Raw genomic sequence first — 57,671 nt, forward strand, 5'->3', positions numbered from 1 at the left:
GTGGGCATGCCGCACGTGCTGTGGCAGCTGCAGGGGCAGCGCGCGGCGAAGTTCGAGGACGTGGTGGACGAGCGCACGGGCGAGAAGGAGCACCGCTTTGCGGGCTACGACCAGCTCACGCCGGGGACGCTGTCGCGGGTGGATTATGATTCTGCGGTGGCGGACCTGGTGGCGTACCTGTCGTGGATGTCCGAGCCGCAGCAGAAGGCGCGCCGGCAGATCGGGGTGTGGGTGCTGCTGTTCCTGGGCCTGCTGAGCTTTTTTGCCTGGCGACTGAACGCCGCTTACTGGAAAGAGATCAAATAATGGCTCAGTCGTTTCCACGGCGACTGGCCTGACCTCCGTCTTGACGACTGCCCCCGCAACGTGCCGGAATTTTCATGAAGTGACTCGCATGAGTTGCACATGAAGGCGCGGGGGCAGCCGTTCGATTGTTGGCATCGCGAACTATCACCAGCACGTGCCAGCGATACCTGGATAACAGATGCCGCCTGTTCAGCGAGCGTTCGATTCGATCGATGCGATCTGACGCTTGGCGCGCAAATACAGCCGGATAGCGCCGATCACGTTGATGCCCAGCCATACCGCTGAGCCCCCCGCCGCCAGCGCACCCATGCGTACAAATGCGATAGGCCGAACACTGGCAGCCAGCAGGAAAAGCAGGGCGAGCAGATGCGCCCAGAATTGCCTTTGTGCCATGCGATCCGGAATCATGTCTTTGACCTTGGGCACGACGGCTATGGGAGCGGTCCTGAGCAAGTTTTGTGCGTGATACCAGAGCAGAAACGGAATGATCTTGTATAGCATGCCGTTGATCGATGACCACGCCACGCCGAAGATGAACAACACACCCAGCGTGATGGGCCCCGGTGGATTGCCGGTTGCGGTCTGCACCATCCACAGCGGCGCACAGCACACGAGACTCACCATAGCCGTGCGCCAGAACAGCGTAGTGGCGTCATATCCCGAACGTTTTCGTGTCCACAACAGGTACAGGGTAACGGCCGCAAATATCGCGTAGGCGAGAAACAATAGAAACCCTAACGATCTTTCAACCCGGGGGAATATCGCGGCATTGAAAGAGATTACCACAAGCAACACGAAGACAAAGGGCGCAAGTCCGCGTGCAAGCGTTCGGGGATAGACCTCCGTCACCTGGAACATGGGAATCAGCTGGTAAGCAATGCCCATCGTCAGCAATCCCACCCAGCCTGATAGACCCCACATGGCATGAAGGTCCGTGAGCGTGATCAATGGGAGCGGCACTGGCCAGACTTGCGAGCCAGCCAGAATGGCGCCCAGGGCCGTGGTTGCGAGCAAGGCGATGAGCGCCAGCCGGGTGGCATTGAGCACGTCGGCGGACCCCTTGAATGCTTCGTCGCGATGTTGCCAAAAGCCCGTGAAGCATGCGGCAAACAACCAGAGAAGCGCGGCTGAAAGCAGCAGCAACGCCGGCAGGAAGAGCCGTTGTAAGGAAAAGAGGAAAGCCGCGGAGAGCGTCAGCGTGCCCAGCGTAAGTAGCGCATGGACGGCCATGGCGGTTGTGTGTGTCCATGCAATTCGTACGCCGGTGGCTACAGGAAGTATCTGGATCAACGCACCTGTCATCACGCTGGTGAGGATACCCAGCGTGAAGAGGTGCGTGAGCGCGAGAGAGGCGGGCGACCAGCGCGACGTGAATGCATCGGGCCCGTCCCACAGTAAAAGGCCTGCGGCCAGCAATGCAAATAGCGGCGCGTTGAGAAAGAACCGCAGCGGCACGGAAAGCGTCGGCGAACTGTCGAGAGAAAGCTGACGCCGCATCACTGCCCCTGCCAGATACAGATTTCCCGGCAGCCGTCGACCATCACATCGACGCTGTACTCGAAGCCGTTCCTCCTGAGTATGCCGTAGAGCGGCACCGGTTCGCGATCGATCACCATGCGCAAGTAGCGATCTCGCTGCAACGACCCTAGCGCATCCAGAACACGTTCCAGCGGTTCTGGCGGGTCGAGGCCGCGAAGGTCGAGAGTCGTCTCGCAAGCGGATGGTTTCATCGGAAATACTTCATGTGTAGCGCTGTTTCGCGCAGTATGCGCGGTGGGACTCAGCCACGTAACAGTACCCGAGTGTGCAAAAGTTTCGCCAGATAACCTTATCCGCGTCGCATGTAAAACGTTCATGGTGTCTGTTGCGGCGTGAACTCCCGAGCCCTGGCCGTGGCGAGAGACCTCACGGCTTACCGGTGCTTAGTGCGACGAGACGTAGGTTGCGTGCGGGAACGCAGGTGCAATCGCGAAGTTCTCGCGCATGCGCTTCGTCTCCGCCGCAGGGGTCAAGCCGAACAGGCGCTTGAACTCTCTGCTGAACTGGGACGGGCTCGTGTAGCCCACCGCGAGGCTCGCGGCTTCCGCGGTCAGGTCTTCGCGAACCATCAAGAGCCGGGCTTGATGCAGACGCGTCGATTTCACGTACTGCATCGGCGATGCCTGCGTGATGGTCTTGAAATGATGGTGGAAGCTTGGAGGGCTCATGCCCGCTTCGTCGGCAAGCAGCTTCACGTCGAGCGACTGCGCGTAGCGCGCGTGAATGAGGCGCAGTGCCTGGCCGATCTTTCCGAACTGTCCTCGCATCGACAAGGCCTCACGCATCGAGCCTCCCTGAGGCCCGGTGAGTACGCGGAAATACAGCTCGCGCAGCAACCCAGGGCCCAATACGGCGGCTTCAAGCGGCTTGCGCATCGCGTCGAGGAGGCGCAGTACGGACGCTGACATCGTGTTGTCCATCGGCGTCGACATCATGCTCAATGGTGGTTGTGCACTCGTTGTTCCACCTTCGCTGTCGATCTGTGCCGCGAGTTCGGCAGCCATGGCGAAGTCGAGATGCAAATACAGCGCAAGCAGCGGACGCTGCGCCGTTGCGTCCGTTTCCATGCTGAACGGAACGGGCACCGAAACGGCCAGATAGTGATGCTCGTCATAGAGATAGAGTTGGTCGCCGAAGTAACCTCGCTTGCGACCCTGGCAGACGATCACGATGCCCGGGTCGTAAAGGACCGGCGTGCGCGAAAGCGGTCGATTCGAACGCAGAATGCGCACGCCCGGTAGCGGTGTCAGGTTGTAGCCTTCCTCGGGCGCCAACGCGTGCAGCAAGGCAACCAGGCGCTTGCGGTCGCTCCGGGAGCGCTCTGGACCAGATATCGAGGCACGCTTCGTGCTCATAGTTTTGTGCAAGAAAAACAGGGGAATTTGGCTTATACCGTCGTGGTTGAAAGAGTAGCATGCATTCTCCAATTGACATCCGGGAGAAGCTTCCGTGGCATCCAGCAAAATCTTGCTCATCACAGGCGTCAGCAGCGGTTTTGGCCGCGCGCTCGCCGAAGAGGCCCTGTCGGAGGGGCACACAGTTGTCGGGACTGTACGCAGTAACGAGGCAAAGCGTGATTTCGAGTCTTTGTCTGCGAACGCCGCATTTGCGCGCGTACTTGACGTGACCGACTTCGATGCGATCGACGGCATTGTGCGGGACATCGAGACGTCTGTCGGCCCTGTGGACGTACTCGTGAACAATGCGGGTTATGGGCACGAAGGTATCGTGGAGGAATCGCCGTTGTCGGAACTGCGCAGGCAATTCGACGTGAACGTGTTCGGCGCAGTCGCCATGATCAAGGCCGTGCTGCCATTCATGCGTGAACGCCGACGCGGTCACATCCTGAACATCACGTCGATGGGCGGCTTCATTACGATGCCGGGAATTGCTTACTATTGCGGGAGCAAATTCGCCCTGGAGGGCATCTCCGAGGCGCTCGGCAAAGAGGTCAAACCGCTCGGCATTGCGGTGACGGCCGTGGCGCCCGGCGGGTTTCGCACCGACTGGGCGGGCCGCTCGATGACACGAACACCGCGGTCGATTCCGGACTATGACGAAGTTTTCGATCCTGTGCGCAAAGCGCGCGCGGAGCGAAGCGGCAAGCAGCCGGGAGACCCGAAGAAAGCGGCGCGCGCAATGCTCACCGCGATTGCTTCGGATCATCCGCCTGCGCATCTGTTGCTTGGCACCGATGCGATCGGGTTGGTGCGAAACAAGCTGTCGGCATTGGCCGAAGAGATTCAGGCGTGGGAGGCCGTTACTGTCTCGACGGACTGCTGAAAACCGCAGACGTTTCCGATACCGCGGGCGGTCAGACCAACGCCTGACTGGCCGCGGCCGCGCGCCCGCGCAGCCAGTTGATGCTCGCGAACAGCAGCACGGCAAAAACAATGAGCATGGTTGCCACGGCTAGAATGGACGGATCGATTGAATCGCGAATGCCGCTCCACATCTGGCGAGGAACAGTCTTTTGTTCCGGGCCGCCAATGAAAAGAATCACGATGACTTCATCGAACGAGGTGGCGAAAGCGAACACACTGCCCGTTGCCACAGCGGGCGTAATGAGCGGCAAGGTGACGCGACGAAACGCGGTCCACGGTGCTGCGCCAAGACCGGACGCGGCACGCAGCAGGCTTTGATCGAACGAAAGCAACGAGGCCGTCACCGTGATGACGACAAACGGCGTGCCGAGCGCCGCATGCGCGAGCACGACCCCTGGATAGGAATTGACGAGCCCTAGCGGCGCGAAGATCAGGTAGAACCCCGAAGCAACGACGACAATCGGCACGATCATTGGCGATATGACGATGGGCATGATGACCGCGCGCAACGGGAATTGCGAACGCGACAGGCCCAACGCGGCGAGCGTGCCGAGGCATGTCGCGATCAACGTGGAAGCTGCGCCAATGCCAATGCTGTTTAGCAACGCGCGTTGCCAGTCCGCGCTCGTCAGGGCCTGTTCGTACCAGCGGAACGAAAAACCCTGCAGTGGATAGGAGAAGTACGAGCCCGAGTTGAACGAGAGCGGGATGATGGCGAGAATCGGCGCGACCAGAAAGAACAGCACGATCGCGGAGTGCACGCGCACCCAGCGTGCGGCCATGCGCTCCGTCAGCACCGTATTGCGTTTGTCTTGCATGAGTTTTCCTTCCAGGCGGAGTGGCCTCGATCAACCGAACCGCAAGCGGTCGATGCCGACGATACGGTTGAACAGGAAATAGAAAATTGCCGTAAAGATCACGAGATAGGCCGACAGCGCACCCGCGAGTCCCCAATTGAGCTGCGTGTTGGTTTGAGTGGCGATGAGCTGGCTGATCATCTCGTCCCCGGCACCGCCGAGCAGTGCGGGTGTGATGTAGTAGCCGAGCGCGAGGACGAAGACGAGGAAGCATCCCGCACCGACGCCAGGCAGCGTCTGCGGCATATAAACCCTCACGAACGCCGTGAACGGATGTGCACCGAGTGACTTCGCGGCGCGCACATAAACAGGCGGCACGCTCTTCATCACGGAATAAATGGCGAGAATCATGTAAGGCAATAGCACATGGGTCATGCCGATCAACACGCCCGTGCGATTGAAGACGAGCGGGATGGGATGCGATGCAATGCCGAGTCCGGACAGCACGCCGTTGACCACACCGCCGGGTTGCAGCAACACGTACCATGCTGTCGTGCGCACGAGCAGTGACGTCCAGAACGGGACGATGACGAGAAGCATCAAACGGTTGCTGCTTTTTGCGGGAAGATTTGCGAGCAGCCATGCCACCGGATAGCCGAGCACGAGGCAGAACAGCGTAACGGTTGCGCTGATCCCTATCGTGCGTCCGAAGGCTTCCCGATAGACGGACGCATTGGCGGGCATCGATGCGATCGAGCCCTGCGGCGTGACCTGTGCATCGACGGCGGCAAGCAGATAGTCGGGCGTCGGGGATTCGGCGGCCCGCTTCAGCAAGCGCCATATTTCAGGCGAATTCCAGCGTTCGTCGATCTCGATCAGCGCGGGTTTCCACGCGGGCGGCGTATCGTCGTGAACGTTGCGGGCAGTGCGCATCAACAAGCTGCGAAACTCGGGCAGCGCGAAGTTCAGCCGCCGCGCGACCGTGCCGAGCTGTTCGTTTTCCTGCGCTTCTTTCAAACCGGCTGCAAGCAGCGCGAAGATGTGCTCGTCGGGCACGCCGTGGCCGTCCCACGCATTCAATGCACGCGTGAGCGCAGGCATGCTGTCGGCGAGTTCGTGGTTCTGCACGCTGCGTGAAAGCAGCAGCAGAATCGGGGCGATGAATGTCGAGAGGAGAAATACGATCAGCGGCAATGCGAGTAGAAGCGCCCGCACCGATGCGCGCCGTTGCGCCTTGTTATAGGACGCACGTCCATCGGCTCTCGTTCGAGAATCGGTGATCGAAGCGTGTATCGATGCGGGCATGTTCGTCATCTCGCCTTGCTTGAGTCTTATTGCTTGGGTCTTATTGAGTCAGCCAGACCTGGAAACGCTTGTTGATCGCGTCGGCGTTATCGGCCCAGAAGTTTGCGTTGATCTGTACCGCGCGCTTGAAGTTTTCCGGCGCGGTCGGCATGTCGGCGAGTCGCTGCTTGTCCACCAGCGCTACCGCGTCTTTGCGAGGCGGTGCATAAGCGATGTACTTCGCCAAATCTGCGGACGCCTTGGGTTGAGCCTGCGAAACGATGAATTTCGCCGCCGTATCCGCGTGCTTCGCGCCATTCGGAATGCCCCACCATTCGAAGTCATAGACCTGCGCATCCCAGACCGTCTTGAACGGCTTGTGGTCGTTCTTCACTGCGCCGTCGATGCGACCGTTATAGGCTTGCACCATGACGACCGCGCCGTCGGCGAGTAGCTGCGGCGCCTGCGCGCCCGACTCCCACCACACGATGTCTTTCTTGATGGTGTCGAGCTTCTTGAAGGCGCGATCAACGCCAGCGGGCGTGCCGAGCACCTTATAGACATCCTTGGGCGCCACGCCATCGGCAATCAGTGCCCATTCCATCGCCACCTTCGGCGACTTGCGCAAACCGCGCTTGCCGGGGAATTTCTGCACGTCGAAGAAGTCGTTGACGGTGGTCGGTGGGGTTTTCAGCTTGCTTGTGTCGTAGGCATAGACCGTGGACCACACCATGCTGGCAACCGCGCAATCGCTGATGGAGCCCGGAATGAAGTCGCTGGTCTTGCCGAGCGATTTCTTGTCGAACTTCTTGAGCAGCCCCTCGTCGCAGGCGGTGATCGCGTCGTTGGTTTCCAGATCGATCAGGTCCCACGTCGTGTTCTTCGCCTGCTCCATTGCGGACAGCTTCGCGAGGCCGCCGTCATACGATTCGAGCGAGAACTGCGTGCCGGTGGATTGGGTGAACGGATCCATCCACGCCTTTTTGGCTGCGGCTTCGAATGCGCCGCCGAATGTGACAACGTTCAGCGTTTCTGCAGCCTGCGTGGTCACGGTGGAAAATGCGAGTACGGCAAGTGCGGCGCATTGTGCTTTGAGTCGGGTGCGCATGTCAGTTGGCTCCTGCGGGTGCGGTCGTGATGAGGGAAGGTGAGGGAGTGGCGGGAGAACGGATGGCGGGCGCACGCGCGGGCGTGCTCGTTGCGAGAATCTTGCAGTCGTCGTGGCGCCATGCGACTTCGATGGTGTCCCCGGAAGCCGGCAAAGTGTGGCGCTGCGTATTAGGCACCTTCACGACGATGGAATCGCTCGCGCCAAGCGTCAGATGCACGCGGTGATGATCGCCGCAATACACGAGTTCTTCGACGCGAGCGCGCACGATGTTGTTATGTTCATCCGCATGCGAGCCTTCCACGGCCGGGATGTGCGCGCGTTCGGGGCGCAGCGCAAGCATGGCTTCGTCGCCAACGCGCAGGCCGCGCTCGCATCGTCCGCGAATGATGCTGCCGTCGGAGAGCGCAAGCGTGGCCCAGTTGTCGTCGCAACTCACGACGCGTCCCGCCAAACCGTTGTTCTCGCCCACGAAGTTCGCGACGAACGCATTCTGCGCGTTCTCGTAGAGTTCGCTGGGCGTTGCCGCTTGTTGAATGCGACCATCGGAGAAAACGGCAACACGATCGGACATCGTCAATGCTTCGGCTTGATCGTGCGTGACATAGACGATCGTCAGCGACAACTCGCGATGCAGGCGCATGATTTCGTATTGCATCGTTTCGCGCAGACGCTTGTCGAGCGCGCCGAGTGGCTCGTCCATCAGTACCACGCTCGGTTCGAACACGAGCGCCCGGGCGAGTGCGACGCGTTGTTGCTGTCCACCTGAAAGCTGCGCAGGCCGGCGATTGGCGAGATGCGGCAACTCGATCATGTCGAGCGCGCGCTTGACGCGTGTTTTTTGTTCCGCGCGGCTCACGCGCCGAACGGAAAGCGGAAACGCCACGTTCTCGGCGATGGTCAGATGCGGAAACAGCGCGTAGTTCTGAAACACCATGCCGATGTCGCGCTGATGCGGCGGCTTGTCGTCCAGCCGCTTGCCATCCAGTCGGATCTCGCCTTGCGTAGGCGATTCGAAGCCGGCAAGCATCATCAGCGTGGTCGTCTTGCCCGAGCCCGATGGCCCCAGCAGCGACAGGAATTCTCCCTTGCGCACGTCGAGGTTCAGATCATCGACGACATAGTTCGCGCCATCGTACGATTTGCTCACGCCCGAGAACGAAATGAAGGAAGGGTTTGACATCGTGATGGCGTCCTGTCTTTCTTAATGCGATTGCAGCTTGCCCGCGAGATAGCGTGCGAAGTCATAGTTAGGGCGTTCGAGATGGCTGAGGTGCCCCGGCTTCGCGAGCGGCGCGTGCACGCCGCGAAACACGGCTTCTACACCGCGTCTGTCTTCGGCATTGACGTCGTCGAGCAGCTTCTTAAGCGTGATCATGTGCGTATTCGCTTCGGTATCCGAGATAAATTCGGGCGCGAGGCCGCCGCCGAAGCGGATGTGAACCTGCCCGACACCTTGTGGCTGGAGCGCGAGATACCAGAAATAGCCTGGCGTCAGCGTGACGAGATGCGTCGGATAAATCGCGAGCAAAGCCGTGGTCTTGCGCCAGGGGCCCGTCAGGCGCGTGTTGTCGGGGTGTGCATTGCCAATGGGCAGCGATGCCTCTTTCGTGATCCAGTGATAGTTGAAGGCTGCCTGACCGGGCGGGCATTCCATTTCTTCGAGCTTCGAATGCGGACCGACCGTGGCGCGATGCAGCATCGGCAGGTGATAGCTTTCCATGAAGTTTTCCGCGAGGATCTTCCAGTTCGTGTCCCACACGTGTTCTTCATAGAACGTCTCGACGTAATCGCTCATGCCGTACGGCTCGATCAGCGTAGTCAGCCCGGCGAGGTGCTCGCGCACCGAAGGCGCCGCGGCATCGAGCGTCACGTAGATCCAGCCCTGCCATTCCTCGCAGCGCACCGCGGGCAGTCTGTAGTGCTCTTTGCAGAAGCCTTCCTGGCGGTCCATCATGGGCGCGCCCTTCAACGCGCCGTCGAACGCGTAGTTCCACCCGTGATAAGGACAGATGACGCGACGCACGTTGCCGCGCCCTTCGAGCAGTACCGACATGCGATGCAGGCACACATTGGACATCGCTTTGAGCTGCATGTGCTCGTCGCGCAGGACGACGACCGGTTGTGCGCCGATTCGCGCCGTCAGGTAATCACCAGGCGCCTTGAGGGCGCTTGCGCGCCCCAGACATTGCCATTCGCGCCCGAAGATGTGCTGCTCTTCTAGCGCCAGAAAATCGGCCGACGTATAGACACCGGGCGGCATGGAGCGAGCATCGCTGAACGGGCGATCGCATCCGTCGCGCAGGGCATTGATCAGCTTGTTCAGTGCCGCGTTGTCCATGACGTATTCCTTGCATGCCTTTCGAAACAAGCGCTTGACGCAACGCGCTCGACATGGACGGAATCTATCAAGCCAATATGCCAGTCAAAATATTGTTTTTGGATACAAGGCAAAGCTTTTGGCTATGCAACGGCCTTCAAGGGTCGAGGTGCAGCCGCCGAATGTAGTTCTCGCAGAACGATGCAAAGCGATGTACCACTTGCCGTGGCTTCATGGTGCGCGATTGCGCGATGCCGAGCGTCGTCGCGTTGACGTTGTCTTTGAAGCGCTTGATGACGAATTCCTCGCCGTCCACGGTGCGAGTGGACTTGAGCGGGAAGTTCAACAGGCTGTAGCCGAGCCCGTTGGCTACCATGCCGCGCACCACTTCCGGTTGCGACGAGCGGAACGCGGGCACGGGGCGGCTGCCCACAGCATCGAAAAGCGCGGCGAAATATTCGCGACTATGCGGCAGATCGAGCATTACGTAGGGCTCGTGCAAGAGATCGGCCAGCGAAATCTTGCGTGCACGCGCGAGGCGATGGGTGCGCGGCAGGATCGCGTAGGGCGGCAGGGAAAGCAGCGGCGTGAAGGCGATGTCTTCGGTCAGATCGAGACTATAGGTCAGCGCTATATCGAGCGAGCCGTCGTGCAGGCCACGCAGCAGGGCATCCTGGTGCTCCTCCACGGTGCGAAATGAAATGCCTGCATGAGCTTCCGTAAAGCGGCTGATGAGTCCCGGCATCAAAGGCGGCGCAAGCGACACGAGGCAACCGAGCGCAATGGCGCCCGTCATGCCGCCATCCATCTCCTTGGCGGCCATCTGCAGTTCTTCGGCGATCTTGAGCAGGTTGCGCGCCTGGCCCAGCAGATCACGCCCCGCTTGCGTAAGCGACAGACCGCTTGCGTGGTGCCGGATAAAAAGCTGCACGCCGAAAGACACTTCGAGATCCGCCAAAGCGGTCGAAACGGAAGGCTGCGAAATATGCAGTTCCTTGGCCGCGGCGGTGAAGGACAAGGTTTCCGCGGTCACCACGAAGTACCGCAACTGGCGCAGCGAGTAGCGTAACGGAAGGTTTTCCATCGACGGCGCTCCACGGTTCAGGGCTCGAATGCGGCGCATTGTGGCGTCGACAAAAAAGCTTGCATAGGAAATTCCGATGCCATGCATTTTTTGAAAATATTTTGTCGATCCTTCCCCGGCGCGTAGATTCCGACGACGACATTCGGCCTCCCGGAAGGACATAGCCATGACAGTGGAAACAATATCGATCGATACGCTGGTAGTCGGCGCAGGCCAGGCCGGCGTCGCCATGAGCGAACATTTGAGCCGGCACGGCGTGCCGCATCTCGTGCTGGAACGCGCGCGCATTGCGGAGCGCTGGCGCACGGCGCGATGGGATTCGCTCGTTGCCAACGGTCCGGCGTGGCACGACCGCTTCCCCAATATGGAGTTCGCCGAGACAGCGCCCGATGGCTTTGCGCCCAAGGAAGAAGTGGCGGACTATTTCGTTGCTTATGCCAAAAAATTCGATGCGCCGATTCGCACCGGCGTGGAAGTGAAGCAGGTCGTGCGCAACAACGGGCGGCCGGGTTTTACCATCGACACGTCGGACGGCGTGATTGAAGCGAGGCGCGTGGTGGTCGCCACGGGGCCGTTTCAGAAGCCGGTGATTCCGCCCATCGCGCCGCAAGAAGCAGCGCTTCTGCAAATTCATTCCGCCGACTATCGCAACCCGCAGCAATTGCCCGAAGGCGGTGTTCTCGTCGTGGGCGCGGGATCGTCGGGCGTTCAGATCGCCGATGAATTGCAGCGCGCCGGCAAGCGCGTGTTTCTGTCGGTGGGTGCGCACGACCGGCCGCCGCGCGCGTATCGCGGACGCGACTTCTGCTGGTGGCTTGGCGTGCTTGGCGAATGGGATACCGAGGTCATGAAGCCGGGGCGCGAGCACGTGACCATCGCCGTGAGCGGTGCGCGTGGCGGGCAAACCGTGGATTTTCGCCGGCTGGCACATCAGGGCATCACGCTGGTCGGTCTGACGACATCATTCGAGGGCAACGTCGCGCATTTCAACGCCGATCTCGCCGAAAACATTGCACGCGGCGACGAAAACTATTTGTCGCTGCTCGATGCCGCGGACGCCTACGTCGTGCGCAACGGTCTTCATCTTCCCGATGAACCCGAAGCGCGCATCATCCCGCCGGACCCCGAATGCATGACCCGTCCCCTGCTGAAACTCGATCTTGCGCAAGCGGGCGTGACGTCGATCATCTGGGCGACAGGCTTTGCAACCGACTTCGGATGGCTGCAAGTCGATACGTTCGATGAGAAGGGCAAGCCCAGGCACCAGCGTGGCGTATCGAAAGAGCCGGGCGTGTACTTTCTCGGCTTGCCGTGGCTGTCGCGACGCGGTTCAGCGTTCATCTGGGGCGTGTGGCATGACGCGAGGCATATTGCGGACCACATCGTCATGCAGCGCAAGTATCAGACGTATTACGACGGGCCGGAATCGCAGGTGAGGAACGAACAGCTTGAGCAGAAGGTTCAAGCAACCGCGTGATACGAGAATCAGGCAGCCCCCCAGGCAGATCCCCAAGACAACGAAGGTGAATCGATGAGCCAACCGACGCATACCCGCATCCGCATGTTCAACACGAAGGATACGTACCCAAACCAAACGCTCGACAACGATCTTTGCCAGGCTGTGCGTGCGGGCAATACCGTTTATGTCCGCGGCCAGGTGGGCACCGATTTCGACGGCAATCTCGTGGGCCTGGGCGATGCGCGCGCGCAGGCCGAGCAGGCCATGAAGAACGTGAAGCAATTGCTGGAAGAGGCGGGCGGCGACCTGTCGCACATCGTCAAGACGACGACGTATCTGACCGACGTGCGCTATCGCGAGCCGGTCTATCGGGAAGTCGGCAAATGGTTGAAAGGCGTGTTCCCGATTTCGACCGGTCTCACCGTCGTCGCACTGGGCCAGCCGCAATGGCTGATGGAAATCGACGTCATCGCCGTCATTCCGGATGGTTGGACGCCGCCGAAGGCATAAAGGAGGGCGCATGACTTTTTCTATCGTCGGACGTTGCGAGAAGACGGGGCAACTGGGTATTGCGATCAGTTCGTCGAGCATTGCAGTGGGCGCACGTTGTCCGTGGCTGCGTGCGGGCGTGGGTGCGGTCGCGACGCAGAACGTTACGTTGCCCGCGCTTGGGCCGCGCGTTCTCGACCTTCTTGACAGCAAGAAGATCGAGCCATCGCAGGCCTTGAAACAGGCGCTCGATGCAGATGAATGGCGCGAGTATCGCCAGGTGACGGTTATCGATGCACGGGGTCAAACCGCATTCTTCAGCGGCAAGGAAGCACTTGGAACGTATCACGCGCTCGCAGGCGAACAATGCGTCGCGGCGGGCAACATGCTTGCTGGCGTTCACGTTATCGAGGCGATGCCGGTTGCGTTTTCCAACGCGCAGGGCATGCTCGCTGACCGTCTGCTCGCAGCGATGCAGGCGGCTATGGCCGCAGGCGGTGAAGCCGGCCCTGTCCATTCGGCGGCGTTGAAGATCGTCAGCAACTTGAGCTGGCCGCTCGTAGATCTGCGGGTCGATTGGGTCGACAACGATCCCATTGGCCAGCTCGGCAGCCTGTGGGCCGCATATAAGCCACAGATGCAAGACTACGTCATACGCGCCCTGAATCCGACCACCGCACCCAGCTACGGAGTACCAGGCGATGAATGAGGTGTCGAGTCGCTCGCTGCTCGAAAAGCTGGTGAGCTACGCGACAGTTAGCCGTGACTCCAATCTCGCGCTGGTCGGATTCGTTCGCGACTTTCTCGCACAACATGGCGTCGAATGCGAACTGTTTTACAACGACGCGCGCACCAAGGCGAATCTCTTCGCGACGATCGGGCCGCCGGATCGCGGCGGCATCGCGCTGTCGGGTCATACGGACGTGGTGCCCGTGGAGGGGCAGGCGTGGACCGTCGATCCCTTCCGTCTCGTCGAAAAGGAGGGCCGCCTGTATGGACGCGGCACCGCGGATATGAAGGGCTTTCTGGCATCGGTGCTCGCGGCGGTGCCTATGTTCATTGAACGCGATCTGCGGATGCCCGTGCATCTCGCGTTCTCGTACGACGAAGAGGTGGGATGCCTGGGCGTTCGGCCGATGCTGGACGAACTTGCACGGCGTGAATATAAGCCGGTGCTGTGTCTGATCGGCGAGCCGACTGAGTTGAAGCCCGTGCTGGGACACAAAGGCAAGCTCGCCATGCGTTGTTGTGTGAAGGGTGCGGCGTGCCATTCCGCCTACGCACCGTACGGCGTGAACGCGATTCAGTATGCGGCACGTCTGATCAATCATCTCGAAGAAATCGGACAGGCACTCGCGCAGCCCGAGCATCACGACGAACGATTCGATCCACCGTACTCGACCGTGCAAACGGGCGTTATCCGGGGTGGACGGGCGCTCAACATCGTGCCCGCCGAATGCGAGTTCGACTTCGAAGTGCGAGCGTTGCCGGGCTTCGATGCCGACACGGTTGCGCATCGATTGCAGCGGTACGCCGAATCCGAACTGCTGCCGAAGATGCGCGCCGTGAAGCCGGATACCGACATTACCCTTCAATCGCTTTCAGCCTATCCAGGATTGGCGACGTCGCCGCAGAGCGAGGCAGCGCGCCTGGTCGCACTGCTTTCGGGCTCGACAGAATTCGGCACGGTCGCGTTCGGCACCGAAGGCGGCTTGTTCGAGCAAGCTGGAATTCCAACGGTCGTATGTGGGCCGGGCAGTATGGATCAGGGGCATAAGCCCGATGAATTCGTGAGCGTCGAGCAACTGCACGCTTGCGACGCAATGCTTGTTCGGCTGGCCGACTACCTTTCGGTGTGACCTCACGCGCCCCATCGGGCGTACGGACCGGCCGCCGGGCCGGTCTTTTCCGGTAATACAAATTTCCGCACCGCACACAAACATTGAGAAAAAAGTATCGATGGCGGCGCCGCTTTGGCGTGGCTGACGCGATAACGCGGGTGGTACTGTGCACACGCTATCCGCTGGGATGCATGGAGGTCCGGCTGATAACGAGAATTCCAATCAAGATTCCAGGAGACAGCTGTGAACAGATTCCACCATAGCGCACTGTGTGCGCTCATCGGCGCGACCGTGCCGGTCATATCGTTCGCGCAATCGTGCAATGTGCCTGTACTGAAGGTCTTGGGACAGAAAACGCTAGGCCTGGCGGTGATGGAGAAGTCGCTGCCGGACTATGAAAAGAAGAGCGGCACGAAGATCGAGATCAGCTATTTCGGTGAAAGCGACCGGCGCGCAAAATCGCGGCTCGATGCTTCGACAGGCGCGGGTTCGTACCAGATCTATTACGTGGACGAAGCCAACGTCTCGGAGTTTGCGCAGGCGGGCTGGATCGTTCCGCTGCTCAAGTACTACCCGAAGGAAGCCGACTACGACGACTTTCTTCCGGCGCGTCGTGCGGTGGCAAGCTACAAGAATGTGGCGTATTTCGCACCCCTGATCGGTGGTTCGGATTTCCTGTTCTATCGCCGCGACCTGCTCGAGAAGGCCCACATGCCCGTGCCGCGCACGCTCGACGAACTCGTTGCGGACATCAAAAAGCTCAACGCACCGCCGAATCTATACGGGTGGGTGGCGCGCGGCCAGCGCGGTTCAGGCATGAACGTCTGGCGCTGGGCGCCGTTCATGTTGGGTGAAGGCGGTACGTGGACAGACAAGTCGGGCCAGGCCGACTTCAACTCGCCGGCTGTCGTGAAGGCGACACAGCTCTATACCGATCTGTTCCGCTACGCGCCGCCCGGTTCGACCACGTATGACTGGAGCAACGCGCTCGAAGCGTTCCGTTCCGGCAAGGTGGCGTTCATGATCGAATCCACGCCATTTGCGGACTGGATGGAAGACCCGACCAAGTCGAGCGTCGTGGACAAGGTGGGTTACGCACGACCGCCTGCACCGCTGCCCTCGGCGGCCTATGGGCACGGTCTCGCCATCTCCGCAGTGGGTGCGAAGGACGAGTGCACGCGCCAGGCGGCGGGCAAATTTATCGCGTGGGCAACGAGCAAGGAACAGGAGCAGGCGCGCCTGCGCGCGAACGTGTTCAGCGACTACAACCGCACGAGCACGATTCAGAGCGACTACTTTCAGAAGCACGTGAAGCCGCAGATTCTGGCCGGCCTGAAAGATACCGGTCCTGTCTCTCAGGTCACGTTCTGGCGCACGCCGCAGTGGCCTGATATCGGCGACAACCTGGGCGTCGCGCTCGAAGAGGTCTTCACTGGTACGCAGAAAGACATCCAGGGCGCGTTGAACGACGCCGTGCAGTACGCCCAGGATGCGATGGAACACGGGCGCAAGTGACCTGTCCCCGGGGCACGGCAACGTGCCCTGTCCCGATGCACGCTGGAGCAGGCAATGTTCAATCGCGGCAAGACCAGTCTTCCGTTCGTGTTTCTCGTGCCGCCGCTCGTCGTGATGGCGGTGCTGGGTCTCGTACCCACGGTGGCGGCCATCAATCTCGCGCTCAAGAACCGTGTGCTGCGGTACCCGGATAGCGAGTACGTCTGGTTTCGCAATTTCCTGCGTCTCGCAACAGATCGGCGCTTCATCAATTCCATCGAGGTCTCCGCGATCTGGGAGATCGTCACGGTGTTAGGCGCCGTCGCGGTGGGTGTCGTGATCGCTGTCTACCTGTTCGAGAACGTGCATGGGCGCATGCGCAACCTGATCGGTGTCCTGCTGATTGTGCCGGTTCTGCTGCCCCGCGTTTCGGCTGCGTTCATCTGGAAGTTCATGTATTCGCCGTTGAGCGGCATTCTGAGCTGGCTGCTCGGTGTGGTCGGCGTGCCCAATACGGCGTTCCTGTCCGACCCGGCCGTGGCGCTCTACGCTGTTGCGCTGGTCGACATCTGGCAATGGGGCCTGTTCTTTGCCGTGGTGGTGCTGAAGCTGCTGGAGACGCTGCCGCCCGAGCCGCTTGAGGCCGCGCGGCTCGACTATGCGAAGACCTGGCAGGTCTACGCGTGGATTGCGCTACCCATGCTCAGAGCGCCCATCATGAGCCTCGTCTTCATCAAGATGGTCGAGTCGTTGCGTTCGTTCGACCTGATCTACGTGATGACCAAAGGCGGCCCCGGCGTTTCCACCGAAACGCTGGACATGTATGCCTATTCGCAAGGAATCGGCCTTTCCGGAAAAGTTTCGTACGCGTCGAGCATGGCAGTCCTGATGATGATCGCGACGACCCTCATCTTTACCTTGATCTGGAAGCGGGTGAACAAATGGGAAGACTGATATCCCGCAGCACGGTCTTGCTGTTTGGCGCCGCGCTCGTGCTGGTAGCGGCATTTCCGCTCTTCTGGGCAGTGCTCAACTCGCTCAAGCATTTGCTCGACATCGTCACACCCACGCCGCGTTTCATCTTCACGCCGACGCTCAGCAACTACCGTCAGGTCATCTCGAGCCCTGAAGTGCTCGTTGCGCTGCAAAACAGCGCGTTGATCGTGGGGACGGCCGTCGTGCTGGGGACCGCGCTCGGCGTGCCGGCGGCCTACGTGATTGCGCGCTTTCATGTGCCGGCCAAGCGCGACATCCAGTTCTTCCTGCTGTCGCTGCGCTTTTTGCCGCCTGTTGCGGTGGCGATTCCGCTCATCGCGATCTGGATCGACCTGGGGCTCTACGACACGCGGCTCTCCATGATCGTGACGTATCTGCTGACCACGCTTTCGACTATCACATGGCTTTCGATTCCCGTGTTCCAGCGCATGCCGCGCGAGATCGAGGAGGCCGCGACGCTGGACGGCTACGGTCCCTACGCCGTGTTCTGGCGCATTGCGCTGCCTACCTGCGGCAGCACGCTAATGGGCGGCATCGTGTTTAGTTTCGTACTGGTCTGGAACGAACTGATGATTGCGCTTGCGCTCACGTCTTCGCGCAGCGCGACGCTACCTGTCGTGGCGTCCGCTTTCACGTCGCTGGGGCAAGAGGTGCCTTGGGGCGTCATTAATGCCTCAACGGTGTTGCTGGCCATCCCGCCCATCATTTTCGTGGGCGTGCTGAGCCGCCTGTTGAACTCAATGCTGAAAGGAAAGTAAGGAGAATGCTCTGATGAAGGCCCTTGTACTCGAAGAAGCACGCCGCCTGAGCCTGCGCGACATCGACCTGCCGCTGGCGGTCGGGCCGCGCGACGTCAAGATTCGTATCCACACCGTTGGTGTCTGCGGGAGCGACGTTCACTACTTCACGCACGGCCGTATCGGGCCGTTCACGGTGGAGCAGCCGATGGTGCTCGGGCATGAGGCTTCGGGCACCGTGGTGGAAGTGGGCGCGGAGGTGAGTCACCTGAACGTGGGCGACCGCGTCTGCATGGAGCCCGGTATTCCGCAGTTCGATTCGCCGGCCACGATGCGCGGCCTCTACAATCTCGACCCCGCTGTGCGCTTCTGGGCCACGCCACCCATTCACGGTTGCCTCACGCCGTATGTGGTGCACCCGGCGGCTTTCACGTATCGCCTGCCCGATAACGTGACGTTCGCAGAAGGCGCGATCGTCGAGCCGCTTTCCATCGGCCTGCAGGCCGCCAAGAAGGCGGCCATGAAGCCCGGCGACGTGGCAGTCGTGATCGGCGCCGGCACTATCGGCGCGATGACCACACTCGCGGCGCTTGCAGGCGGCGCATCACGCGTGATTCTCGCCGACGTGGTGAAGGAGAAACTCGCGCATTTCGCAAATCATCCTGCAGTGGTCACCGTGCACGCCGCCGAACAGTCGCTGCCCGACGTGGTACGGCAGGTCACGCAGGGCTGGGGCGCCGACGTCGTGTTCGAAGCATCGGGCAACGCCGCCGTGTTCGAAACGCTGCTCGATCTTGTGTGCCCCGGTGGTTGTGCGGTACTCGTAGGCATGCCGGCCAAGCCCGTTGCGCTCGACGTCGTCGCAATGCAGGCCAGGGAAGTGCGGCTCGAGTCAGTATTTCGTTATGCCAATATCTTCCCGCGGGCGCTTGCACTGATCAGCTCGGGGGCGATTGACGTGAAGCCGTTCATCTCGCGCAAGTTCGCGTTCTCGCAGGGCGTGAAGGCGTTCGAGGAAGCTGCGGCCGGACGCCCCGAAGACGTCAAGATCCAGATCGAGATGGATTGAGCCATGGCCAATATCGTCTGCAAGGGGCTGACCAAGCAGTACGACAGCGGGGCGCCCGTGCTGCATCCGCTCGACCTGCATATCGACGAGGGCGAGTTCGTCGTACTGCTGGGTCCGTCGGGTTGCGGGAAATCCACCATGCTGAGGATGATCGCTGGGCTTGAAGAGATCACCGGCGGCGACCTGCTGATAGGTGGCGCGGTGGTGAACCAGGTGCCCGCGCGCGAGCGCAACGTCGCAATGGTGTTTCAGAACTACGCGCTCTATCCGCACATGAACGTGTACGACAACATCGCGTTCGGTCTGCGGCGGCTCAAGACGCCGAAAGACGAAATCGACCGGCGTGTGCGCGAGGTGGCCGCCATGCTCAACCTCGACGCACTGCTCGAGCGCAAGCCGCGGGCGATGTCTGGCGGCCAGCAGCAGCGCGCGGCCATTGCGCGGGCGATGATCAAGACACCTGCCGTGTTCCTCTTCGACGAACCGCTTTCGAATCTGGACGCGCAACTGCGGGCGCAGTTGCGCACCGACATCAAACGCCTGCATCAACGTCTGAAGACGACGACCGTCTACGTGACGCACGACCAACTCGAAGCAATGACGCTTGCCGATCGCGTGATCCTGATGCGCGGCGGCCGCATCGAACAGCAAGGTACGCCGACGGAACTGTACCGGTACCCTCGCACGTCGTTTGCGGCAGGCTTTATTGGTACGCCCGCCATGAACTTTCTGGATGGCGTGGTGGAGCACAGCGGGGACGTCGTTGCGGTGCGAGCGAAGAGCGAACGCTGGGAATTGCACGGTCAACGCTTCAACAGCCTATCCGATGGGCAGGCGGTGAAGCTCGCGATCCGGCCGAACTACGTGCGCGTCAGAACGGCGCCACGCGCGAACGAAACGCTGGCGTTGCATGGCACGGTAGAACTGGTCGAGATGCTGGGCGCAGAAGCGCTTGTCACGGTGGATTGCTCGGGCGAGCGGGTAGCCGCGCTGATTCCATCCACCAGCGTGCCAGCGCCTGATGCAAACGTAATGCTCGAGTTCGAGGTACAAGACCTGCACGTGTTCGACGCGAAGAGCGGCGAAAACCTCTCGCTCGATCTGCAGTACGATTCCGCAGGCCGACAATACGGCCACGCCACCCCTAACGCCACCCATCACGCGGCGCCCACGCTGGGTGTGCAGTAGCAACGCCAGGAGGAGCGCCGCGTAGCGACATGTGAAGGAGACGACGCATGAATCCGGATCTCGAACTCGTTCATACCCGGCAGGACGAATCGTTCCGTGCGTGGGTGCACGACTATCCGCACAGGGTCGCGAAATGGCATTTCCATCCGGAGTACGAGATTCACGTCATTCGCGAATCGTCGGGCAAGTGTTTCGTCGGCGACTATATCGGCGACTTCGCGCCGGGCAATCTCGTGTTGACGGGTCCGAACCTGCCGCACAACTGGGTGAGCGACGGCGGCAACGAGATAACCGTGCCGTCGCGTGACCTGGTGCTGCAGTTCTCTCGCGACGCGGTGCAACGCATGGTGTCGGCGTTCGCGGAACTGGGCCCGGTGCTTGCGCTCATCGACGACGCCTCGCGTGGCATCCAGTTTCCCGATCGTCTCGGTCTTTCCATCGCGCCGCTGATCGAAGCGCTTTGCGATGCGCACGGCGCACGCCGCGTGGCGCTGCTCATGACGATTCTCGACGAACTCACACACTGCGCGGATAGAAAAGCGCTGGCGGGGCCGGCGTACGACGTCAACGCGCAGCGTTACATGTCGTCGACGATCAATCAGGTGCTCTCCTACATACGCCAGAACCTCGCGGGCAATCTGCGCGAGATCGACGTCGCAGAACTGTCCGGCATGAGCATCAGCACGTTCACGCGGTTTTTCAAGCGACATACCGGCTGCACCTTTGTGCAGTACCAGAACCGGCTGCGCCTGAACGAGGCGTGCGAGCTGCTCATGTGCACGAGCCTCGGCGTGACGGACATCTGCTACCGCGTGGGCTTCAACAACGTGTCGAATTTCAATCGGCAATTTCTGGCGCAGAAAGGCATACCGCCATCGAAGTTTCGCGCACTGCACCGGCTCAACGAACCGTCGGCGCACGCACAGAAAGCGGCAGCCTGAAAACGTCTCGCAACGCGTAGCGGGCAATCTCCGCTAACCCTGCCCGCCTTTCAACAGGATCGAACTTTGAGTTATATCGGCATTGATCTCGGTACTTCGGAAGTCAAAGCAGTTCTGACAGACGATTCCTCCAACGTCGTGGCGAGCGCCGGCATTGCACTGCGCGTCGATCGTCCTCATCCTCACTGGTCGGAGCAAAGCCCGCAGGACTGGTGGCAGGCCACCCTCGATGCCATCGATGCGATTCGCGCGGCACAGCCTCACGCATTTGCCCGGTTACGCGGTATCGGCCTTTCAGGGCAGATGCACGGTGCGACGCTGCTCGACCGCGGTGGAAACGTGCTGCGCCCCGCCATTCTCTGGAACGACACGCGTGCCTATGCAGAGTGTGTCGAACTGGAAACACTCGTGCCCGACTCGCGTGCGATTACGGGCAATCTGGCGATGCCCGGCTTCACTGCCCCCAAGCTGCTGTGGCTCTCGAAGTACGAGCCGGCCGTATTCGCCTCCGTGCAGAAAGTCCTGCTGCCGAAGGACTACGTTGCGTGGCGCTTGACGGGCGAGTTCGTCTCCGAGATGTCCGATGCGTCGGGCACCCTGTGGCTCGACGTCGGCAAACGGGACTGGTCCGAACGCATGCTGGAGGCCACGGGCCTGACACGGGAGAACATGCCGCGGCTCGTTGAAGGCAGCGAGCCGGGTGCGCCGTTGCGCGACGATTTGCGGCGTGAATGGGGGCTCAGCGAGCGCGTGACGGTGTGCGGCGGAGCGGGCGACAACGCAGCGAGTGCGATTGGCATTGGCGTGGCAAAGACAGGCGATGCGTTTCTTTCGCTCGGCACATCGGGCGTGCTGTTTGCGGCTACCGGCCGTTACGCGCCGAACCCTGCGCAGGCCGTGCACGCGTTCTGTCATTGCGTGCCGGGGCAATGGCATCAGATGAGCGTGATTCTTTCCGCCGCGGCAAGCCTGCACTGGTTGTCGCGCGTGCTGAAAACGAGCGTGCCCGAACTGGTCGAAATGGCACCCACGGCGGATGCGGCGACCGCACCGATCTTCCTGCCGTATCTCAATGGCGAGCGCACGCCGCATAACGCGGCCGACGCGACGGGCGTGTTCTTCGGCATGACGGCGTCGCACGGTGCGGCGGATTTCGCCTATAGCGTGATGGAGGGCGTGGCGTTTGCGATGACCGACGGTTACGCGGCACTGCAAGGTGCCGGCACGGTGCTGGAGCGTGCATCGTTCATCGGCGGCGGCTCGCGCAGCGCAGTGTGGGGACGGCTCTGCGCAACGGCACTTGGCTTTCCTCTCGATCTTCACGAAGGCAGCGAGGTGGGTGCGGCGCTGGGAGCGGGACGACTCGCGCGTCTTGCCTGCACAGGGGAGGCCCTTGACGCAGTATGCGTCGCGCCGCCAGTGGTCGAGCGATACGAACCGTCCCTGTCGACACGGGCGATGCTGGACGATCGGCTCGCGCGTTATCGGCGCCTGTACTACGCGTTAAAAGACGAATTTCGCGCTTCAACGAGGTAATCGATAAACCCCAACGTCCCGACGTTTTGAGATAGCTCAATATCGCCGCCGCAATTAACGACCAGGATTTTCCGGTTGCAGACTATGGGTGAGTACCGCCGCGGTCTGCTCTGAAGCGCCTTTCAGCTATCACGGAGTCTTCCACATGTCGTTTATTGCAAGCATTCTGGCCGCTACGTCCAGAGACCGGGAGGTCAACGAGCCACGACGTACTCTGCTACGGGGCGCGGCCGGAGTAGCGGCAATCGCGCTAACCGATGCACCTGCGGTTGCGGCGGGCGGCGGTCATGCTGGCGCATCGGGTATCGACCGCTCATGCCGCGTCAGCGCCGGGCGGCTCGACAAACTCGTGGCGGCGGCTTATCCGCTTTTCAACAAGCCGGCCATCCTCCCCGCGTTCGATGCAAAGACGCATGGCGCGCGTTTCGATGTCGATCTGCACCGCGTGATCACCTTCACGGTGAATCCCGAAAGCGGAGAGAAGCTCAAGGTGAGCGGGCTTCTTGCGCTTCCTGTTGGGGCAAAGGGCGAGATTCCATTGGTGTCGTGGCAGCACGGCACGATTCTTTCGTTCGACCAGGTGCCGTCCAATCTCACGCTACTCGCCGATGCCGACCGCCAACTGACCGATGCTGCGGACTCCCTGGAAACGCTCTTCAACGTGCACCGTTTCGCGGGGCAGGGCTATGCCGTCATCGCGGCCGATTATGTCGGCAAGGGCCCTTTTCGCGAGGGACATGGCGAAGCCTATGCGGTGAAAGACGTTACCGTTCGCACGTGTCTCGATATTCTCGCGGCCGGTCAGGCGGCCATGCGCAAGCTGGGCGTCACACCATCGAAGCTGTTTCTCCATGGCTGGTCGCAAGGCGCGGTCAATACGCAGTGGCTACATCAGGCATTGCGCAAACAGTCTCGGCCGATTGCGGCAACGGCCGTTGCGAGTCCTTTCAATGACCTGAATGAAGCATGGCGCTTCTGGGCAGGTGCGCAGACCTTCGCTTTGCCCCAAGGCGTGACGACCTATCCGGCGCTTCCGGACTGGATTTCTCTTTGCATGATCGTGACGCTGGGGAGCTACGAACTGCAGTACGGTTTGAAGGGTTTGATGAAAAGCGCGGTCCGGCCTGAGTTTCACGAGTTCGCCACGAAGTTCTGGGCGGACTACAAGCTGGATTTCGATCAGTCGAAGCCCACGCCGACGGGTTCGAACCTGCTCGTCCCCGATTTTTTCGAGCGCTTCACGGCAACGCAAAACAGTGCGTTCCTCCAGCATCTCGCGGCCAATCGCGCCACGTACTGGAATTACGATTGCCCCATCCGCTTCGAGTACGGTCTGGCCGACGAAGCGATTCACCCAGGCATGGTTTACCCGGCCCTGGCAGCGGGAGGACGGTTCGTGACCGGCGTTCCGGTTCAGGGCGGCAGCCATCGGGCGACCTTTCTCGCCGGTCTTTACGGCGACGGCGCGACGCTCGGCGGTTCGAACAACGTCGTAGCGTGGTTCGACAGCGTGCGCTGATACATCGGGTACGCGCTTCATCGGGAGGAACGGATACTGCTCAAGAGCCGTGGCCGGTGCGAGGCGGCGGCTTTAAGACGAACACGGCTTGTACAACCGCCTGGAAAATCCCTCAGTCTGTTGGACCTCGTTTGCGGGCGCTCTTACGATACGGCGGTCCAGGTTTCCGCCGTGCGCGGCTCCCGCGCCTGACCGCGAGACCGACATCAAAATGGGTCCGGCCCGTTGCCCGCAGCCGCGAGGCAGCGAGACGCCGGCCTGAAAAGGAGACATCGATGGAGCTCGAAGCACGCACCATGGCGCGCGTAACGGCACGGCTCGTCCCGTTCCTGATCGTTTGCTATTTCATCGCTTACCTTGATCGCGTCAACGTCGGTTTTGCGGCACTGCAAATGAACAAGGCGCTCGACCTGTCGTCGAGCGCTTTTGGTTTTGGGGCGGGCATCTTCTTCATCGCCTATTTCTTCTTCGAGGTTCCGTCGAATCTGCTGCTCGAACGCTTTGGTGCGCGCCGCTGGATTGCGCGAATCATGTTCACGTGGGGCATTCTGGCCGGCGCGATGGCGTTCATTCCGCATCTCTCGCGCATGACGGGCATGTCGAACGCGCACGTGTTCTACACGCTGCGCATCCTGCTCGGCGTGGCGGAGGCCGGTTTCTTCCCGGGCATCATCTTTCTGCTGACGCTGTGGTTTCCCGCGAAGTACAGGGCGCGCGTGGTCGGCTACTTCATGGCGGCGATTCCGTTGTCCACCGTCATTGGCGGCCCGATCTCCGGTGCGCTGCTCTCGCTGGATGGCAAGAGCGGGCTTGCCGGATGGCAGTGGTTGTATCTGATCGAAGCGGCGCCCGCGCTGATTCTCTCCATTGGCGTGCTGCTTTATCTGACCGACAAGCCTGCCGACGCTCATTGGCTTACCGACGACGAACGCGCGTGGCTCGTCGCGCGCCAGGCGCAGGAGCGCAGGCATCGCGAAGCCGTGCGTTCGTTCAGCGTGGTGGAGGCGCTCTTTAATCCGCGTATTCTCGCCATCGCGCTGATCTATTTCGGCGCGAACGCAACCAACTATGGCCTGAGCTTCTTCCTGCCGCAGATCATCAAGGCGTTCGGCCTCACGAATCTGCAGACCGGTTTCGTGACGTCGCTGCCGTATATCGTGGGCCTTGTGGCCATGCTTTACTGGGGCCGCCATTCGGACCGCAGCCTCGAACGCAAGCGGCACGTCGCGATTGCGCTGGTGATCGCGGCAGCGGGCATCGCGGCGGCGGCGGGGCTGGATAATCCGGTGCTGAAAATGATCGCGCTTTCTATTGCCGGCTTCGGCATCTTCGGGTGTCTGCCGATCATCTGGACGCTGCCCGCGGCGTTCCTGTCCGGCGCGGCTGCGGCAGGTGGCATCGCGGCAGTGAACTCGCTCGGCAATCTCGCCGGTTTCTTCGGCCCGTACGCGATGGGCTGGATCAAAGACGCGACGGGCGGTTTCGGCGCCGGGCTGCTTTGCCTTGCAGGCGCGGGTCTTGTCGGCGCGGCGGCTGCGCTGCTGCTGCATCACAACCGTGCGCTCGAAACGCTGGCCGAACCCGAACGGGGCGAGCCACAGGAAGGCGCCAAGGTCGCAAGGTCATGACGTTCCGCAGTCGTTGTTTGCCTGGCGTCGAGGTCTGCCGTGAGGCCCCGGTCGCGGGATGGGGAGCACAAGGTGTGAGTGGTGTCCGACATAATTGCGAGGATTCCCATCGTGTTGGATAGCCCTCTTACACCCGCCATGCCGAAAGCCACTGCCACCACCGGGGATGGGCCCTCAAGCGCGCCGTACGACGTGCCGGCGCTCAAGCGCATCGACGACATCCTCAAGGCGCTTGCCGGCGCGCCCTTGCCGATACGCACATCGAAGCTTGCGGAGATTACCGGGCTCTCGCGTAGCACGCTCTATTTGCTGCTCGACTCGATGGAGCGGCGGCAGTGGATCGAGAAGCGGGACGGGGGATACATCATCGGCGTCGCGCTGTTCGAGCTTGGCAGTGCTTATGTGAGGCATGACCGCTTGCAGGAGCTGTTCCGGCACGAGGCGGCCAAATTCGTTGCCGCGCATAACGAGGTCGTGCAGCTTGCCGTATTGGACGGCATCGAGGTGGTGTATATCGCACGCGAGGACGCAGCCCGCCCCGTGCGATTGGTCTCCGATCTGGGCGCCAGGTTGCCGGCGCATTGCTGTGCGCTCGGCAAGGCGCTGCTGGCGAGCCTGCCGGACGACGAACTGCGCAACATACTGCCGCAGCGCCTGGATGCGCTCACGGCCCGCACGATCACCCGTCGTTCCGACCTGCTGGAAGCGCTGGCCGAAGTACGCGCCACAGGCATTGCCCGCGAACGCGAAGAAGTGACCGAGGGTCTTGCGTGTTTCGCGGCGTTCGTCGGCGTAACCGCATTGGGCAAACGCGTCGCACTGAGCACGAGTGTGCCGCTTGGGCGGTTGGACGAGCGCCTTGAAAAACGCATCGCAGTCCGGATTGTCGATATGGCGGACCGGATCGGCAAGGCGCTGTAATAGGGGGATTGCCGGTGGCGGCGTGCAATCGCAGGGCGAGCAACCACGAATCTGGACCATGCAGAATCTCGTAAACGAGTTCGAGACGATTGTCGGAAGACGGTTTGTATTGACCGGCGAGCTTGAAATGCGGCGCTTCACCAGAGGTTATCGCTACGGCTTGGGCGAGGCGCTGGTCGTCGTGCAGCCCGGCACACTGGTCGAGATGTGGCGGGTGCTGAAAGCGTGTCATCGGGCGGGCTGCGTCATGATCTTCCAGGCGGCCAATACCGGGCTCACAGGCGGTTCGACGCCGCATGCCGATGGATATGATCGCCCGGTCGTCATCGTCAGCACCTTGCGCCTTCGCAGACTCGATCTGGTCAAGGAAGGCAGCCAGGTCATCGCACAGCCGGGCGTGACGCTGGACCAGTTGGAGAAGAGGCTGAAACCGATCCGGCGGGAACCGCATTCTGTGATTGGTTCCAGTTGTATTGGTGCGTCGGTTATCGGCGGGATATGTAACAACTCCGGCGGATCGCTGATTCGGCGCGGGCCGGCGTTCACTCAACTGTCGCTGTACGCGCAGATCACCGCAGTTGGAGAACTGGAACTCGTCAATCATCTTGGCGTGCAGTTGGGCAGCACGCCCGAGCAAATCCTGGATCGCCTGGATCGAGGCCAGTTTTCGGAGGCGGACGTGGCGAGTCCGCCATCCATGCAGGCGTCGGACCATCAGTACTGCAATCACGTGCGCGACATTGCTGCGTCGAGCCCCGCCCGATTCAACGCCGACCCTCGCCGCTTGTTCGAAGCCTCGGGGTCGGCCGGGCGCATCGCGGTCTTTGCGGTGCGGCTCGATACATTTCCGGTCGATGAAAAGACGCAGGTCTTCTATATCGGAACCAACGATCCGGACGAACTCGAGCGGGTGCGGCGCCATATTCTGCGCGAATTCGACAGTCTGCCCGTTGCGGGCGAGTACATGCATCGCGGCGCCTATGATGCGGCGAAGCGCTATGGCAAGGACCTTTTCCTGTTCATTCGCGCCTTCGGCACGCATCGCGTTCCCACGGCATTCAAGATCAAAAGTCTGGTGGATGGCTTGACCGAGAAGCTGGGCATCGGGTCGGCAATCAGCGATCGCTTCCTGCAAGCCTTTGCGACCGTGTGGCCCGAACATCTTCCCAGGCGGCTGAACGACTATCGGAACCGGTACGAGCATCACCTGCTGCTGAAGATGGGGGATGCGGGGATAGACGAAGCGCGCCGGTATCTGGCCACGCGGTTCCCTTCGGCACACGGCGACTATCTCGAATGCACTGCGGAGGAAGGCTCTTCCGCATTTCTGAACCGATTCGTGATCGGCGGCGCGATCGTGCGTTATCGGTCGATCCATGCGAAGACAGTCGAGGACATCGTCGCGCTCGATATTGCGTTGCCGCGAAATGCGCATGACTGGTTCGAGCGACTGCCGGCGGATATAGACGACAAGATCGAATTCAAGATGTACTGCGGCCATTTCTTCTGTCACGTACTCCATCAGGAATACCTGGTGAAGAAAGGCGAAAACTGCGACACGATCAAGGACGATATTCTCGCGCTACTCGACGAGCGGGGCGCAAAGTATCCGGCCGAGCACAACGTTGGCCACCTTTATGCCGCTGACGAATCGCTGCGTTCGTTCTACAGGACGCTGGACCCTACCAACTCATTCAACCCGGGCATTGGAAAGACGTCGAGACGCGTCAAATGGGGCGAGGCGGAAGAGGTCGTCAGCGATTCGAATGAATACGCTAAATAAACTGGAGGTAATTTCGAAATGACCCCGCAACCCGCAACCTCGTATTTGCCGGAGGACTTTCAGCAGGCTCTGCTGGTGGGCCGCGTGTGGCGAAGAGCCGGCCGGTACGAAGGGCCTTCTGTCGTGATCGTCCGAAATGGCGAGGTGGTGGACGTCACGGCGAGCGTGCCCACCACAGCCGACCTCTTCGACCGTGACGACCTCGTTCAGTTTGCGCGCACGGTAAAGGGCGAAGCGCTTGGCTCTGTCGTGAAGCTGATGGAAGCCATGCTACGCGACGGAGAAGGCGCGGCCTTGCAATTGCTGGCGCCGAACGACGTGCAGGCCATCAAGGCATGCGGCGTCACGTTTGCCGTCAGCCTGATCGAACGCGTTATCGAAGAGCAGGCGGGCGGTGATCCAGGCAAGGCTAAAGAGGTTCGGGAGGCCATTACGGCAACCATCGGGACGGATCTTTCGAAAATCAAACCGGGATCGGATGCGGCCATGCGGCTCAAGGCCGAACTCGAGCGACGCGGTGCGTGGTCCCAGTACATGGAAGTGGGGATCGGGCACGATGCCGAAGTGTTTTCGAAGTCGCAGCCGATGTCCGCCGTCGGGTTCGGCGCGGAGATCGGACTGCTACCGGTGTCGAACTGGAATAACCCGGAGCCGGAGATCGTCCTCGCCGTGAACGGCCGTGGCGAGATTGTTGGCGCAACGCTCGGCAATGACGTCAATCTGCGCGACATCGAAGGCCGGTCTGCGTTGCTGCTCGGAAAATGCAAGGACAACAACGCGTCGTGCGCCATTGGGCCATTCATTCGTCTGTTCGACGAATCATTCGATCTTGACTCCGTTCGCAAAGCTCACGTGTCATTGCGCGTGGAAGGCGAGGATGACGGATTCGTGCTCGAAGGCGTGAGCCATATGAGCGAGATCAGCCGCGACCCGGCGGACCTCGTTGCCCAGACCTGCGGTCGCCATCATCAATATCCGGACGGCTTCGTGCTGTTTCTCGGCACCATGTTCGCTCCCACCGCCGATCGCGATAACGAAGGCGGTGGCTTCACGCATCACCTGGGCGACAGGGTGACCATCTCGGCAGCGCAACTGGGCTCGCTGATCAACACTGTGCAACTCAGCACGGAAATCACTCCGTGGACTTTCGGCGTGCGTGCGCTCTATCGCAACCTCGCATCGCGAGGGCTGCTTTAAAGGGCGGGGTGGGTTCGCACTTTAGTCACTCCCGCTCATCGTCGCTCTTCGTGGGAGGCCCATCGCCGCGACGGCGGCGAGCCCGTGCAGGGCCGCGAGCAGCAGGAATGCAAGCGTCCACGCATTCGGACCCGCATGCCCAACACGCGCTTCCAGCATGCGATCGAGAAAGGCCGCGCATAGGGTGGTGAGCGCCGGACCTCCCAGGCGCTGAACGATGTTCAGCGTGGTGGCGGCCATTGGCAGATTGCGGGGCTCGACTGACGCATAAGCCGACGAAAGAACGGGAAGTCCCACCGCGCCTTGTCCCATCCCCCGAAGGAAGAGCGCCGCAACCAGGACAAGAACATCGAGTGGATGGTTCGCCAGCCAGGCAAGCACCAGCGTTGCGCAGACGGCGACGCTGGCGCCTCCCACCGCCACCGCGCGTTCACCAAAACGGGTTGTCAGGAATCCTAGCGAGGGAAACGTGACCATCATGCCAAGCCCGAGCGGGGCGAGCATCCATCCCATCGCGGCGGGAGAACGGCCGCACGCCTGAATCAGGAATAGCGGAATGAGCATTTGCCCTGCGAACAACACGCCGTTCGAGAGAAACTGCGCGGCTGATGCGACACGAAACACCTTGCTGCGGAACTGGCTCAGATCGATTAACGCGCGTGCGGCCTTGCGACTTTCGACGCGCAGGAATACGGCAAGCAGAAGGCCGCCCGCTATCAGCGCGACGAGGCCCGGGCGCTGAGCGATACGCTCGAACCCGAGCAGCACGAGCGCGAGGGCGGGCGACAGCAGAAGCAGTCCGACCCAGTCGAGTCCGCGCGGCGTGTGCTGTGGAATGTCGTCGGGCAGAAAGAGTTTCGCGAGCAATAGCGCGAGCAAGCCCACCGGCAGGTTCACGAGAAACAGCCAGCGCCACGAAGCGTAGTGCAGTATCGCGCCCGCAATCACAGGGCCCAGCAGCGGCCCGAGCAAAATGGGCAACGCGGCGTAGCCCGCGATGCGTGTGAACTGGTTTCCCGCAGCCCGTTTCATCATCATCTGCGCCATGGGTGCGAGCAGGCCGCCGCTTACGCCCTGCAGAATGCGAAAACCAATCAGCGAGTTCGCCGACCATGCGAAGCCGCAGAGCGCCGAACTTGCCGTGAACAGCGAGAAGCACCAAAGATACAGGGCTTTTCCACCGATGCGCTCCACAAGCCAGCCATTCAACGGCAAGACCAGTGTGAGTGCGAGCAGATACGCGCTCGTGACCCACTGAATGGCCGGCAGCGTGGAGCCGAGATCCTTTGCCAGGCTGGAAAGCGAGACGTTCACGATGGTGGCGTCCAGCTGCGTGAGCAATGATCCGAGCACTGCGACTGCCGTGATTTTCCATATCGAAGGGGCGGGCGCTTGTGCCGCGCGTTCCTCGCGCTGGAGAATTTGCCCGTTGTCGTCGGCCATGCGTTTCATCGAACTGTTTCCGCGCTCCGTTTTGCCTCTCAGGCGTGCTGCGTTTCCAGCAGCGCAATGATTTCCTGCGTCGTACCCGTTTCGCCCAATCGCGGAAAGATGCGCGACACGCTATTGGCGTGAGCATCGGCGCTCATGTCCGTCATCGCGTCGATGGCAAGCGTGACGTTGAAGCCGAGCGCATAGGCCTCGCGCGCGGTCGACTCCACGCCGATGCTGGTCGCCACGCCGGCCAGAACGACTTGCGTCACACCCTCCGACTTTAGCCAGGACTCGAGGCTCGTGCCCATGAACGCGCCCCACGTGTGCTTGGTGACGAGATGATCCTGCGGCTGCTGCCCGAGAGCAGGCAGCAGCTCTGTCCAGTCCGGAGCAAGCGACAGGGCGCCGCGTGATTGTTCCGTGCGCCCCGCGGCGCTGCCTGCAACGTTGACCAGCACGACGGGCAGAGCCCGCTCGCGAAAGGCCGCGGCAAGCAAGCCGGCTTTCTGCGTCACGACTTCAATCGGGGCGGCGGCAGGGAGTGCTGCTATGCCTTTCTGAAGGTCGACGATGATCAGGGCCGTGCGTGGGTCGAGGGTGGTTGCGCTCATGTTAGTGATCCTAAATGGTTGCAGGGATAAGACGCATGTTTCATCAGCGATTCACCGCAGGACGTACTGCCCGCGGCGCGTTGCGTCAGGACGAGCCGAGCCGCTTGAGAAGCGGAATAGCAGCGGCCAGAGTCTGAAGCTCCGTCTGATCGAATTTCGACAGCGCATCGACCAGCCATTCGCGCTTGGCTGCGGTGCGCTGCCGTCGCTCTTCAAGGCCCTTCGGCGTCAGTGCGAACAGGATTTGGCGGCCGTCCGTGGGATGCGGCTGGCGCTCCACGCAGGCTTCTTCTTCGAGGCTCGCCAGAATCGATTTCATTGACTGCGGTTTCATCGATTCGGCGCGCGCAAGATCGGCTGTCGTCATGGGGCCACCGTGTTCCAGCCGTGCGAGCGCGCTCGATTGGGACAGGCTGAGTTCGCCCGGATTACCCACGGAGCGAAGTCTTCGCACGATTTGGCCGATTGCAGGCGTCAGTTCGGCGATAACGGCTTCGAGCGATGCGTTAGGGGCACCTGACAAAGACCCCGAGGAGATGCGTGAACTGGTCATGGCCGCAGCATAGGTTAAGACAGTTTAACTTGCAAGTTAGACTGTCTAGTTTGTTTGGGGCCTTGTGAAACCCTTGCGTGGCCCATGACGTGCAAGGCGCTCGTACCTCGCGTTTTCCCCTAGCGATTCCCGGTTGACTCCTCATGCAGGGCGAATCAAACTTCGCTCAAGAGATCTGTGATCACAGGTCACAGAGGCGCCAGAAACCTGAAAGCGTGGCCGTAGCTGGATGAAAGAACGGAGGTTGAAGGTGGCAACCCGCACGTCAACGGATTTACCCGAACTCGAACTGGTCGCGCGCGAAACCATGGCGGGCCGCGTCTACGCCCAGTTGAGGGAAGCGATCATGACCGGCCGCTTCGCGCCGGGCCAGTTGCTGAGCCTGCGCAGCGTGGCCGAAGCCGTGGGCTCGTCCACGATGCCCGTACGTGCCGCGCTCACGCGGCTGCAAGCCGAAGGCGCGTTGATCGACGGTCCGGGCCGCGCGCTGATGGTGCCGCCCATGACGCTCGAATTGCTCGACGAGTTGCGCGACGTGCGTATCGCGCTTGAAGGCACCGTCGCTAAACGAGCCGCGGCGCGCATGTCGCGCGAGCATCTCGAAGCATTACAGGCCGTGTTCGACACGATGGACGCACACGTCGAAGCTGGCGACGTGCCGGCCTATCTGCGCAGTAATTTCCAGTTCCATATCGCGATTTACACGCACGGTGCGAGCGACCTCACGCTCGCCACGATCCAGAACCTCTGGATGCGTATCGGCCCTTTCCTCAATCTCGTGGCGCCGGACATTCCCCACATGCGCCGCTCCATGGTGGCGCATCGCCACATCGTCGAAGCGCTCTGGCGCGGCGACGGTGACGGCGCACGCGCAGGCATCGAGGAAGACATCGGCGACGCCGCCGCGGACCTGCAGGAGCGATTGCAGGCCGCGGAGCAGAGCAAGGCAGACAGCGGCGACCGGGCCACCGCCTGAAGCTGACGCACAAGAAAGCTGACGCACAAGAAAACGGAGAAAGGCAATGACGGTTCTGCAGATGCTGAAACCGCACGCGGGCTTGCGCGTGCTCATTACAGGCGGCGCATCGGGCATTGGGCTCGTAATCGCGCGGGCCTTCGTTGAAACGGGTGCGCGCGTGCATGTCTGCGATGCGAGTGCCGATGCGATCGATGCGCTTGCCCAGTCGCAAGCCAACGCTGACTCTAGCCGCATTAGCGCAACGCTCGCGGACGTATCCGATCGCGATGCCGTCGAGCGCGTGTTTGCCGACGTGCAGAAAGAACTGGGCGGACTCGACGTGCTCGTCAACAACGCGGGCATTGCAGGTCCAACAGGCGGCATCGAAGAACTCGACGTGAAAGAGTGGGAAACCACGATCGACGTCAATCTCAACGCGCAGTTCTATTTCGCGCGCCGCGCGGTGCCGCTGCTGCGCAACGCGCAAAACGGCGGAACGATCATCGCGCTCTCGTCGGTGGCGGGCCGGCTCGGCTACGCGTTTCGCACGCCGTATTCGGCGACCAAGTGGGCCGTGGTCGGACTCACGAAGAGCCTTGCGATCGAACTGGGCCCATCGAACATTCGCGTCAATGCAATTCAACCGGGCATCGTGAAAGGCCCGCGCATCGAGCGCGTAATCGCCGCACGTGCGGCGCAATTGAATCTCTCTTACGAAGAGATGGAGAAGCAATACCTCGAGAAGATTTCGCTGCGCCGTATGACGACGCCGGAGGAAGTGGCCGCCACCGCGCTCTTCCTCTGTTCGCCGGCGGGCAGCGGCATCTCGGGGCAGGCCATCTCCGTCTGCGGCAATGTCGAAGTGCTCTGAGAACAGCGAGGACCGAACACATGGCAACGAAACGCAAGGTCATCATCACGTGCGCACCGACGGGCGCGATCCACACGCCGTCGATGTCGCCTTATCTTCCCGTCACCCCGCAGCAGATCGGCGACGCGGCGCTGGCCGCCGCGAAGGAAGGCGCAGCGATTCTGCATCTGCATGCGCGCGATCCGGACGACGGCCATCCCACGCAAGACCCCGCTGTATTTCAGGCCTTCCTGCCGCGCATCAAGGCGGAAACGGACGCCGTCATCAACATCACGACGGGCGGCAGCCCGCATATGACGGTAGCCGAGCGTCTCAAGCCCGCGCATCACTTCAAGCCCGAAGTGGCGTCGCTCAACATGGGGTCGATGAACTTTGGCCTTTATCCGATGCTGGAGCGTTTCAAGGACCTCAAGTACGACTGGGAGCGCAAACATCTGGAAAACAGCCGCGATCTCGTATTCAAGAACACTTTCGCGGACATCGAATACATCCTCACGTCGTGCAGTGCGAACGGCACGCGCTTCGAGTACGAGTGCTACGACATCTCGCATCTCTACAACCTCGCGCATTTCGTGGATCGCGGGCTCGCGAAACCGCCGTTCTTCGTGCAAAGCGTGTTCGGTCTACTGGGAGGCATCGGGCCGCATCCTGAGGACCTCGCGCACATGAGGCGCACCGCCGATCGTCTGTTTGGGAACGACTACGTGTGGTCCATTCTGGGCGCAGGCCGCAATCAGATTCCGCTGGGTTCGATCGGCGTTGCGCAGGGATCGAACGTGCGCGTCGGGCTGGAAGACTCGCTGTGGCTCGGGCCGGGCAAGCTTGCCGAATCGAGTGCCGCGCAGGTTCGCAAGATCCGCCAGGTGATCGAAGGGCTTTCGCTCGACGTCGCGACGCCCGCAGAAGCACGCGAGATGTTGCAACTCAAGGGCGCAGCGCAAACCAACTTCTGACACGCGGAGGCATCGTGAACGGCAGTGCGCGCAGCAAACTGAAAGTGGTCGCGATGCCGACGGGCTGGCTTACCGTGGACCGCTCGTCGCAGGTCTATGGCCGTTACTTCGGGCAACAGATGAAGGTGCCCGTGTGGTCCACGGCGATCGTCGGGGCGCAGAAAAAGATCGTGGTGGATACCGGCATTCACGACCCGGGCTGGGTCTCGAACTTCGTATGTCCCTGCGATCAGGCACCGGAGGAGAAGCTGGAGCGCGCGCTGAAGGAATACGTTGGCTGGCGCGCGGACGAGGTCGATATCGTCATCAACACGCATCTGCATTACGACCACTCGGGCGGCAACACGCTCTTTCGCAATGCGCGTTTCGTGGTGCAGGAAAAGGAGTGGGACTACGCCTGTCACCCGCTGCCCACACAGGCAACGTATTACCAGGAATTCCTGATTGGCCGCGAGCCGCTCGCGTATTTCCGCTGGCACTTCGTGAACGGCGTGACCGACATCGTGCCCGGCGTGCGTGTAGTACCCACGCCAGGACACACGCCAGGCCATCAGTCTGTTGCGGTCGATACGGAAGACGGTGTCGTGCTGATTGCGGGCGATTGCGCGAACTGCATGGAAAACATCGTCGACCTCGTGCCGGTAGGCATCGTGCACGAAACGCTGGCGGAGATGAACACGCTTGCGCGCATCCGGCAGATCGCGGACTTCGTCATACCCGGGCACGACCCCAACGTCTTGCCCGGCAGCGCGGGAATCGTATTGCCGGCGAACGCTCGCCTGCCGCACGTCGCGAAGTAAAGCGCAGTCACACATCAATAAAGAAGCATCGGAGGAAGACATGAAAGCATTGACGCACAGCATCCGTCGTGCGGGCCGGGTTGCATTCAGCCTCGCACTCGGCCTTGCATTCACCGCCGCGCTCGCCGTTTCGGGTCCTGCCGTGGCGGCCGGCAAATACAAGGTGTTCCTGTCGATGAGCTATGTGGGCAACGACTGGCAGACCGAGGCCGCGAACATGGTCAAGGCAATGGCCAATACGCCCGCGCTCAAGGACAAGGTGGATCTCGAAGTACAGGTGGCGGGCACGGACGCACAGAAACAGATCCAGCAGATCAACTCGATGGTGCAGGCGGGCGCGAAGGCCATCATCATCTACCCGATCTCGCCTACGGCGCTCAATCGCGCCATCAAGAACGCGTGCTCGAAGGGCGTGGTGGTGGCCGCCTACGACGGTGAAGTCACCGAACCGTGCGCGCACAACGTCACCATCGACCAGCACCAGGCCGGCACCGTTACCGCCGAATGGCTCGCGAAGACGATCAACGGCAAAGGCAATGTCGTGATGATTACGGGCGTGCCGGGCACCTCCGTGGACCGCGCCCGCACCGAAGCCGCCAAGGCCGTGTTCGCGAAATACCCCGGCATCAAGGTGATCGCGGAAGGCACTGGCATGTGGAGCCAGGCCACCGCGAAGACCGAACTCTCGAAGATTCTCGCAACCCATAGCTGGGACAAGATCGACGGCCTGTGGATGCAGGTTGGCTGCTTCACCGCGGCATCGATGCAACTGGACGCGGGCATTGCCGACGACAAGATCAAGCCGTGCGCGGGCGAATCGTCGAACGGACACCGCGTGCAGATGCTGCCGCCGGGCACCGTGAAGGGTGAGGGCGCCTATCGTGCCATCGGTTATCGCTCCATCTCGTACGGTGCGCCGCCGTATTCGGGTGCGATGGCGCTCAAGCTCGCCGTGCAAAAGCTGGAAGGCAAAGACTTTCCGCCGCATGTCACGTTGAAACTGCCGCTCGTGCAGACCGCGGACTCGAAGCTCTGCAAGACCGGCAGCATCGACGAACTGAAGGCGGGCTGCACGGCGTTCCCGCCCGACAAGGTGCCCCCGGGCTGGTTCGCGGACATTTATTCCGACGACACGAAGGAAGTGGGCTTCAATGCGGCGCTGACCGGCAACCAGGACTGACTGCGGCACAACGAGGAGGTGATTCGATGACATCGCTTGCGATCGATATCGAGAAGGTCACCAAGCGCTTCGGCGCGACGGTTGCGCTGGACGGCGCATCGTTTCAAGTGAAGCGCGGCGCCGTGCATGCGCTGCTCGGCGAGAACGGCGCGGGCAAGTCCACCACGGTCAAGCTGCTTTCGGGGCTCATGCAGCCCGATGCGGGGAGCATCCGCGTGATGGGCAGCGAGGTCGCGATGCGCGGGCCGAAAGACGCGCATCGCGCCGGCGTGCAGACGGCGTTTCAGGAGATGACGCTGGTGCGCGATCTCACGGTTGCGCAGAACCTGCTCATGTCGTACGAGCCTACGGGCTTTCTGGGGCGAATCAGAAAGCGCGAGGCGCAGCGTAAAGCGGCTGAATGGCTCGATCGTCTCGAACTCGCGGACGTGCGGCCTGGCGCCTACATTCGTGACCTTTCGCTGCCCGTGCGGCAGAAGATCGAAATCGCGAAGGCGATGGTGCGCGCGCCGCAAGTGCTGCTGCTCGACGAGCCGACCTCCGCGCTTTCCGGCCGCGACGTCGCGTGGCTTGCGAGGCGCATCGACGAACTGAAGGCACGCGGCGTGACCTTCGTGTTTATCTCGCACCGCATGCAGGAAGTGCGCGAGTTCTGCGACAGCCTCACGGTGTATCGCAACGGGCGCGACGTGGGTGCATTCGATACGGCCGACATATCGGATGACGAAGTGATTCGCCTCGTGATTGGCCGCTCGATGGAAGCGAAGTATCCGCCGAAGGTTGCGTCGCCCGCGCAGGCGCAAGGTGCGACGCAGGCGCCGGCCATCGAGGCCCGAAGCGTCCGCGTGGATAGCGTCGTCGAAGATTTCGATCTTGCGCTCATGCCCGGCGAGGTGCACGGCATTGCCGCGCTGCAGGGCATGGGCCAGCGCGAGCTGTTCGAGGCGCTCTTCGGTGCGACCTATATCGACGACGGCGAGATTCGCATCGACGGCCGGCCGGTCACGCTGACCTCCACGGCGGATTCGCTGAAAGCCGGCGTATCCACGAGCTTCCTGCCCGAAGACCGCAAGACCGAAGGGCTCTTCCTGCGCCTGCCCGGCGGCGAGAACGTGTCGCTGCCGGTGATAGGACGCTACTCGCGCTTCGGGCTGATCGACCGCAAGCGCGAGCAGGCCGCGATCCGCCGTTCGCTCGCGCAGATGGAAGTGAATCCGCGCGCACTCTACAAACCGTGTCTGTCGTTCTCGGGCGGCAATCAGCAGAAGATCGCGATGGCCAAGTGGCTGCTCACGCAAAGCCGCGTCTGGTTGATGTTCGACCCGACGCGCGGCATCGACGTGGGCACCAAGCATCAGATCTTCGTGCTGATGCGCGCCTTCGCGGCGGCGGGCGGCGCGGTGCTGTTCTATTCGACCGATGTGCCCGAACTGGTCAACGTGTGCGATCGCGTTTCGGTGATGTACCGCGGACGCAATGTCGGCGAACTATCGGGCGATGCGCTCACCGAAGAGAACGTGATGCGCAAGATGCTTTCCAGCTGAGAGGTTGCTCATGAAAATTGCCATTGCGTCGCCCGACAGCGAGATCGTCCGCCCCGGTGCGCGCGTGGGATGGGGCGCGCGCCTCGATCATCATCGCGGGCTCATCATCGCCATCAGCGCGCTCGTGTTGATGCTCGTGGCGTGGGTCGCGTTGTCCGCCACGCCGGTCGGGTTCTATGACGTCGGCTCGGTCATTTCGAGTGCGGCCACGCTGGCGCTTGCGGCTATCGGGCAGACCATCGTTGTGCTCTCGGGCGGTTTCGATCTGTCGGCGTCCGCTGTCGTATCGCTCGCCAACGTGCTTGCCGTGCGCTTCGTGCAGGGTTCTCCCGTGGAGCAATGGGGCGGCGCGGCACTGATCCTCGCGATTGGCGGCGGCATCGGGCTCATGAACGGTGCGCTGATTGCGTGGTTCCGTCTGCAGTCTATCGTCGTTACGCTCGCCACCATGTTCATGGTGCAAGGCCTCACGCTGCTCATCCAGAACAAGCCCGGCGGCAGCGTGGGCGATCAGTTCGGCGCCGTGCTCACGGCAGATCTGATTCCCGAGAAGGTGCCGATGTCCGCCGGCGTGTTGATCGTCGCGCTGCTCGTCTGGGCGTTCATCAAGAGCACGCGGTTGGGCGTGGGCATCTATGCGCTGGGCAGCGACCCCGACAGCGCCTACGCGAACGGCACGCCGGTCACGCGTTATCGCATTGCGACCTACGCGCTCGCAGGCATGTTCTACGCGGCGGCAGGCCTCTATGTGTCGGCGCAAACGGGTTCGGCCGATCCGCTCGTTGGCCGTCCTCTGCTGCTCTCCATGTTCACGGCTGTCGTGCTGGGAGGCACCCTGTTGGGCGGCGGCCGCGGCGGGTGCGTGGGTACAGTATTCGCGGCCATGACGCTGATGATCACCGTGAACATCCTGCTGGTTCTGAACGTATCGGCGTTTTTCACGACGATCGCCGAAGCGGTGATCCTGATTCTCGCGGTGCTGGGCTCGTCCATTGGCAAGCAGTCGGCCGCGCACGAATGCGCGCGTCACGCGGCGCAGTGGCTCAAGGCGGTGCGAACCGGCACGCGTGCGCGAAACGACAGGAACGCGCGGCGTGTGTCGTTCGAAGTGAACGACTTCCGTCCTGTCGAAAACACCGAATTGAAAGGCCGGGTGATCGGCGACTGGATCGAGCGCAATCGCGAGTGGGTCAAATACGTCGTGCCGGCATATCTGCTCTTCTTCGCCGTGGTGGTCATCACAGGATTCGTGTATGGGCCGCGCGTGCTTGTCAGCGCGAACTTTTACAGCAGCCTGCTCACGCTGACGCTGTTTCTTGCGATTCTCGGGCTGGGCCAGGGCGCGGTCATTCTCACAGGCGGGCTCGATCTCTCCATGCCGTGGCTCATTACGCTATCCGGTGTGTTGTTGACGGGGCTCACGCATGGCCTCAACGAAGCGGCGGTGTGGGCCGTTCCGATCGTGCTCTGCGTGGGATTGCTCGTCGGCGTGTTCAATGGCGTGGGCGTAGTGATGCTCGGCTTGCCGCCCATCGTGGTGACGCTCGCCGCCAATGGCCTGTTGCAGGGCCTCACGCTCATCTACTGCAACGGGTCGCCGCAAGGCTGGTCGCCTCCGGCGATCAGCGAATTCGCGAACGGCAAACTGGGTCCGCTTTCGCTTGCGGCGTGGAGCGTGCCGGTGTTTCTCGTTATTGCACTGCTCTTGCTGCATCGCACGCCGTTTGGGCGCCGCGTGTACGCGGTGGGCAATTCGCCGATTGCCGCGAAGCTTTCGGGCGTGCGTGTGGGCACGACGCTGATCGCGGTTTATTGTCTTTCGGGTCTCTGCTCGGCGCTCGTCGGGTTGCTGCTGGCGGGCTTCAGCTCGCAGGCGTTCCTCGGCATGGGCGACCCGTATCTGCTGCCTTCCATCGCCGTGGTGGTGGTGGGCGGCGCGCTCATCACGGGCGGGCGCGGACACTATCTCGGCGTATTCGGCGGCGCGCTGCTGCTGACCGCGCTCGGCACGCTGCTCGCAGGCACCACCGTACCGCCCGCGGTGAGAGACATCATCAACGGGCTCGTCGTGCTGGCGGCCGTCATCACGTTGCGCGACAAGCGCGCCTGATCGTTGCAACCCATAGCGAGGAAAATGCGCATGCAAGCAAGAACAATCGCGGTGATCGGGGCAGGGCGCATCGGGCGCGCGTGGGCCATCGTGTTCGCGCGCAGCGGCTTCGAGGTGCGCATTTACGATGCCGACGCCGGCATGCTGGCGGGCGCGATTCCCGCAATCCGCGAGAGCGTGCAGGACCTGGCCTCGTTCGGTCTTATCGATGAGCCGGTGGAGACTGTCGTGTCGCGCATCGGTGCGCGCTCAACGCTTACCGAAACAGTCGCGCAAGCAGATCTCGTGCAGGAGAACATCGCGGAAGTGGTGGAAGTGAAGCGCGCGATGTTCATCGAACTCGATCGGCTCACGAAGCCCGATGCCTTGCTGGCAAGTTCCACGTCGGGGCTGCCTGCGTCCACCTTTACGGAAGGGCTGCAAGGCCGCGCGCGATGCCTCGTGGCACACCCTGTGAACCCGCCGTCGCTCGTGCCGCTCGTGGAGCTGTGCGGCGCGCCGTGGACCACGCCGGCCACTTTGGAACGCGCGCGAGCCCTTTACGAGGAAGCGGGGCAGAAGCCCGTAACAGTCAATCGAGAGATCTCGGGTTTTTTGCTGAACCGGTTGCAAGGTGCCGTGCTGGACGAAGCGTTGAGCCTCTATGAACAGGGCTATGCGAGCGCGGCCGATCTGGACACCGTGATGCGCGACGGCCTCGCCATGCGCTGGTCGTTCATGGGCCCGTTCGAAACCATCGATCTGAATGCGCCGGGCGGCGTGGCCGATTACGCCGCACGATATGGCGGCACGTATCGCAGCATTGCGGCAACGCGTGTGCCGTTCACGTGGTCTGCCGAGACGCTCGGCAAGCTTGATGAAGCGCGGCGCGCCGTGCTTCCACGCGATCGCATCGAAGCACGCAGCCGCTGGCGCGATCGGCGTTTGATGGCGCTGCTCGCGCATCGACGATCGCTGGAAGACGAGGACTGACCCACCCGAAGCCGGAAGGAGACGACGATGCCCGAAGTACGCTTGCTCGTGGATGCCAACAACCACCTGGGCGAAGGTCCGCTGTGGGATGTGCAGGAAGAGCGGCTCTACTGGATCGACAGCACCGCTGCGGAGATATACAGCTGCCGCGCCGACGGCGCTGACGTGAAGCGCTATTTCGTGCCGCGCCATATTGGTTCGATGGCGCTGCGCGAGCAGGGCGGCGCGGTGGTGGCGCTCGCGAACGGCCTGCATTTCTACGACTTCGACGCGCAGACGGTGGAGTTCATCGCAGACCCCGAAGCCGACGACCCCGAGACGCGTTTCAACGACGGCAAGGTGGACCGCCGCGGCCGCTTTATCGCGGGCACCATGTCCTACGATTTCGACCGCTACGATGCGGATCGTGGCCAGCGGTCCACCCGCAGCGGCGGGTTGTACCGGCTCGATGCCGATGGCAAGCTCGCGCGTCTCGACAGCGGCATCAGCTGCTCGAATGGGCCCTGCTGGAGTCCCGACAATCGCACGCTCTATTTCACGGACACGTACAGCAAGGAAATGTACGCGTACGACTACGACATCGAGACGGGCGCGGCAAACAACCGCCGGCTGTTCGCCTCGGCGCACAACATGGCGGGCACCTTCGATGGCGCAACCGTGGATGAAGAGGGCTACGTGTGGTCGGCACTCGTATTCGGCGGGCGCATTGTGCGGTTCGCGCCTGACGGTATGCTCGATCGCATCGTGCCGTTCCCCGTGCGTAATCTGACGAGCGTGATGTTCGGCGGCCCGAATCTCGACACGCTTTACGTCACGACGATGGGCCGCCCGATGTGGGGTATTCCACAGAAGGAACGCGACAAAGGCGGGCTATTCGCAGTGACGGGATTGGGCGTGCGCGGACTGCCCGAGCCGCGGTTTGCCGGATGATTCGGATGCCTCAGTGAGATAGCGCCATTCGAAGCCTTCGCGTCCCTCGCGCACCGTGCCGGCCGATGTTTCCGGGAAATGCGCAGCAAACACGGTTGCGCCTGTTTTCGCGGCATGCGCGAGCAGCCAGTGCCGCGATGCGCGCGCCTGCTCCTGATCGAGGCAAAACGTGGAGTTCCATTGCGGCCGATAAACCTGCAGTGGGCTGTGCATGACGTCGCCGGAGAACAGCGCGGTTTCTCCTCGCGATCGGATTTCGATCGCCATGTGCCCGACGCTGTGCCCCAGCGTCGGCAGAAAGCGGATGCCGTCGATTATTTCTTCGCCTTTGTCCGGCACCACGTGCGTCTGATTCGCTTCGACAAGGGGCTGCACGCTGTCCTCGAATACCATGCGCCGGGGCTCGCCCTGAGGCGTCGAAAAGAATTCGCACTCGCGCGCGCTGAATGCATACGTTGCGTTCGGAAAGAAGGGGGCCCAGCGGCCGTCACGCCAATGGGTGTTCCACCCCACATGATCGACGTGCAGATGCGTGAGCAATACATAGTCGATTTGCTCGGGACGGAACCCGGCTGCTTCCAGACGTGCCGGCACAGGATGATCGAGACGGTCGAACAGCGCGCTGAACGGCCGCGGCTTTCCGTTGCCGATTCCCGTATCCACCACGATAGTCAGATCACCCGTCTCGACCACCCACAGATGCGTTCTGAGCGGAATGCGTCGATTCGTGAGGTCCAGGCTCGTCGTTGCGAAATGGACTTCGAGGGCGTGGCCGCTCTCGTCGTTCCAGTCGGGAAACAGGATGTCGGGTGCGAGCGCGAATTCGGTTTCGTCCACGCGGGTAATGGTCGCGCCGCCTACACGCCAGCGCCAGCGGGGTGAAATGTCTTTCATAGCCATTCTTGCGTCCGGTTCGTTTGTGGCTCTTTGCGATCAAGGCAGCATGCGCGCAACGCGCACGCGTCGGGCAGCCAGGGCATAGAGGGCCGCGCTGAGAAACGCGGACACACCGCCCACCCAGGCGAGCGCCACGCCCAGGCTGTTGGGCACCTGCCCCATGTGTTCGTTCAGGTAACCGACCGAGAGCGGCCCAATGCCCCCACTGATTGCGTTGGTCATGAACACGAGCAACGCGAGCGAGCGGCCCCGCATGCGGTTGGGCACGGCGATCTGCAGCGGCACGGGCGCGAGTCCCATCGCGATGCTGGCAGTGAACGCGCACGTGCCATATAGCACGATGGCCAGCGTGCTATTGCCCACCAGCGGCATGGCGATGCCCGCGGGAACCAGTAACGCCGCCGCGCTCGCGGAAAAGCCCAGAACTTTACGCAGCGCGCTCTCATTGGTAACACGCGTTGCGAGCACGCCCGCGCAGGCCACGCCGAGTACTCCGCCAATCATGTAGGCGGGCGCGGCCATCTGTCCGACCGCCTTGGGCGAGAGATGAAAATGTCGCATGAGCAAGGTGGGAAACCACGCGGAGTGCGAGTAGAAGAGCGCAATCAACGCCACGTAGGCCGCGAAATAGGGCAGGCAAAAGCGGTTGCGCACGAACAGTTCGATCATGACGTCCCGCAGTGACGGCACCACGTCCTTTGCCTGCGAGGCGTGCGCGAGCGTTTCGACGCGCATCGGTTCGCGAACCGTCGACGCGACCAGCGCCGCGAGCACGAGACCAGGCAGGCCGACCACCACGAATACCGCCTGCCAGGCTTGCACGCCGTGCGTGGTCAGCCACGCCGCGCCGTCGCCGTGCGCTGCCGAAAGCAGCATGCCGCCGCCGAACAGCGCCACGCCACCGCCCACATACGGCCCCAGCATGAACACGCTGCTGGCACGTGCCACCCTGCGCGGCGCGAACATGTCGCCGAAGATGGAGAGGGCTGCCGGGCTCAATGCGGCCTCCGCAATGGCGGTGCCTGCACGAGCCACCAGCAGTTCCCCGAAGTTCGAGGCGAAGCCGCACAGCGTGGTGGATATGGCCCAGATGGCGATGCAGACGGCAATCAGCTTCACGCGGTTTGCGCGGTCCACGAGTCGTGCGACGAAGACGCCCGCCGTTGCGTAGCACATCGTGAAGGAAAAGCCTTGTAGCAGGCCGATTTGCGTATCGGTAAGCGCGAGCGACTGCTTGATAGGCAAAACCAGAATGCTGACGATCTGCCGGTCGAGATACGAGAACGCGAAGCAGACGAAGAACAGCAACACGATGTAGGTCGGATGCCGCACGTTGCGGTCGGCGCACACGGACGGCTCGCCGGGTCCGGCGGTGGCTTCGGGAAAAGGCGGCAAAGGGGGATCGGCGCTCATATAACGTCTCCCGGGTCATGAGTCGCAGCACACGGGCTGCGGCAATTGTTGTGGTTTTTCTCTGGTCAATCTGCGTGCGTTTCGGACGCCAGCAGTGCGATGCAGTCGCCGGGCTCCACTCGCGCGAAAGTGCGCAGGCACATCACGGTGCCGTCGCCGCGAAAGTGGATGTCTTGAGGCGCCTGCCATGGCCGGTGCGGATCGAAGAGACGGCCTGCCAGTTGTCCTTCGCGAACCTCGTCGCCCAATGCGAAGGCAGGTTCGAATACGCCTGCAAGCGGCGAATACACATAATGGCGTGCGCCTGCCACGCGAAGAAAGCGCGTGGCGGCTGCGCGGGGGGACGAGGTTTCGAAGGTTACGCCGAGCTGGTGCAGCACGCGATCAAGCCCCTGCTCCACGATAGCGAGATTCACCGCATCGCAACCCGCATGGCCGCCGAATTCGCCGCAAAGGAACAGCTTGCCGTGGCGTTCCGCTGCCGCCGCAAAGGTGCGGTCTTCGCCCAACAAATCCATGATCATCGTGTTCGGTGCACCGAACGCGCGAACAAGTTCGAAATATCGGGTGCGCTGTTCGCCGTGTGGCGGCGAGGCGAGCAGCGTGGGCAGGTGGTCGAACGACGCGCCGCCCGCATGGAGATCGATCACGATGTCTGCGCGTGGCAGCAGTTCCGTTTCGACGTAGTGCGCAATCATCTCCGTCGGTTGGCCGTTGCGCGCGCCGGGGAAGAGCCGGTTCAGATTGCCGCGGTCGATCGGCGAGGTACGTGAGCCGTTGATGAACGCGGGGAAGTTCAGCGCCGGAATGACGATGAGGCGGCCGCGAATGGTCATCGAAGGCAGCCGCTGAAGCAGTTTCATCAGCGCCACGGGACCTTCGTATTCGTCACCGTGGTTGCCGCCGGTGAGCAAGACGGTTGGGCCTGCGCCCGCGTTCAGCACGGCAAGCGGAATGGGCACGTGGCCGTACGCCGACGTGTCGTGCGACCAGGGCAGCCGCAGCGTGCCTGTCTGAAAACCCGGGCGTTCGAAGTCCACGTCGGTGGCGATAAGAGAGAGGAGGTTGGACATGGTGCGATCAGTAAGCGTGCGAGACGGCGCCCCGCGTATCTTTACTATCGCCGACGATAAAACCCGTCGCCAATGCCGTTTTCTGAGGCTGGTGATGCTTTCCAGGCATCACCGTGCGCGCCCGCTTACCTGGGTGTAGCCTGCCGCAACAAGTCGACGAACTGTTGCAGCGCCGCGTTCACACCGTTTGCCATGAAGCAGAATTCGAGCGGCAGCAGCACGGACAAATCCTGCAATTCGACGAAACGCACGCGGGCCGGCGGGCGTTCGCGATTCGCGGCGTTCACGATGGCCGCGCCCATTTCCGCGGAGACGAGCGAAAGAATCGCGGTTTCCGTGGTGGCCTCTTGCTGGATGTCGAGCGTGAGGCCGCGCTCCGCGCACGCGGCGAGCAAACGATCGTAGTACGACGGGTACACGCGCCGGGGAAACGCGATGAACGGAATGCCCGTGAGTTCGGCGGCTGCCACGGCCCCCGCTTTGCCGAGCAGCCAGCTTTCGGGCACGGCCAGCACGACGTTCTGTTCCAGCACCGGCACGCCAGCAATGCCGTCCGGCAGCACGCCCACGCGATAGCAGAAGCCTCCGTCCAGCCGACCTGCTGCAATGGCGTCGAGTTGCTCCGGGGTATTCATGGGCTGGAGTTCGAGCGATACGTGGGGCACTTTCTGTTCGAAGGTGCGCAAGGCAGCGGAGACAATGCCGCTCCACGCTGCGTTCTCCACGAACCCGATACGAAGATGGCCGCGCAGGCCCGCGGCGATCTGGCGGGCGAGGCGATTGGCGGCGTCCACGCGGGCGAGAATCTCGCGTGCCTCGTGCAGATAGGCTTCTCCTGCGGCCGTGAGCTTAAGGCCGCGCGGCGTGCGTTCGAACAGCGCCGCACCAATGGCGTCTTCCAGATCCTGAATTTGCCGCGATATGGCGGGCTGCGTGACGTGCAACTGTTCAGAGGCCGCGCGCACGCTGCGCAATTCGGCGACAGCGATGAAATAGCGGAGATGCCGAAGCTCCATGGCGATGTGCGACGCGAGTCAAAGCAACACGAACATCGCAACCGCTGCCGCGCCCATTACCGCGGTGGCGATGCTCCCGAGCGCGAGTATCGGACGGCTTGCCGTGAACGGTCCCATCACGGAACGCTTCGAAACCAGGATGAGGATCACCACCATCAACGGCACGGCCACCACGCCGTTGATGACCGCGCTCCAGAACAGCGCGCGCATAGGGCTGATGGGCGAATACTGTAACGCGAGGCCCACCAGCACGCTCACCGCGATGATGCCGTAGAAGCCGCCCGCCTCGGTCACGTTGCGCTCGAGTCCTTCTTTCCAGCCCATGGCCTCGGCAAGCGCGTAGGCGCCCGAGCCCGCCAGCACAGGCACGCCGATCAGGCCGACGCCAAGAATACCCGCGGCGAACAGCAGCGAGGCAAAGTTGCCCGCCAGCGGCTTCAACGCACTGGCGGCCTGTGCAGCCGTGTCGATGCTCGTGATACCGCCCGCGTGAAGCGTGAGCGCGGTGGCCAGCATGATGAACCAAGCGGTGAGGTCCGAATAGAGCATGCCGCTCCAGGTGTCCCAGCGAATGCGGCGCAATTCGGCCGGCGCGGCACGCGGGTCGCGCACGAGCGGTGCGCTGTCGTGATTCGCGTGCATGTCTTCAACTTCTTCGGAGGCCTGCCAGAAGAACAGATAGGGGCTGATCGTGGTGCCGAACACGCCGACTACCACCGCAGCCGCTGATGCATCGAACGTGACGTGGGGCCATACCGTGCGCAGCGCTACCTCTCGCCATGGCACGTGCACCGTGAACAGTACGGCCGCGTACGCGAGCAGCGAAAGCGTGAGCCATTTCAAAAAGAACACGTAGCGGTGATACGGCACGAACATCTGCAGGAGCAGCGTGACGAACACGAAGAGCGCCGTCATCAGGTGACGGTTCATGCCGGTGACCAGCTCCGCGACTTCGCCCATGGCGGCTACGTCGGCGGCGATGTTCAGCGCGTTGGCCACCAGCAGCAGCGAAACGAGGCCGTACAGCACGACAGGTGGAAAGGCCGCCTTGATGTTGGCGGCCAGGCCTTTGCCGGTGACGCGGCCGAGATTGGCGCACATCGACTGCACAGCGGCCATGAGCGGAAAGGCGAGCGGCATGGTCCATAGCATGCCGAGGCCGAACTGCGCGCCGGCCTGCGAATAGGTAGCGATGCCGCTGGGGTCGTCGTCGGCCACGCCCGTAATGAGGCCGGGGCCGACCCGCGCGAGCGGGTGTTCCTTCAAACGGTCGAGGAGCGTTCGAAAGAAGCTGGGCTGCGACGGACTGCCAACGCGCATCGACTCACCTCGCGAGGGGGAAAACGGTAGGTACGCCGGTACGGAAAACCGGACGGAATGGGCGGACGGGAACGGGAGGAGGATACACTGCGCGGCGTCGACGGACACGGATTTCGGCTGCGCGCGGTTACGCGACAGCCGGGTCGCGTCCTGCTGCTGTGCGGACGTAGCGACTATCGCGCGCACGTCGACAGAATGGCGGGCTGCCGTGGTCAGCCTGCCGAGGTGTTCACGCGCCTGACGGTCGCGGCCGAGCCATGTGGGACCGGCAACACCGCGTCGACCGCTCGTTGACATACATCAAATTGTGTACGGCGCGCGTGCTTAACGTTTTCAAAAAAATGCCGATTCGATTTTGCCGCCATACAAAGATGGCATTTTTTGATTGGTTTCGATGTGAAGAACGGTTATGAGAATACTTGCACTGGAAGACGACGACGCCCAAGCCGAACTGATTGAATCGGCACTGACGAGTGCCGGCCACCAGGTCGAAATCGTCAATAACGGACGGCTTGCGGTACGCCACCTCGAGAGCGCCACGGTGGACCTGTTGGTGCTCGACTGGTCTGTGCCTGATCTTTCGGGGCTCGATGTGCTCGCGTGGACACGCTCACGCATTGGCATTCATCTTCCGATCCTGATGTTGACTTCGCGCGGGAGGGAAGACGACGTCGCCAAGGCGCTTGAAGCCGGCGCGGACGATTACATGATCAAGCCTGTGCGCCGCCGCGAACTTACCGCTCGTGTGGGGGCGCTTCTGCGCCGCGCCTATCCAGGCGTAAGACGAGAATCGAGTCGTATTGAATTTGGCGACTATGTGATAGACATTCGCGACCGGACGGTTACCGTGGCCGGGCAGCCGCAGACGCTGACGCCTCGCGAGTTCGATCTCGCCAGCCTTCTGTTTCGACATCCGGGCCGAATTTTTCCTCGTGACGAACTGTGCAAGGCCGTGTGGGGAAAAGACGTGCGGTCAGACTCGCGCACGCTGGATACTCATATATATCGTCTGCGCCGGAAGCTCGATCTGACGCCGAAACACGGTGTGCGGCTACGCTCGGTTTATCACCACGGCTATTGCCTCGAGGAGGTTGTGCCTGAAGGAGGTGTGGCCGCCGCGGACGTTGATCAGCCGCAGCCTCATCTGTAAGGGTTCGCTCGGGCCCCTGTCTGTCGTTCTGCCGTCGCTTGTCTCCAGCGGCTCATCGTCGCTGGGATGAGCTGCGGTCCTGCGCAAATTTGCACGGCGTCGGCCGTGCGCTTCTATTGGAGACAGAGTACTCACCGAGTCGCTTACTGCCTGTGGGCCGCGTAGGCCGCTTCGTCATCATCAGGTGGAATATCTCTTTCATCCAGCGCTTGGGTGTGTGCCCGGATGCGCAATGTCTGAAATTATAAATTTGTGATGTTCAAGTTTGTAGAGAGTATTTAATAGCATTAATTTATGATGAATGCGTTTAATGAGAGCTTCCCATCGCGAGGTTGATATTTGTCGAATCCCACTTCGGCTTAACCGGCGTTAGCGATTTTAGAAATCGCTTATAGTAAATATCGACTGGACAGTATGTTGGTGAATCACCGTATTTCGTCTCAGTTCCGGCGGAAAGATGCATTTTCAGTTTTCGCATTTTTTCCAATCCCCTTCCATCTTGCGAATAAACGTGTCGACGTGTGCCTCATTAGGGGTGGTCAGAAAATTTAGAATTGTTCACAAACGCCGCCCGGCGAAATGCGATCATTTCTTCGCAGGCAAAGCAGGCGTGCTGATGAACCGGGGCATCTGCCTCGCTCAATACACGTGTGAAGACGAAGAAGGCGCTCTGAAGACCATGGGCGCCTGTGTTCCAGAAACATCAAATCCTCAGGGGCTCACGGGGTGGCCTTAGTGCCGAGCAGATTGAGCCTTGAGGGGGTATTGTGCGCATTCTCTTACTCGAAGACGACGACGCTCAGGCGGAACTCATACAGGCCACGCTCGAGCATGCGGGCCACACGGTTGTTAATGCACGCGAGGGTGTGGAGGCGATTCGCATCGTCGAACAATCGTCGGTCGACCTTTTGATTCTGGACTGGATTGTTCCCGGCATATCGGGAATGGACGTTCTCGGGTGGGTCCGCGAGCGCATGGGCCGTGCCTTGCCGGTGCTGTTTTTGTCGGCCCGTGTACGCGAAGAGGAAATGGTTACGGCGCTACAAGCCGGCGCCGACGATTACATCGTCAAGCCCATTCGACGGCGTGAGCTGGTTGCGAGGGTGGAGGCCCTCTGGCGCCGTGCCTATCCGGAAGACGGTCGGAATGTCACGCGTCTTGTGGTGGGGCGATACGTCGTCGATTTGCGGCAAAGAATGGTGAGCTTCGATAATCGCGAAATCGAGCTAACGCCGAAGGAATTCGATATCGCATCGGTTCTCTTCCGTAACGTCGGGCGAATCATGTCCAGGGAATTGCTATTCCGTCTGATATGGGGGCGCGGCATAGATGGCGTCTCGCGAAGTCTGGACACACACATCTACCGATTGCGAAACAAATTGAAACTTGGCGAGGTAACCGGGGTTCGGTTGCGCTCGGTGTACACGCATGGCTATCGCCTGGAGGCGGTCGAAGACCATTCGGACGATTGCGACTGATGACCGCCTGACGGTGTAGGCATCAGAGATGGAAGGGTAGAAGTGGATGTCCAGGCAACATTAGGCCGTCCGAGGCCTGATACGGACAGACCTGCTATCGCGTCGAGCAGCTTTGTTCTCGTGGTAGCACCCGACCAGATATCTTCCGCCTCGATGCAGAAAGACTGTGGATCGGGATGGCGCTTCGAGCGGGTAGCATCGGTGGCCGAGATGGCCGACGCGATGCGCTGTGTAAGGTCTGACGCGATCGTGCTCTATCCCGACCAGCCCGATGGCCGATGCTTCGAAGCCTGATGTTCTTGTCGGAAACTTCGACCGGGATACCCGTGTGGTTGGCTGGTGATGCGGTGTCGCCTTTGGTGAAGTGCACCGCGATTGCGGCTACGTCTAGCGGTTTTGCTGTGAGTTTGCATCATGCCGGAGACCGAGGCGCCCCGGACGGATATTCGTCGGCCATCGACATAGGGCGGCAGTCTGAAAAAACTGCCAATAGCGCACCACTGCTCGACGAGCGGACGGTGCGCGAGGCCGTCGAGCAGGGGCAAATCGTTCCTTATTTTTCAGCCGATCGTCGACTACCGAACTGGCAACGTTCACCGTCTGGAATTACTCGCACGATGGCCAAACGCCCCGGCACTATTGGGCCGGACGTGTTCATGCCAGTCATTACGCGCTGAATCTGGAGGGCAGCCTGATTGAGGCGATGTGCCGAAAGGCGCAGGCATCGGCCGTTTAAGCAATGGTCGCGGCGGGCACCTCCCTGTCCATTAACGTTTCCGCCGGGTTGATATTGTTCGAAACGTTTTCTGACCGTCTCGCGAAGGCGCTTGGACGTTACTGGCTATAAAACCTCATTATTGAAATTACCGTGGCGTAGGCGCGTGGATTTGAAGATGCGCGCCACATCATCAAGCTATGCGTTGGCCTCGCGAAACGGTTGGGCATGCGGACCGCGCTTGAGGGAATTGAGACGGCTCGTGATCTCCCGCTGGCGCGTGCGGCTGTGAACGCGAGTGCCGCGGGCGCGAACGCCGTTGCATTGGGTGTCAGTACGACGGTGGCCGGACGCGGTGCGGCAGCGTCGGGTGGCGAGGCCGTTGCCCAAAGCAGCAACACGACGGCAATCGGCTACAAGACGACAGAGATCGCGACAAACGCGATGGCGGTTGGTGCGAATGCTCGGGCAATTGGCAGCGATGCCACTGCGATCGGCACGGGCGCTGTCGCGTCTGGGGAGACCTCCGTGGCCCTCGGCAGCGGTTCTGTAGCGTCGGAGGCAAACACCATTTCCGTCGGTTCCTCGGGCAGCGAGCGGCGAATCACCAACGTCACGGCGGGTGTGAATCCGACCGATGCGGTGAGCGTTTCGCAGTTGAGGAGCGTCCAGCAAAGCGTCAACGACGTGGTGCGGATGGCCTACGCGGGTGTTGCCATGGCTGGTGCATTGGCCGGTCTGCCGCAGGTCGAACCGGGCAAGTCGTTCACGATGAGCGCAGGTATCGGCACCTACGGTGGCTACACCGCGCTGGCTATCGGCGGCGGCATGCGGTTCACGCCGAACGTCATCGCGAAGATGGGCTTCAGTACAATGAATGGCAGCCGTATGATGTTCAACGCTGGCTTCGTATATTCCTGGTAGCGCGAACGGATGTAGGGTTGCATAATCTGGCTGTTGCCCGCCTTTAATGGCAATTCTCGACCGGCCCCTCCGATTTTGGCGGGGCCGGTTTATTGCATTTCGGAAAAATCAATGCGCATTGGTATTTCGGTCATTACCCACCAAGGCCAAAACATCTGGCAAAACGGCCTCGGGCAGAACGTCGTGTTTCTGTCCTCGCTATTTCAACGCTTGCCATTTGTGCAGTCTGTCGTATTGATTGATGTGGGCGACCAGGGTGTCATGCCGCCACAGGTCGACCTTGGCGCGAATAATCTGCGGCTGATGAGGACGCACGAGGCGACAGACGAAGTCGACGTCATCATCGAGATGGGCGGCGCGCTGGATATCGGCTGGCTCGATCTGATGCGTGCACGTGGCAAGAAGGTGGTGTATTACTGTTGCGGGCAGCCTTATGTCGGCCTCGTTGAATCACCGATTTTCAACAAGCCGAGCCATGCGCCGCGGCCTGACCGCTGCGACGAGGTTTGGTATCTACCGAAAGACGCTGCTTACGCACCGATGCTGCGCACGTTGCAGCGTTGCGAAGCCTACGAGGTTCCGTATATCTGGCATCCCACGTTTATCGAACACCGCATGCGCGAGGTGGCCGAACAGGGATTCCAGTATGGCTACACGCCGACACAGTCTGCGGCGACGGGGGAGCGCTCCGGGCTGCGTGTCGCCATCTTCGAGCCCAACATTTCCGTGGTGAAAAGTTCGAGTATCCCCATGCTCGTGTGCGATGAGGCATATCGCGCGGATCCGACGAGTGTCACCGCTATGCACGTGCTCAATACGCTGCATATGAAAGACCATCCCACCATGCTGTATTTAGCCAACTCGCTCGATCTGGTGCGCCAGCACAAGGCGACATTTCACGGCCGGCACGACGTAGTGGGTTTTATGGTGCAGCACGCGAATGCGGTTGTTTCGCACCAATGGCAGAACGATCAAAACTACAGCTATCTTGACGTATTGTACGGCGACTATCCTCTCATTCACAATTCGCCCTGGCTGAAAGACGCCGGCTATTACTATCTCGATTTCGAAACTCGACTCGGCTCAGCCCAACTGCTGCGTGCGGCAGCGGAGCACGACAGACAGCTCGACGATTACCGCGCCCGGTCGCAGCGCGTATTCGAATCGGTCAATCCGTTTAAGCGGCATAACGTCGATGGTTATGCCGAACGCCTTCTTCACCTGTGCCGCGATGCACGTTTCATGAATCGGATGGCCTAGTCATGAGTACCCGAAACAATCGTGGCTCACGGCCGGCCGGCCTGCGCGTCGGCGTTTCCATCTACGTCCGCAAGGGCGCTCAGTCGCTCTGGGAAAACGGCATCTATCAGAACTGCCTGTACCTCGTGATGCTGCTTGCGCGGTCGCCGCTTGTTTCCGCTACGTATCTGGTGGCGGGCGGCGGCGACGGCGGGCCCGAAGACGCCAAAGAGTTCCTGGCCGATTCACCTGTGCCGCTAATCGACATGAACGAGGCGGCAAACACGCTCGACGTGATGATCGAGATGAGCGCGCAACTGGATCGCGACTGGGCCGTGGCGTTTCGCGAGCGCGGCGGCAAGATCGTGTCGATGCGGGTCGGCAACGACTACGTTATCGACATCGAGCGCATGATCTTCGACAAGCCGCACGGTCTGCTGATCTCGGGCGCGCCTTATCACGAAGTCTGGACGCTGGCCGAGTACGAGCGAACCTGCGTACCGTATTTCGCCAGCACGTTCCGTGCGCCGGTCCGCATGATGCCGCATCTGTGGAGCCCGCTCGCGCTCGACCGCGAGGCCGCCCGCTTGCCGGAAGGGCGTACGTTCGGCTATCAGCCGGGGCGTCGGCGTTGGCGCGTGGGGATATTTGAGCCCAACATCTGCATGGTGAAGACAAGCTTCATTCCCATGCTGTGCTGCGAGACTGCGCACCGCGCCAATCCCGACATGCTGGAGCACGTGTGGGCGTACAACACACTTCAGTTGAAGGAGCACGTGACCTTCAACGGTTTTGCCCGCAGCCTCGACATCGTGGAACACGGGCTTGCATCGTTCGAGGGACGTTATCCGTTTTGCCAGGTCGTGGCGGCCGATGTCGATGCGGTCGTCTCGCATCATTGGGAGAACGGCCAGAACTACGTCTATTACGAGGCGCTTTACGGCGGCTATCCGCTCATTCACAACTCCCACCTGATTGGGGACTGCGGCTACCGCTACCACGACTTCGACTGCGAAGAGGGCGGGCGTGCATTGCAGCGTGCGTTCGCTGAGCACGATGCCAATCTCGACGAATATCGTCGCAACGCAAAGGCGTTTTTGAGCACGCTCGATCCCGAGAGCGAGGCCAATGTCAGGGTGTACGGCGATGCGCTCGCCGCGTTGTACGACGGGCAGTGAGGTGCAGGCGTAATGAAATTCTCTTCCATGCGTAACCGCATTTCGTATCTGATATCGCTGGCGTTAACGGCGTTCTTGGCATCGGGTGCTTTTGCCCAAGGCGTGCTGGCGCCGCATGCGAACGCGGCTGTACCGGAGGCCGACGGCTCGTGCTCGGTGTCGGCGGAACGCATTTCCGTTGCTCCCGTGGCGTGCAAGACCGTTGCGCAACGTGAGCAGGGCGGATATCACGCGACGCCTTTGTCGTTGATCGAATCTCCGCCGGGTTGTCTCGCGATCCGGCGTTACATGAAATTTTCATCGGTTGCGTCGAGCGGAGGCATTCAATGATCGGCTTCGTGAAGCACAGCACGTATTGTGACGAAGCGGTTTTGGACCGTTCATCGGCCGTTCCGGCGCAAACGGGGAGTGCACAGTCATGAGCGGGCTGCGTATAGGCATTACCATCGGCCTGCATCATCCGGCGGAAACCCTTTGGAACAACGGTATCAAGCAGAACGCGGCATTTCTCGCCGAGGCGTTGCGGCATTGTCCGCAAGTGGCGAGCGTCGTTCTGGTCAATACGACTGATATACCGGTCACCTCGGCACTACCGTGGGACCTCGAGCGCTTTCCGACCGTGGCGTTCGAGGCGGCGAAAGACACTGTCGATGTGATGATCGAACTCGGCGGTCAGCTCGATCCGACTCGGACCGACTATCTGAAACAGCGCGGCGCGCGACTGGTGTCGTACTGTTGCGGCTTTGAATACATTCACGCGATGGAATCGGTTTTGTTTCGCAAACCGATGTGGGGCGTGAATCTGTTCATCAATCAGCGCTACGACGACATCTGGATCATTCCCCAGGTCGACAATATCAGCCGGTCGTATTTCGAGGTGCTGCGGCGTTTGCACGGACGCGTGGTGCCCTTCGTCTGGAGCCCGATGTTTCTCGATGAGCGCGCGAAGACGCTGCCGAATGGAGGCGTCTATCAGCCCCACGCCGGCTCGAAGCGTTTGACCGTCATGGAACCGAACATCAATGTGGTGAAGTTCTGTCTCTATCCGGCGCTGATTGCCGAAATGGCGTACCGTGCGCGTCCCGATAGCATCGCATTGCTGCAGGTGACGAATGCAGAGCAAATCGCGCGTGAAAGCATGGAATTTGTCGCACTGATGAACCAGCTCGATATCGTGCGTAACCACAAGGCGGTGTTCATGGGGCGCCATGAGACGCCGGTGTTTCTGGCGGAGCAGACGGACATCGTCATATCGCATCAGCTCGAGAACCCGCTCAATTATTTCTATCTCGAGGTGTGCTGGCAGGGTTATCCGCTCGTGCACAACGCAACGCTGTGTCCGGACCTGGGCTACTACTACCATGCGAACGATGTCGACGACGGCGCGCGACGCGTGATCGAAGCGATCGAGACGCACGACGCACAAGCCTCCTGGTATCGCGAGCAGCAACGCACGTTGATTGCCCGTTATCTGCCGGATGATCGGCAACTGGTGGCCACGTACGGCGCGCTGCTCGATGATCTCTTGAGACGGCCAATACGCTAACGTGTCCCAGCAGCGGCATTCTCGCGGCTGGCACTTCGCTACGACTCAATGTTGAAACCCGCTCACACGACGACGGCCGTCGATACACCATTCGCGCGTATCGAGCGGCGGCTGCTTCGGCACTCGGAAGCAACTACGCGCCCGCGTTGCTGGCTCACAGCAACGTGCTGAGAGAGTGTCAGTGCTGTGCGTCTACCGACAGCAGCAGTATCGCGGCTGACAACCCGCGCTCGAACAAATGACTGCCGATCTCGCTGCTCTGGCTCAATCTGCCGCCGAAGGGCGATAGTCCCCGACCAATTCTGTCGTGAAGCGCGGACCGACACTCGCGTCGGCTAGACAGTATGCAAAGGAACACTAAAGGTGCGTGCGCTCTGGGCAGCTGGACCGCTGTACCACCTCAGGCTCTCGGCTGAACACGATTCGGCTTCCCGGAATCCATCGGTTGCTTTCCCGTCGTCGGCTTGCCGATCGGAAAGACCCAAAACCACGAGAGCACGTGGCGTTCTCGCAACAACTTCCTCCTTATCGGCGACACTCAATGCCCATTGCATGGGGATGTGAACAGGCGGGCGATATCGATCAACAAGTCGACGTTGCGACCGCATCACGACGTGTTTCGTTCAGAAAGCGTGACTTTTACTCTTTTGGTTAAGAGTATTGTTCTATCTTACGATTCGCTTCGTCTGTGGTCATTTCAATGCAGATACTCATCTACGTTTATCGCGGCTTTGAATTGACGATGGAACTCGAAGCCGTTCGCTATCGCGCAGGCAATGTCGAATTCAAATGGTTGCCTCCCCGTGCCTTTGCCGCTGCCGTCAACATCAAGGGGCTAGACGCGCAGGGTGAGCCTGTATCGCCAGTTGAGGTCACACGGGACAGTGCGGCAGCCGCTGTCGAGGCTGCCGCTATGCAGGCGCAGGTAATCGTCGACTATATGCTGCGTGCATAGCGAAGTCGGTTCGTTACGGTTTTCGAGTTTTTCGCGCTGGTATAAGCGATCTTTATTCGCTCTCCGGGTGTCGCTGAAGGCCCATTTCGGACTATTGGTTTCGCTGTTCGTTATCTGTCTCGCCTCGCGTCGTGAAAGAAGTGATCGGAGGTGCCGTGGTAATGCGTGATTGCTTGAAGAGAGCTACTCAAGCGAGCGGGAGAAAAAATGAGCTATGAGGCGAACACTGGGCTGCGGGATGTCAAGGCGTCGCAGCTGCAGGGCGTACGGGCCGATTTGTGTGGGCCAACT

General features: G+C 61.4%; 53 protein-coding genes. 36 read left to right on the forward strand and 17 right to left on the reverse strand.

The genetic code is table 11. The features are described from left to right. Positions 1–306 (forward strand): cytochrome c1 (locus tag PXJ20_RS30970; RefSeq protein ID WP_421057471.1); only part of this gene is annotated, 306 nt, incomplete at its 5' end. Positions 307–495: 189 nt separating this feature from the next. On the opposite strand, the gene PXJ20_RS30975 is transcribed toward PXJ20_RS30970, so the two are convergent. The 3 genes from PXJ20_RS30975 to PXJ20_RS30985 all read right to left on the reverse strand — a co-directional run bounded on the left by PXJ20_RS30975 (position 496) and on the right by PXJ20_RS30985 (position 3,200). Further along, positions 496–1,803: a hypothetical protein gene (locus tag PXJ20_RS30975; RefSeq protein WP_421031222.1), complete on the reverse strand. Its 1,308-nt coding sequence runs from the start codon at positions 1,801–1,803 to the stop codon at positions 496–498. After that, the gene (locus tag PXJ20_RS30980) at positions 1,803–2,036 is read right to left on the reverse strand and encodes a DUF2249 domain-containing protein (RefSeq protein ID WP_421031221.1); all 234 of its coding nucleotides are present in this window, start codon (positions 2,034–2,036) and stop codon (positions 1,803–1,805) included. Before PXJ20_RS30980 ends, PXJ20_RS30975 begins: the two co-directional genes overlap by 1 nt. A gap of 192 nt (positions 2,037–2,228) precedes the next feature. Beyond that, positions 2,229–3,200 carry an AraC family transcriptional regulator N-terminal domain-containing protein gene (locus PXJ20_RS30985; protein ID WP_421032604.1) on the reverse strand — a complete coding sequence of 324 codons (972 nt, stop codon included), beginning with the start codon at positions 3,198–3,200 and terminating at the stop codon, positions 2,229–2,231. 94 nt (positions 3,201–3,294) lie between these two features. On the opposite strand from PXJ20_RS30985, the gene PXJ20_RS30990 reads away from it, so the two are divergent. Next, positions 3,295–4,128: an oxidoreductase gene (locus PXJ20_RS30990; RefSeq protein WP_277599345.1), complete on the forward strand. Its 834-nt coding sequence runs from the start codon at positions 3,295–3,297 to the stop codon at positions 4,126–4,128. Between the two features lie 31 nt (positions 4,129–4,159). Here PXJ20_RS30990 and PXJ20_RS30995 read toward each other — a convergent pair whose 3' ends face one another. The 6 genes from PXJ20_RS30995 to PXJ20_RS31020 all read right to left on the reverse strand — a co-directional run bounded on the left by PXJ20_RS30995 (position 4,160) and on the right by PXJ20_RS31020 (position 10,762). Continuing rightward, on the reverse strand, positions 4,160–4,987 hold the full coding sequence (locus PXJ20_RS30995; RefSeq protein ID WP_421031220.1) for an ABC transporter permease: 828 nt from the start codon (positions 4,985–4,987) through the stop codon (positions 4,160–4,162). A gap of 30 nt (positions 4,988–5,017) precedes the next feature. Next, entirely contained in the window at positions 5,018–6,271 is a 1,254-nt protein-coding gene (locus PXJ20_RS31000; RefSeq protein ID WP_421032603.1) for an ABC transporter permease, read from the reverse strand. Positions 6,272–6,311: 40 nt separating this feature from the next. Continuing rightward, positions 6,312–7,358: an ABC transporter substrate-binding protein gene (locus PXJ20_RS31005; RefSeq protein ID WP_421032602.1), complete on the reverse strand. Its 1,047-nt coding sequence runs from the start codon at positions 7,356–7,358 to the stop codon at positions 6,312–6,314. 1 nt (position 7,359) lies between these two features. Next, positions 7,360–8,541, reverse strand: coding sequence for an ABC transporter ATP-binding protein (locus PXJ20_RS31010; protein WP_421031219.1), 1,182 nt, complete (start codon positions 8,539–8,541; stop codon positions 7,360–7,362). Positions 8,542–8,562: 21 nt separating this feature from the next. Continuing rightward, the gene (locus PXJ20_RS31015; protein ID WP_421031218.1) at positions 8,563–9,699 is read right to left on the reverse strand and encodes a Rieske 2Fe-2S domain-containing protein; all 1,137 of its coding nucleotides are present in this window, start codon (positions 9,697–9,699) and stop codon (positions 8,563–8,565) included. Between the two features lie 136 nt (positions 9,700–9,835). Continuing rightward, positions 9,836–10,762: a LysR family transcriptional regulator gene (locus tag PXJ20_RS31020; RefSeq protein WP_026121940.1), complete on the reverse strand. Its 927-nt coding sequence runs from the start codon at positions 10,760–10,762 to the stop codon at positions 9,836–9,838. A gap of 166 nt (positions 10,763–10,928) precedes the next feature. On the opposite strand from PXJ20_RS31020, the gene PXJ20_RS31025 reads away from it, so the two are divergent. The 16 genes from PXJ20_RS31025 to PXJ20_RS31100 all read left to right on the forward strand — a co-directional run bounded on the left by PXJ20_RS31025 (position 10,929) and on the right by PXJ20_RS31100 (position 29,560). After that, positions 10,929–12,239: a flavin-containing monooxygenase gene (locus tag PXJ20_RS31025; protein WP_421031217.1), complete on the forward strand. Its 1,311-nt coding sequence runs from the start codon at positions 10,929–10,931 to the stop codon at positions 12,237–12,239. A gap of 54 nt (positions 12,240–12,293) precedes the next feature. Beyond that, complete coding sequence (locus tag PXJ20_RS31030; protein ID WP_421031216.1) at positions 12,294–12,731, forward strand: RidA family protein; 438 nt, start codon at positions 12,294–12,296, stop codon at positions 12,729–12,731. A 10-nt stretch (positions 12,732–12,741) separates the two neighbouring features. Next, positions 12,742–13,419: a DUF1028 domain-containing protein gene (locus tag PXJ20_RS31035; RefSeq protein WP_421031215.1), complete on the forward strand. Its 678-nt coding sequence runs from the start codon at positions 12,742–12,744 to the stop codon at positions 13,417–13,419. Then, on the forward strand, positions 13,412–14,569 hold the full coding sequence (argE, locus tag PXJ20_RS31040; RefSeq protein WP_421031214.1) for an acetylornithine deacetylase: 1,158 nt from the start codon (positions 13,412–13,414) through the stop codon (positions 14,567–14,569). The genes PXJ20_RS31035 and argE overlap by 8 nt, the downstream gene beginning before the upstream one ends. 225 nt (positions 14,570–14,794) lie before the next feature. Further along, the gene (locus PXJ20_RS31045) at positions 14,795–16,066 is read left to right on the forward strand and encodes an ABC transporter substrate-binding protein (RefSeq protein ID WP_017777252.1); all 1,272 of its coding nucleotides are present in this window, start codon (positions 14,795–14,797) and stop codon (positions 16,064–16,066) included. Between the two features lie 54 nt (positions 16,067–16,120). Then, entirely contained in the window at positions 16,121–16,999 is an 879-nt protein-coding gene (locus PXJ20_RS31050) for a carbohydrate ABC transporter permease (RefSeq protein ID WP_413214207.1), read from the forward strand. Next, on the forward strand, positions 16,987–17,799 hold the full coding sequence (locus PXJ20_RS31055; RefSeq protein ID WP_421031213.1) for a carbohydrate ABC transporter permease: 813 nt from the start codon (positions 16,987–16,989) through the stop codon (positions 17,797–17,799). Before PXJ20_RS31050 ends, PXJ20_RS31055 begins: the two co-directional genes overlap by 13 nt. Before the next feature lie 13 nt (positions 17,800–17,812). Further along, a complete protein-coding gene (locus PXJ20_RS31060) occupies positions 17,813–18,847 on the forward strand; it encodes an NAD(P)-dependent alcohol dehydrogenase (RefSeq protein WP_421031212.1) in 1,035 nt (344 codons plus the stop codon). Positions 18,848–18,850: 3 nt separating this feature from the next. Beyond that, on the forward strand, positions 18,851–20,035 hold the full coding sequence (locus PXJ20_RS31065) for an ABC transporter ATP-binding protein (RefSeq protein WP_277599355.1): 1,185 nt from the start codon (positions 18,851–18,853) through the stop codon (positions 20,033–20,035). A 47-nt stretch (positions 20,036–20,082) separates the two neighbouring features. Beyond that, positions 20,083–20,976, forward strand: a complete 894-nt coding sequence (locus PXJ20_RS31070; RefSeq protein ID WP_277599356.1) for an AraC family transcriptional regulator — start codon at positions 20,083–20,085, stop codon at positions 20,974–20,976. A gap of 66 nt (positions 20,977–21,042) precedes the next feature. Then, positions 21,043–22,512 (forward strand): xylulokinase, encoded by a 1,470-nt coding sequence (xylB, locus tag PXJ20_RS31075; protein ID WP_421031211.1) that lies wholly within the window; start codon positions 21,043–21,045, stop codon positions 22,510–22,512. Between the two features lie 145 nt (positions 22,513–22,657). Then, positions 22,658–24,031, forward strand: coding sequence for an alpha/beta hydrolase family protein (locus tag PXJ20_RS31080; RefSeq protein WP_421031210.1), 1,374 nt, complete (start codon positions 22,658–22,660; stop codon positions 24,029–24,031). Positions 24,032–24,306: 275 nt separating this feature from the next. After that, complete coding sequence (locus PXJ20_RS31085; protein ID WP_017777260.1) at positions 24,307–25,659, forward strand: MFS transporter; 1,353 nt, start codon at positions 24,307–24,309, stop codon at positions 25,657–25,659. Between the two features lie 138 nt (positions 25,660–25,797). Then, on the forward strand, positions 25,798–26,580 hold the full coding sequence (locus tag PXJ20_RS31090) for an IclR family transcriptional regulator (protein ID WP_421032601.1): 783 nt from the start codon (positions 25,798–25,800) through the stop codon (positions 26,578–26,580). Between the two features lie 58 nt (positions 26,581–26,638). Further along, on the forward strand, positions 26,639–28,363 hold the full coding sequence (gene dld / locus PXJ20_RS31095; protein ID WP_421031209.1) for a D-lactate dehydrogenase: 1,725 nt from the start codon (positions 26,639–26,641) through the stop codon (positions 28,361–28,363). An 18-nt stretch (positions 28,364–28,381) separates the two neighbouring features. Beyond that, positions 28,382–29,560: a fumarylacetoacetate hydrolase family protein gene (locus PXJ20_RS31100; protein WP_421031208.1), complete on the forward strand. Its 1,179-nt coding sequence runs from the start codon at positions 28,382–28,384 to the stop codon at positions 29,558–29,560. A gap of 21 nt (positions 29,561–29,581) precedes the next feature. On the opposite strand, the gene PXJ20_RS31105 is transcribed toward PXJ20_RS31100, so the two are convergent. From PXJ20_RS31105 to PXJ20_RS31115, 3 genes are all read right to left on the reverse strand, one after another. After that, a complete protein-coding gene (locus PXJ20_RS31105) occupies positions 29,582–31,003 on the reverse strand; it encodes a DHA2 family efflux MFS transporter permease subunit (protein ID WP_421032600.1) in 1,422 nt (473 codons plus the stop codon). Between the two features lie 38 nt (positions 31,004–31,041). Beyond that, positions 31,042–31,605: an isochorismatase family protein gene (locus PXJ20_RS31110; RefSeq protein ID WP_421031207.1), complete on the reverse strand. Its 564-nt coding sequence runs from the start codon at positions 31,603–31,605 to the stop codon at positions 31,042–31,044. 85 nt (positions 31,606–31,690) lie between these two features. Then, the gene (locus PXJ20_RS31115) at positions 31,691–32,158 is read right to left on the reverse strand and encodes a MarR family winged helix-turn-helix transcriptional regulator (protein ID WP_126879679.1); all 468 of its coding nucleotides are present in this window, start codon (positions 32,156–32,158) and stop codon (positions 31,691–31,693) included. A 307-nt stretch (positions 32,159–32,465) separates the two neighbouring features. Between PXJ20_RS31115 and PXJ20_RS31120 the strand changes: the two genes are divergently transcribed. From PXJ20_RS31120 to PXJ20_RS31160, 9 genes are read left to right on the forward strand one after another with little or no spacing between them, the layout of a single operon-like run. Continuing rightward, complete coding sequence (locus PXJ20_RS31120; protein WP_152495151.1) at positions 32,466–33,134, forward strand: GntR family transcriptional regulator; 669 nt, start codon at positions 32,466–32,468, stop codon at positions 33,132–33,134. Positions 33,135–33,180: 46 nt separating this feature from the next. Beyond that, positions 33,181–33,987 (forward strand): SDR family oxidoreductase, encoded by an 807-nt coding sequence (locus PXJ20_RS31125; RefSeq protein ID WP_421031206.1) that lies wholly within the window; start codon positions 33,181–33,183, stop codon positions 33,985–33,987. 20 nt (positions 33,988–34,007) lie between these two features. Beyond that, on the forward strand, positions 34,008–34,940 hold the full coding sequence (locus tag PXJ20_RS31130; protein ID WP_126879676.1) for a 3-keto-5-aminohexanoate cleavage protein: 933 nt from the start codon (positions 34,008–34,010) through the stop codon (positions 34,938–34,940). 53 nt (positions 34,941–34,993) lie between these two features. After that, on the forward strand, positions 34,994–35,740 hold the full coding sequence (locus PXJ20_RS31135; protein WP_126879700.1) for an MBL fold metallo-hydrolase: 747 nt from the start codon (positions 34,994–34,996) through the stop codon (positions 35,738–35,740). Between the two features lie 40 nt (positions 35,741–35,780). Next, complete coding sequence (locus PXJ20_RS31140) at positions 35,781–36,920, forward strand: sugar ABC transporter substrate-binding protein (protein WP_413214217.1); 1,140 nt, start codon at positions 35,781–35,783, stop codon at positions 36,918–36,920. 26 nt (positions 36,921–36,946) lie between these two features. Beyond that, complete coding sequence (locus tag PXJ20_RS31145; protein WP_421031205.1) at positions 36,947–38,464, forward strand: sugar ABC transporter ATP-binding protein; 1,518 nt, start codon at positions 36,947–36,949, stop codon at positions 38,462–38,464. 10 nt (positions 38,465–38,474) lie between these two features. Further along, complete coding sequence (locus tag PXJ20_RS31150) at positions 38,475–40,574, forward strand: ABC transporter permease subunit (RefSeq protein WP_421031204.1); 2,100 nt, start codon at positions 38,475–38,477, stop codon at positions 40,572–40,574. Positions 40,575–40,604: 30 nt separating this feature from the next. Further along, complete coding sequence (locus tag PXJ20_RS31155) at positions 40,605–41,546, forward strand: 3-hydroxyacyl-CoA dehydrogenase (protein WP_421031203.1); 942 nt, start codon at positions 40,605–40,607, stop codon at positions 41,544–41,546. Between the two features lie 27 nt (positions 41,547–41,573). After that, positions 41,574–42,476: an SMP-30/gluconolactonase/LRE family protein gene (locus PXJ20_RS31160; protein WP_421031202.1), complete on the forward strand. Its 903-nt coding sequence runs from the start codon at positions 41,574–41,576 to the stop codon at positions 42,474–42,476. Here PXJ20_RS31160 and PXJ20_RS31165 read toward each other — a convergent pair. The 5 genes from PXJ20_RS31165 to PXJ20_RS31185 form a co-directional block, all read right to left on the reverse strand. Continuing rightward, positions 42,417–43,370, reverse strand: a complete 954-nt coding sequence (locus PXJ20_RS31165; RefSeq protein WP_421032599.1) for an MBL fold metallo-hydrolase — start codon at positions 43,368–43,370, stop codon at positions 42,417–42,419. The genes PXJ20_RS31160 and PXJ20_RS31165 overlap by 60 nt on opposite strands. A gap of 39 nt (positions 43,371–43,409) precedes the next feature. Then, the gene (locus PXJ20_RS31170) at positions 43,410–44,786 is read right to left on the reverse strand and encodes an MFS transporter (protein WP_421031201.1); all 1,377 of its coding nucleotides are present in this window, start codon (positions 44,784–44,786) and stop codon (positions 43,410–43,412) included. 65 nt (positions 44,787–44,851) lie between these two features. Next, positions 44,852–45,859, reverse strand: coding sequence for a succinylglutamate desuccinylase/aspartoacylase family protein (locus PXJ20_RS31175; protein WP_421031200.1), 1,008 nt, complete (start codon positions 45,857–45,859; stop codon positions 44,852–44,854). Between the two features lie 125 nt (positions 45,860–45,984). Beyond that, the gene (locus PXJ20_RS31180) at positions 45,985–46,875 is read right to left on the reverse strand and encodes a LysR family transcriptional regulator (RefSeq protein WP_421031199.1); all 891 of its coding nucleotides are present in this window, start codon (positions 46,873–46,875) and stop codon (positions 45,985–45,987) included. Positions 46,876–46,893: 18 nt separating this feature from the next. Then, positions 46,894–48,195 carry an NRAMP family divalent metal transporter gene (locus PXJ20_RS31185; protein WP_421031198.1) on the reverse strand — a complete coding sequence of 434 codons (1,302 nt, stop codon included), beginning with the start codon at positions 48,193–48,195 and terminating at the stop codon, positions 46,894–46,896. Between the two features lie 409 nt (positions 48,196–48,604). Between PXJ20_RS31185 and PXJ20_RS31190 the strand changes: the two genes are divergently transcribed. From PXJ20_RS31190 to PXJ20_RS31230, 9 genes are all read left to right on the forward strand, one after another. Then, positions 48,605–49,345, forward strand: a complete 741-nt coding sequence (locus PXJ20_RS31190) for a response regulator transcription factor (RefSeq protein WP_421031197.1) — start codon at positions 48,605–48,607, stop codon at positions 49,343–49,345. A gap of 767 nt (positions 49,346–50,112) precedes the next feature. Beyond that, positions 50,113–50,823: a response regulator transcription factor gene (locus tag PXJ20_RS31195; protein ID WP_421031196.1), complete on the forward strand. Its 711-nt coding sequence runs from the start codon at positions 50,113–50,115 to the stop codon at positions 50,821–50,823. 278 nt (positions 50,824–51,101) lie between these two features. After that, entirely contained in the window at positions 51,102–51,500 is a 399-nt protein-coding gene (locus tag PXJ20_RS31200) for a hypothetical protein (RefSeq protein ID WP_421031195.1), read from the forward strand. A gap of 266 nt (positions 51,501–51,766) precedes the next feature. After that, positions 51,767–52,462 carry a YadA family autotransporter adhesin gene (locus PXJ20_RS31205; RefSeq protein ID WP_421031194.1) on the forward strand — a complete coding sequence of 232 codons (696 nt, stop codon included), beginning with the start codon at positions 51,767–51,769 and terminating at the stop codon, positions 52,460–52,462. A 111-nt stretch (positions 52,463–52,573) separates the two neighbouring features. Beyond that, on the forward strand, positions 52,574–53,722 hold the full coding sequence (locus PXJ20_RS31210) for a DUF2827 domain-containing protein (protein WP_421031193.1): 1,149 nt from the start codon (positions 52,574–52,576) through the stop codon (positions 53,720–53,722). Between the two features lie 2 nt (positions 53,723–53,724). Beyond that, entirely contained in the window at positions 53,725–54,879 is a 1,155-nt protein-coding gene (locus PXJ20_RS31215) for a DUF2827 domain-containing protein (RefSeq protein WP_413214231.1), read from the forward strand. Between the two features lie 12 nt (positions 54,880–54,891). Beyond that, complete coding sequence (locus PXJ20_RS31220) at positions 54,892–55,209, forward strand: hypothetical protein (RefSeq protein WP_421031192.1); 318 nt, start codon at positions 54,892–54,894, stop codon at positions 55,207–55,209. An 88-nt stretch (positions 55,210–55,297) separates the two neighbouring features. Beyond that, positions 55,298–56,425, forward strand: a complete 1,128-nt coding sequence (locus PXJ20_RS31225; protein ID WP_421031191.1) for a DUF2827 domain-containing protein — start codon at positions 55,298–55,300, stop codon at positions 56,423–56,425. A gap of 700 nt (positions 56,426–57,125) precedes the next feature. Then, complete coding sequence (locus PXJ20_RS31230) at positions 57,126–57,380, forward strand: hypothetical protein (protein ID WP_413214234.1); 255 nt, start codon at positions 57,126–57,128, stop codon at positions 57,378–57,380. Positions 57,381–57,671: the final 291 nt, after the last annotated feature.

Origin of the sequence: Paraburkholderia sp. A1RI_3L (genome assembly GCF_048957895.1) — a bacterium.
Classification (GTDB): Bacteria; Pseudomonadota; Gammaproteobacteria; order Burkholderiales; family Burkholderiaceae; genus Paraburkholderia; species Paraburkholderia kururiensis.

Bases quoted from the DNA above. Each gene is read 5' to 3' on its own strand.
- PXJ20_RS30975 (WP_421031222.1), bottom strand. From the start codon at position 1,803: ATGCGGCGTCAGCTTTCTCTCGACAGTTCGCCGACGCTTTCCGTGCCG.
- PXJ20_RS30980 (WP_421031221.1), bottom strand. From the start codon at position 2,036: ATGAAACCATCCGCTTGCGAGACGACTCTCGACCTTCGCGGCCTCGAC.
- PXJ20_RS30985 (WP_421032604.1), bottom strand. From the start codon at position 3,200: ATGAGCACGAAGCGTGCCTCGATATCTGGTCCAGAGCGCTCCCGGAGC.
- PXJ20_RS30995 (WP_421031220.1), bottom strand. From the start codon at position 4,987: ATGCAAGACAAACGCAATACGGTGCTGACGGAGCGCATGGCCGCACGC.
- PXJ20_RS31000 (WP_421032603.1), bottom strand. From the start codon at position 6,271: ATGCCCGCATCGATACACGCTTCGATCACCGATTCTCGAACGAGAGCC.
- PXJ20_RS31005 (WP_421032602.1), bottom strand. From the start codon at position 7,358: ATGCGCACCCGACTCAAAGCACAATGCGCCGCACTTGCCGTACTCGCA.
- PXJ20_RS31010 (WP_421031219.1), bottom strand. From the start codon at position 8,541: ATGTCAAACCCTTCCTTCATTTCGTTCTCGGGCGTGAGCAAATCGTAC.
- PXJ20_RS31015 (WP_421031218.1), bottom strand. From the start codon at position 9,699: ATGGACAACGCGGCACTGAACAAGCTGATCAATGCCCTGCGCGACGGA.
- PXJ20_RS31020 (WP_026121940.1), bottom strand. From the start codon at position 10,762: ATGGAAAACCTTCCGTTACGCTACTCGCTGCGCCAGTTGCGGTACTTC.
- PXJ20_RS31025 (WP_421031217.1), top strand. From the start codon at position 10,929: ATGACAGTGGAAACAATATCGATCGATACGCTGGTAGTCGGCGCAGGC.
- PXJ20_RS31030 (WP_421031216.1), top strand. From the start codon at position 12,294: ATGAGCCAACCGACGCATACCCGCATCCGCATGTTCAACACGAAGGAT.
- PXJ20_RS31035 (WP_421031215.1), top strand. From the start codon at position 12,742: ATGACTTTTTCTATCGTCGGACGTTGCGAGAAGACGGGGCAACTGGGT.
- argE (WP_421031214.1), top strand. From the start codon at position 13,412: ATGAATGAGGTGTCGAGTCGCTCGCTGCTCGAAAAGCTGGTGAGCTAC.
- PXJ20_RS31050 (WP_413214207.1), top strand. From the start codon at position 16,121: ATGTTCAATCGCGGCAAGACCAGTCTTCCGTTCGTGTTTCTCGTGCCG.
- PXJ20_RS31055 (WP_421031213.1), top strand. From the start codon at position 16,987: ATGGGAAGACTGATATCCCGCAGCACGGTCTTGCTGTTTGGCGCCGCG.
- PXJ20_RS31060 (WP_421031212.1), top strand. From the start codon at position 17,813: ATGAAGGCCCTTGTACTCGAAGAAGCACGCCGCCTGAGCCTGCGCGAC.
- PXJ20_RS31065 (WP_277599355.1), top strand. From the start codon at position 18,851: ATGGCCAATATCGTCTGCAAGGGGCTGACCAAGCAGTACGACAGCGGG.
- PXJ20_RS31070 (WP_277599356.1), top strand. From the start codon at position 20,083: ATGAATCCGGATCTCGAACTCGTTCATACCCGGCAGGACGAATCGTTC.
- PXJ20_RS31080 (WP_421031210.1), top strand. From the start codon at position 22,658: ATGTCGTTTATTGCAAGCATTCTGGCCGCTACGTCCAGAGACCGGGAG.
- PXJ20_RS31085 (WP_017777260.1), top strand. From the start codon at position 24,307: ATGGAGCTCGAAGCACGCACCATGGCGCGCGTAACGGCACGGCTCGTC.
- PXJ20_RS31090 (WP_421032601.1), top strand. From the start codon at position 25,798: ATGCCGAAAGCCACTGCCACCACCGGGGATGGGCCCTCAAGCGCGCCG.
- dld (WP_421031209.1), top strand. From the start codon at position 26,639: ATGCAGAATCTCGTAAACGAGTTCGAGACGATTGTCGGAAGACGGTTT.
- PXJ20_RS31100 (WP_421031208.1), top strand. From the start codon at position 28,382: ATGACCCCGCAACCCGCAACCTCGTATTTGCCGGAGGACTTTCAGCAG.
- PXJ20_RS31105 (WP_421032600.1), bottom strand. From the start codon at position 31,003: ATGGCCGACGACAACGGGCAAATTCTCCAGCGCGAGGAACGCGCGGCA.
- PXJ20_RS31110 (WP_421031207.1), bottom strand. From the start codon at position 31,605: ATGAGCGCAACCACCCTCGACCCACGCACGGCCCTGATCATCGTCGAC.
- PXJ20_RS31115 (WP_126879679.1), bottom strand. From the start codon at position 32,158: ATGACCAGTTCACGCATCTCCTCGGGGTCTTTGTCAGGTGCCCCTAAC.
- PXJ20_RS31120 (WP_152495151.1), top strand. From the start codon at position 32,466: ATGGCGGGCCGCGTCTACGCCCAGTTGAGGGAAGCGATCATGACCGGC.
- PXJ20_RS31125 (WP_421031206.1), top strand. From the start codon at position 33,181: ATGACGGTTCTGCAGATGCTGAAACCGCACGCGGGCTTGCGCGTGCTC.
- PXJ20_RS31130 (WP_126879676.1), top strand. From the start codon at position 34,008: ATGGCAACGAAACGCAAGGTCATCATCACGTGCGCACCGACGGGCGCG.
- PXJ20_RS31135 (WP_126879700.1), top strand. From the start codon at position 34,994: ATGCCGACGGGCTGGCTTACCGTGGACCGCTCGTCGCAGGTCTATGGC.
- PXJ20_RS31140 (WP_413214217.1), top strand. From the start codon at position 35,781: ATGAAAGCATTGACGCACAGCATCCGTCGTGCGGGCCGGGTTGCATTC.
- PXJ20_RS31145 (WP_421031205.1), top strand. From the start codon at position 36,947: ATGACATCGCTTGCGATCGATATCGAGAAGGTCACCAAGCGCTTCGGC.
- PXJ20_RS31150 (WP_421031204.1), top strand. From the start codon at position 38,475: ATGAAAATTGCCATTGCGTCGCCCGACAGCGAGATCGTCCGCCCCGGT.
- PXJ20_RS31155 (WP_421031203.1), top strand. From the start codon at position 40,605: ATGCAAGCAAGAACAATCGCGGTGATCGGGGCAGGGCGCATCGGGCGC.
- PXJ20_RS31160 (WP_421031202.1), top strand. From the start codon at position 41,574: ATGCCCGAAGTACGCTTGCTCGTGGATGCCAACAACCACCTGGGCGAA.
- PXJ20_RS31165 (WP_421032599.1), bottom strand. From the start codon at position 43,370: ATGAAAGACATTTCACCCCGCTGGCGCTGGCGTGTAGGCGGCGCGACC.
- PXJ20_RS31170 (WP_421031201.1), bottom strand. From the start codon at position 44,786: ATGAGCGCCGATCCCCCTTTGCCGCCTTTTCCCGAAGCCACCGCCGGA.
- PXJ20_RS31175 (WP_421031200.1), bottom strand. From the start codon at position 45,859: ATGTCCAACCTCCTCTCTCTTATCGCCACCGACGTGGACTTCGAACGC.
- PXJ20_RS31180 (WP_421031199.1), bottom strand. From the start codon at position 46,875: ATGGAGCTTCGGCATCTCCGCTATTTCATCGCTGTCGCCGAATTGCGC.
- PXJ20_RS31185 (WP_421031198.1), bottom strand. From the start codon at position 48,195: ATGCGCGTTGGCAGTCCGTCGCAGCCCAGCTTCTTTCGAACGCTCCTC.
- PXJ20_RS31190 (WP_421031197.1), top strand. From the start codon at position 48,605: ATGAGAATACTTGCACTGGAAGACGACGACGCCCAAGCCGAACTGATT.
- PXJ20_RS31200 (WP_421031195.1), top strand. From the start codon at position 51,102: ATGCTTCGAAGCCTGATGTTCTTGTCGGAAACTTCGACCGGGATACCC.
- PXJ20_RS31205 (WP_421031194.1), top strand. From the start codon at position 51,767: ATGCGGACCGCGCTTGAGGGAATTGAGACGGCTCGTGATCTCCCGCTG.
- PXJ20_RS31210 (WP_421031193.1), top strand. From the start codon at position 52,574: ATGCGCATTGGTATTTCGGTCATTACCCACCAAGGCCAAAACATCTGG.
- PXJ20_RS31215 (WP_413214231.1), top strand. From the start codon at position 53,725: ATGAGTACCCGAAACAATCGTGGCTCACGGCCGGCCGGCCTGCGCGTC.
- PXJ20_RS31220 (WP_421031192.1), top strand. From the start codon at position 54,892: ATGAAATTCTCTTCCATGCGTAACCGCATTTCGTATCTGATATCGCTG.
- PXJ20_RS31225 (WP_421031191.1), top strand. From the start codon at position 55,298: ATGAGCGGGCTGCGTATAGGCATTACCATCGGCCTGCATCATCCGGCG.
- PXJ20_RS31230 (WP_413214234.1), top strand. From the start codon at position 57,126: ATGCAGATACTCATCTACGTTTATCGCGGCTTTGAATTGACGATGGAA.